This is a genomic window from Streptosporangium sp. NPDC023963, assembly GCF_040639135.1.
GTDB lineage: Bacteria > Actinomycetota > Actinomycetes > Streptosporangiales > Streptosporangiaceae > Streptosporangium.
In genome coordinates this window covers 171689-229359 of record NZ_JBEZZK010000016.1, presented here as the reverse complement: position 1 = coordinate 229359, position 57671 = coordinate 171689, and the positions used below count along the sequence as shown (strand labels likewise).

50 protein-coding genes and 1 pseudogene (1 of these 51 cut by a window edge) are annotated in these 57671 nt (G+C 71.2%); 22 read left to right on the top strand and 29 right to left on the bottom strand.

Translation table 11 applies throughout. From position 1 onward, the window contains the following. The 3 genes from AB0F88_RS35330 to AB0F88_RS35320 all read left to right on the top strand — a co-directional run. Window positions 1–333: part of a non-reducing end alpha-L-arabinofuranosidase family hydrolase coding region (locus AB0F88_RS35330; protein ID WP_362694469.1), annotated on the top strand (this coding region is incomplete at its 5' end). 90 nt of the annotated region lie to the left of the window's left edge; the window shows 333 of its 423 annotated nt. Window positions 334–471: 138 nt separating this feature from the next. Next, a complete protein-coding gene (locus tag AB0F88_RS35325) occupies window positions 472–2283 on the top strand; it encodes a family 43 glycosylhydrolase (RefSeq protein WP_362694466.1) in 1812 nt (603 codons plus the stop codon). A 51-nt stretch (window positions 2284–2334) separates the two neighbouring features. Continuing rightward, complete coding sequence (locus AB0F88_RS35320) at window positions 2335–3993, top strand: lectin (RefSeq protein WP_362694463.1); 1659 nt, start codon at window positions 2335–2337, stop codon at window positions 3991–3993. Between the two features lie 286 nt (window positions 3994–4279). On the opposite strand, the gene AB0F88_RS35315 is transcribed toward AB0F88_RS35320, so the two are convergent. The 5 genes from AB0F88_RS35315 to AB0F88_RS35295 are packed head-to-tail and all read right to left on the bottom strand — an operon-like array spanning window position 4280 to window position 9266. After that, complete coding sequence (locus AB0F88_RS35315; RefSeq protein WP_362694460.1) at window positions 4280–5344, bottom strand: glycoside hydrolase family 68 protein; 1065 nt, start codon at window positions 5342–5344, stop codon at window positions 4280–4282. After that, window positions 5341–6189 (bottom strand): ROK family protein, encoded by an 849-nt coding sequence (locus AB0F88_RS35310; RefSeq protein ID WP_362694457.1) that lies wholly within the window; start codon window positions 6187–6189, stop codon window positions 5341–5343. Before AB0F88_RS35310 ends, AB0F88_RS35315 begins: the two co-directional genes overlap by 4 nt. A gap of 2 nt (window positions 6190–6191) precedes the next feature. After that, entirely contained in the window at window positions 6192–7016 is an 825-nt protein-coding gene (locus tag AB0F88_RS35305) for a carbohydrate ABC transporter permease (RefSeq protein ID WP_362694454.1), read from the bottom strand. Then, window positions 7013–7903 (bottom strand): sugar ABC transporter permease, encoded by an 891-nt coding sequence (locus tag AB0F88_RS35300; protein ID WP_362694451.1) that lies wholly within the window; start codon window positions 7901–7903, stop codon window positions 7013–7015. The genes AB0F88_RS35305 and AB0F88_RS35300 overlap by 4 nt, the downstream gene beginning before the upstream one ends. Before the next feature lies 1 nt (window position 7904). Then, window positions 7905–9266, bottom strand: coding sequence for an extracellular solute-binding protein (locus tag AB0F88_RS35295; protein WP_362694448.1), 1362 nt, complete (start codon window positions 9264–9266; stop codon window positions 7905–7907). Between the two features lie 107 nt (window positions 9267–9373). Here AB0F88_RS35295 and AB0F88_RS35290 point away from each other — a divergent pair, with 107 nt between their 5' ends. Then, the gene (locus tag AB0F88_RS35290; protein ID WP_362694445.1) at window positions 9374–10396 is read left to right on the top strand and encodes a LacI family DNA-binding transcriptional regulator; all 1023 of its coding nucleotides are present in this window, start codon (window positions 9374–9376) and stop codon (window positions 10394–10396) included. A gap of 87 nt (window positions 10397–10483) precedes the next feature. Here the strand turns inward: AB0F88_RS35290 and AB0F88_RS35285 are convergent, their stop codons facing one another. Continuing rightward, a complete protein-coding gene (locus AB0F88_RS35285) occupies window positions 10484–10846 on the bottom strand; it encodes a CBS domain-containing protein (RefSeq protein WP_362694442.1) in 363 nt (120 codons plus the stop codon). A gap of 187 nt (window positions 10847–11033) precedes the next feature. Further along, a complete protein-coding gene (locus AB0F88_RS35280) occupies window positions 11034–13283 on the bottom strand; it encodes a molybdopterin-dependent oxidoreductase (protein ID WP_362694439.1) in 2250 nt (749 codons plus the stop codon). Between the two features lie 78 nt (window positions 13284–13361). On the opposite strand from AB0F88_RS35280, the gene AB0F88_RS35275 reads away from it, so the two are divergent. Continuing rightward, on the top strand, window positions 13362–13814 hold the full coding sequence (locus AB0F88_RS35275; protein ID WP_362694436.1) for a helix-turn-helix domain-containing protein: 453 nt from the start codon (window positions 13362–13364) through the stop codon (window positions 13812–13814). A 271-nt stretch (window positions 13815–14085) separates the two neighbouring features. Here AB0F88_RS35275 and ligA read toward each other — a convergent pair whose 3' ends face one another. Then, window positions 14086–16176 (bottom strand): NAD-dependent DNA ligase LigA, encoded by a 2091-nt coding sequence (gene ligA / locus AB0F88_RS35270; RefSeq protein WP_362694433.1) that lies wholly within the window; start codon window positions 16174–16176, stop codon window positions 14086–14088. Window positions 16177–16405: 229 nt separating this feature from the next. Further along, window positions 16406–17746, bottom strand: coding sequence for a hypothetical protein (locus AB0F88_RS35265; protein WP_362694430.1), 1341 nt, complete (start codon window positions 17744–17746; stop codon window positions 16406–16408). A 203-nt stretch (window positions 17747–17949) separates the two neighbouring features. Here AB0F88_RS35265 and AB0F88_RS35260 point away from each other — a divergent pair. The 4 genes and pseudogenes from AB0F88_RS35260 to AB0F88_RS35245 all read left to right on the top strand — a co-directional run. Continuing rightward, window positions 17950–18171: pseudogene (locus tag AB0F88_RS35260) on the top strand (DapH/DapD/GlmU-related protein); the annotation flags it as partial. Continuing rightward, the gene (locus tag AB0F88_RS35255; RefSeq protein WP_362694427.1) at window positions 18168–18743 is read left to right on the top strand and encodes a TetR family transcriptional regulator; all 576 of its coding nucleotides are present in this window, start codon (window positions 18168–18170) and stop codon (window positions 18741–18743) included. The pseudogene AB0F88_RS35260 and the gene AB0F88_RS35255, both read left to right, overlap by 4 nt. 31 nt (window positions 18744–18774) lie before the next feature. Then, window positions 18775–19626: an MFS transporter gene (locus AB0F88_RS35250; RefSeq protein ID WP_362694424.1), complete on the top strand. Its 852-nt coding sequence runs from the start codon at window positions 18775–18777 to the stop codon at window positions 19624–19626. A gap of 59 nt (window positions 19627–19685) precedes the next feature. After that, window positions 19686–20450 (top strand): methyltransferase domain-containing protein, encoded by a 765-nt coding sequence (locus AB0F88_RS35245; RefSeq protein ID WP_362694421.1) that lies wholly within the window; start codon window positions 19686–19688, stop codon window positions 20448–20450. A 154-nt stretch (window positions 20451–20604) separates the two neighbouring features. Here the strand turns inward: AB0F88_RS35245 and AB0F88_RS35240 are convergent, their stop codons facing one another. The 3 genes from AB0F88_RS35240 to AB0F88_RS35230 all read right to left on the bottom strand — a co-directional run bounded on the left by AB0F88_RS35240 (window position 20605) and on the right by AB0F88_RS35230 (window position 22895). Next, window positions 20605–21168, bottom strand: coding sequence for an NADPH-dependent FMN reductase (locus AB0F88_RS35240; RefSeq protein ID WP_362694418.1), 564 nt, complete (start codon window positions 21166–21168; stop codon window positions 20605–20607). A gap of 254 nt (window positions 21169–21422) precedes the next feature. Then, on the bottom strand, window positions 21423–22109 hold the full coding sequence (locus AB0F88_RS35235) for a nitroreductase (RefSeq protein WP_362694415.1): 687 nt from the start codon (window positions 22107–22109) through the stop codon (window positions 21423–21425). A gap of 300 nt (window positions 22110–22409) precedes the next feature. Beyond that, window positions 22410–22895, bottom strand: a complete 486-nt coding sequence (locus tag AB0F88_RS35230) for a MarR family transcriptional regulator (protein WP_362694411.1) — start codon at window positions 22893–22895, stop codon at window positions 22410–22412. A 249-nt stretch (window positions 22896–23144) separates the two neighbouring features. Here AB0F88_RS35230 and AB0F88_RS35225 point away from each other — a divergent pair, with 249 nt between their 5' ends. Both AB0F88_RS35225 and AB0F88_RS35220 read left to right on the top strand, forming a co-directional pair. Next, window positions 23145–23939 carry a trypsin-like serine protease gene (locus tag AB0F88_RS35225; protein ID WP_362694408.1) on the top strand — a complete coding sequence of 265 codons (795 nt, stop codon included), beginning with the start codon at window positions 23145–23147 and terminating at the stop codon, window positions 23937–23939. 109 nt (window positions 23940–24048) lie between these two features. Beyond that, window positions 24049–24390 carry a VOC family protein gene (locus AB0F88_RS35220; RefSeq protein ID WP_362694405.1) on the top strand — a complete coding sequence of 114 codons (342 nt, stop codon included), beginning with the start codon at window positions 24049–24051 and terminating at the stop codon, window positions 24388–24390. A 24-nt stretch (window positions 24391–24414) separates the two neighbouring features. Here the strand turns inward: AB0F88_RS35220 and AB0F88_RS35215 are convergent, their stop codons facing one another. The 11 genes from AB0F88_RS35215 to AB0F88_RS35165 form a co-directional block, all read right to left on the bottom strand. Next, window positions 24415–28146, bottom strand: a complete 3732-nt coding sequence (locus tag AB0F88_RS35215; RefSeq protein WP_362694402.1) for a sarcosine oxidase subunit gamma family protein — start codon at window positions 28144–28146, stop codon at window positions 24415–24417. Window positions 28147–28372: 226 nt separating this feature from the next. Continuing rightward, the gene (locus AB0F88_RS35210) at window positions 28373–28651 is read right to left on the bottom strand and encodes a sarcosine oxidase subunit delta (protein WP_362694399.1); all 279 of its coding nucleotides are present in this window, start codon (window positions 28649–28651) and stop codon (window positions 28373–28375) included. 13 nt (window positions 28652–28664) lie between these two features. Continuing rightward, a complete protein-coding gene (locus tag AB0F88_RS35205) occupies window positions 28665–29885 on the bottom strand; it encodes a sarcosine oxidase subunit beta family protein (RefSeq protein WP_362694396.1) in 1221 nt (406 codons plus the stop codon). A gap of 102 nt (window positions 29886–29987) precedes the next feature. After that, window positions 29988–32414 carry an FAD-dependent oxidoreductase gene (locus AB0F88_RS35200; protein ID WP_362694393.1) on the bottom strand — a complete coding sequence of 809 codons (2427 nt, stop codon included), beginning with the start codon at window positions 32412–32414 and terminating at the stop codon, window positions 29988–29990. A 266-nt stretch (window positions 32415–32680) separates the two neighbouring features. Continuing rightward, the gene (locus AB0F88_RS35195) at window positions 32681–33028 is read right to left on the bottom strand and encodes a hypothetical protein (protein ID WP_362694390.1); all 348 of its coding nucleotides are present in this window, start codon (window positions 33026–33028) and stop codon (window positions 32681–32683) included. 613 nt (window positions 33029–33641) lie between these two features. Further along, window positions 33642–34637, bottom strand: a complete 996-nt coding sequence (locus AB0F88_RS35190; protein WP_362694387.1) for an ABC transporter substrate-binding protein — start codon at window positions 34635–34637, stop codon at window positions 33642–33644. Window positions 34638–34705: 68 nt separating this feature from the next. Then, a complete protein-coding gene (locus tag AB0F88_RS35185; protein WP_362694384.1) occupies window positions 34706–36700 on the bottom strand; it encodes an ABC transporter permease subunit in 1995 nt (664 codons plus the stop codon). Further along, a complete protein-coding gene (locus tag AB0F88_RS35180; protein ID WP_362694496.1) occupies window positions 36700–37860 on the bottom strand; it encodes a glycine betaine/L-proline ABC transporter ATP-binding protein in 1161 nt (386 codons plus the stop codon). The genes AB0F88_RS35185 and AB0F88_RS35180 overlap by 1 nt, the downstream gene beginning before the upstream one ends. A gap of 45 nt (window positions 37861–37905) precedes the next feature. Then, complete coding sequence (locus AB0F88_RS35175) at window positions 37906–39363, bottom strand: aldehyde dehydrogenase family protein (protein WP_362694381.1); 1458 nt, start codon at window positions 39361–39363, stop codon at window positions 37906–37908. 86 nt (window positions 39364–39449) lie between these two features. Beyond that, window positions 39450–40253, bottom strand: a complete 804-nt coding sequence (locus AB0F88_RS35170; RefSeq protein ID WP_362694378.1) for an IclR family transcriptional regulator — start codon at window positions 40251–40253, stop codon at window positions 39450–39452. 195 nt (window positions 40254–40448) lie between these two features. After that, window positions 40449–41018 (bottom strand): dihydrofolate reductase family protein, encoded by a 570-nt coding sequence (locus AB0F88_RS35165; RefSeq protein WP_362694375.1) that lies wholly within the window; start codon window positions 41016–41018, stop codon window positions 40449–40451. A 185-nt stretch (window positions 41019–41203) separates the two neighbouring features. On the opposite strand from AB0F88_RS35165, the gene AB0F88_RS35160 reads away from it, so the two are divergent. Then, entirely contained in the window at window positions 41204–42160 is a 957-nt protein-coding gene (locus tag AB0F88_RS35160; RefSeq protein WP_362694372.1) for an RNA polymerase subunit sigma-70, read from the top strand. 166 nt (window positions 42161–42326) lie between these two features. Here AB0F88_RS35160 and betA read toward each other — a convergent pair whose 3' ends face one another. Beyond that, window positions 42327–43967 (bottom strand): choline dehydrogenase, encoded by a 1641-nt coding sequence (gene betA / locus AB0F88_RS35155; RefSeq protein WP_362694369.1) that lies wholly within the window; start codon window positions 43965–43967, stop codon window positions 42327–42329. Window positions 43968–44096: 129 nt separating this feature from the next. Between betA and AB0F88_RS35150 the strand changes: the two genes are divergently transcribed. Next, entirely contained in the window at window positions 44097–44897 is an 801-nt protein-coding gene (locus tag AB0F88_RS35150) for an IclR family transcriptional regulator (protein WP_362694366.1), read from the top strand. A gap of 85 nt (window positions 44898–44982) precedes the next feature. Here AB0F88_RS35150 and AB0F88_RS35145 read toward each other — a convergent pair whose 3' ends face one another. Together AB0F88_RS35145 and AB0F88_RS35140 are read right to left on the bottom strand one after the other, a co-directional pair. Then, a complete protein-coding gene (locus tag AB0F88_RS35145) occupies window positions 44983–45543 on the bottom strand; it encodes a YciI family protein (protein ID WP_362694363.1) in 561 nt (186 codons plus the stop codon). Between the two features lie 143 nt (window positions 45544–45686). Next, window positions 45687–46544 carry an SDR family NAD(P)-dependent oxidoreductase gene (locus AB0F88_RS35140; RefSeq protein ID WP_362694360.1) on the bottom strand — a complete coding sequence of 286 codons (858 nt, stop codon included), beginning with the start codon at window positions 46542–46544 and terminating at the stop codon, window positions 45687–45689. Between the two features lie 185 nt (window positions 46545–46729). Here AB0F88_RS35140 and AB0F88_RS35135 point away from each other — a divergent pair, with 185 nt between their 5' ends. Continuing rightward, entirely contained in the window at window positions 46730–47602 is an 873-nt protein-coding gene (locus AB0F88_RS35135; RefSeq protein WP_362694357.1) for a helix-turn-helix transcriptional regulator, read from the top strand. Between the two features lie 220 nt (window positions 47603–47822). Here AB0F88_RS35135 and AB0F88_RS35130 read toward each other — a convergent pair whose 3' ends face one another. Beyond that, window positions 47823–48425: a response regulator transcription factor gene (locus AB0F88_RS35130; RefSeq protein WP_362694354.1), complete on the bottom strand. Its 603-nt coding sequence runs from the start codon at window positions 48423–48425 to the stop codon at window positions 47823–47825. An 18-nt stretch (window positions 48426–48443) separates the two neighbouring features. Then, window positions 48444–49508 carry a histidine kinase gene (locus AB0F88_RS35125; protein WP_362694493.1) on the bottom strand — a complete coding sequence of 355 codons (1065 nt, stop codon included), beginning with the start codon at window positions 49506–49508 and terminating at the stop codon, window positions 48444–48446. Between the two features lie 482 nt (window positions 49509–49990). On the opposite strand from AB0F88_RS35125, the gene AB0F88_RS35120 reads away from it, so the two are divergent. The 8 genes from AB0F88_RS35120 (at window position 49991) to AB0F88_RS35085 (ending at window position 56246) form a co-directional block, all read left to right on the top strand. Then, window positions 49991–50875, top strand: a complete 885-nt coding sequence (locus AB0F88_RS35120) for an ABC transporter ATP-binding protein (protein ID WP_362694490.1) — start codon at window positions 49991–49993, stop codon at window positions 50873–50875. 33 nt (window positions 50876–50908) lie between these two features. Further along, a complete protein-coding gene (locus AB0F88_RS35115; RefSeq protein WP_362694351.1) occupies window positions 50909–51628 on the top strand; it encodes an ABC transporter permease in 720 nt (239 codons plus the stop codon). 107 nt (window positions 51629–51735) lie between these two features. Next, complete coding sequence (locus AB0F88_RS35110; protein WP_362694348.1) at window positions 51736–52209, top strand: carboxymuconolactone decarboxylase family protein; 474 nt, start codon at window positions 51736–51738, stop codon at window positions 52207–52209. Window positions 52210–52365: 156 nt separating this feature from the next. Then, window positions 52366–53289 carry an RNA polymerase sigma-70 factor gene (locus AB0F88_RS35105; protein ID WP_362694345.1) on the top strand — a complete coding sequence of 308 codons (924 nt, stop codon included), beginning with the start codon at window positions 52366–52368 and terminating at the stop codon, window positions 53287–53289. Window positions 53290–53411: 122 nt separating this feature from the next. Next, on the top strand, window positions 53412–53738 hold the full coding sequence (locus tag AB0F88_RS35100) for a PadR family transcriptional regulator (RefSeq protein WP_362694342.1): 327 nt from the start codon (window positions 53412–53414) through the stop codon (window positions 53736–53738). Next, entirely contained in the window at window positions 53735–54091 is a 357-nt protein-coding gene (locus AB0F88_RS35095) for a DUF1048 domain-containing protein (RefSeq protein ID WP_362694339.1), read from the top strand. Before AB0F88_RS35100 ends, AB0F88_RS35095 begins: the two co-directional genes overlap by 4 nt. A gap of 1 nt (window position 54092) precedes the next feature. Continuing rightward, the gene (locus AB0F88_RS35090; protein ID WP_362694336.1) at window positions 54093–54419 is read left to right on the top strand and encodes a DUF1048 domain-containing protein; all 327 of its coding nucleotides are present in this window, start codon (window positions 54093–54095) and stop codon (window positions 54417–54419) included. 303 nt (window positions 54420–54722) lie between these two features. Beyond that, complete coding sequence (locus tag AB0F88_RS35085; RefSeq protein WP_362694333.1) at window positions 54723–56246, top strand: MDR family MFS transporter; 1524 nt, start codon at window positions 54723–54725, stop codon at window positions 56244–56246. 394 nt (window positions 56247–56640) lie between these two features. On the opposite strand, the gene AB0F88_RS35080 is transcribed toward AB0F88_RS35085, so the two are convergent. Next, a partial coding sequence (locus tag AB0F88_RS35080; RefSeq protein ID WP_362694330.1) for a tetratricopeptide repeat protein occupies window positions 56641–57671 on the bottom strand: 1031 nt, incomplete at its 5' end.

Sequence of the window (57671 nt, the reverse complement as noted above, 5' to 3'; positions counted from 1 at the left end):
AAGCTGGCCAACCAGAACCGCTACCTCATGATCGTCGAGGCCATCGGCTCCCAGGGACGCTACTTCCGCTCCTTCACCGCCACCAGCCTGGGCGGCACCTGGACCCCGCAGGCCGCCACCCAGAGCAACCCGTTCGCCGGCAAGGTCAACAGCGGCGCCACCTGGACCAACGACATCAGCCACGGTGAGCTGCTGCGCACCAACGCCGACCAGACCATGACCGTCGACCCCTGCAACCTGCAGCTGCTCTACCAGGGCCGCGACCCCAGGTCCGACGGTGTCGACTACGGCCTCCTGCCCTACCGGCCCGGCCTGCTGACCCTGCAGCGCTGACACCGTGACAGCCGATCCAGACCGGCTTCCCCTGCCGATCACCCCCTGAACCGGTCCCGGGCGCGGGGGAGGGAGCGCTCACCGCGCCCGGGACCTACCAACACCCCCCGCAAAACACGTTTCAGAGGGAGAAGACAGGTGAGACCTGCTCTGCGCACGGTCCTGTGCACCGTGGGCCTGCTTCTTGCGACCGTGTTGTTCCCGTCCCCGGCCAGGGCGGACAACCCGATCGTGCAGACCATCTACACCGCCGACCCGGCGCCGCTCGTCCACAACGGCCGCGTGTACGTCTACACAGGCCACGACGAGGACGGTTCGACCTACTTCACCATGCGCGACTGGCGCGTCTTCTCCTCCACGGACATGGCCAACTGGACCGACCACGGCTCGCCCATGAGCCTGGCCACCTTCGCCTGGGCCGACGCCAACGCCTGGGCCGGCCACGTCATCCCCCGCAACGGGAAGTTCTACTGGTACGTGCCGGTGCGGAACCGGGCGACCGGCGGGATGGCCATCGGCGTCGCGGTCGGCGACAGCCCCACCGGACCCTTCAGGGACGCGCTGGGCCGCCCGCTGGTCGAGAACGGCGAGATCGACCCGCACGCGTTCATCGACGACAACGGCCAGGCCTACCTCTACTGGGGCAACCCCCGCCTGTGGTACGTCCGGCTGAACACCGACATGATCTCCTTCTCCGGCGGCCCGACCCAGATTCCGCTCACCACGGCGGGGTTCGGCACGCGAAACGGCAACGCCAGCCGCCCCACCCTCTACGAGGAGGGGCCCTGGGTCTTCAAGCGCAACAACCTCTACTACAACGTGTTCGCCGCCGAATGCTGCTCGGAGTTCATCGGCTACTCGACGGCCCCCAGCGCCACCGGGCCGTGGACCTACCGGGGAACGATCATGCCGAGGCAGGGGTCGAGCTTCACCAACCACGCCGGGATCGTCGACTTCGCCGGTAGCTCGTACTTCTTCTACCACAACGGGGCCCTGCCGGGCGGCAGCGGTTACACCCGCTCGGTGGCCGTGGAGAGGTTCGCCTACAACGCCGACGGCACCATCCCGACCATCAACATGACCACCGCAGGACCACCGCAGGTCGGCACCCTCGACCCGTTCGTCCGCCAGGAGGCCGAGACCATGGCCTGGGCATCCGGGGTGGAGACCGAAGCCTCCGGCGAGGGCGGCATGAACGTCGGCTTCATCGAGAACGGCGACCACATCAAGGTCAAGGGCGTCGCGTTCGGCAACGGGGCCTCCTCCTTCACCGCCCGGGTGGCCTCGGGCACCAGCGGCGGCCGGATCGAAGTCCGCCTCGGCAGTGCCACCGGCACCCTCGTGGGCACCTGCACCGTCCCCGGCACCGGCGGCTGGCAGAGCTGGACCTCGGTCACCTGCCCGGTGTCGGGCGCGACCGGCACGCGTGACCTCTACCTCCGGTTCGCCGGCAACAGCGGCTACCTGTTCAACCTCAACTGGTGGCAGTTCGCCCCGAGCGGCGGTGGCGGCGGGAACCTGCTGGCCAACGGCACGATGGAGGACGGCACGACGAGCTGGACCAGCTCCGGCGGCACCCTGTCCTCCGCCACCGATGTGGCTCACGGCGGCAGCCGGTCCCTGCTCAACTCCGGCCGTACGTCCGCCTGGCAGGGCCCGCACCAGAACGTGACCGCGCGGCTCACCAACGGCAAGAGCTACACCACGAGCGTGTGGGTCCGCTCGCAGAGCGGCACCCCCGGCGCGAAGGCGACGCTGACGCTCACCGCGAACGGCACGACGAACTACGTCCAGCTCACCCCGGCCCAGACGGTCAACGCCAACGGGTGGACCCAGCTCACCGGCACCGCGACGGTCTCGTGGACCGGGACGCTGACCAACGCCTCCTTCTACGTCGAGACGGCCGCGGGCACCGACGGCCTCTACGTCGACGACGCCTCCTTCCAGTAGCGCGACCCCCCTGCGCTCGTCTGAACCTGACCCTCACCAGGAGCGACATCCATGAGAAAACAACGAGCACGTGTGCTGCTGAGCCTGGCGGCGCTGGCCGTGGCGCTCACCCCCGCCACCCAGGCGCAGGCCCTGGAGAACGGCGTGGGCCGTACCCCGCCGATGGGGTGGAACACCTGGAACACCTTCGGCTGCAACATCAACGAGACCCTGATCAAGCAGACGGCCGACGCCATGGTCAGCAACGGCATGCGCGACCTGGGATACCAGTACGTCGTCGTCGACGACTGCTGGATGGACCCCAACCGCGACTCCGCCGGCAACCTCCAGCCCAACCTGTCGCGGTTCCCGAGCGGCATGAAGGCGCTCGGCGACTACCTGCACGCCAGAGGGCTGAAGTTCGGCATCTACCAGGCCCCCTTGGACAAGACCTGCGCCCAGTACTTCAATTCCTACCCCGGCGCGACCGGCAGCCTCAACCGCGAGGTCCAGGACGCCCGGCAGTTCGCCGCCTGGGGCGTCGACTACCTGAAGCACGACTGGTGCTCCCCCACCGGCACCATCAACGACCAGGTGCGCATCTTCGCCAAGATGCGCGACGCGCTGGCGGCGACCGGGCGGCCGATCCTCTACAGCATCAACCCCAACAGCATCCACGAGAAGACCGGCCCGCAGCGCAACTGGGGCGACGTCGCCAACATCTGGCGGACCACCGAGGACATCACCAACAAGTGGGACACCGGCCAGACCAACGGCTACCCGATGGGCATCCAGAACATCGTCAACGTCACCGTCCCCCTGGCGGGCTACGCCAAGCCCGGGGCGTTCAACGACCCCGACATGATGGAGGTCGGCCGTGGCGGCATGACCGACACCGAGATGCGCAGCCACTTCGCGCTCTGGGCCATGATGGCCTCGCCCCTGATCGCCGGGAACGACGTCCGGAACATGGACAGCGCGACCAGCACCATCCTGAAGAACCAGAACCTGATCGCCATCAACCAGGACACGCTCGGCCTCCAGGCCACCCAGATCAGCAACGACGGCACGCGCCGCATCCTGGCCAAGCGCCTGAGCAACGGCGACGTCGCGGTCGCCCTGTTCAACCAGGGCGGCAGCACCACCACGATCAGCACCACCACGTCCGCCATCGGCCTGTCCGGCAACTCCTTCGGCCTGCGTGACGCCTGGAGCAACGCCGTCACCTCGACCACCGGGAACATCTCGGCGAGCGTGCCGGCGCACGGCACCGTCGTGTTCCGGGTCAGCGGCGGCACGCCCGACCCCGACCCGACGCCCACCCCCACCCCCACGCCCACCGCGTCCACGACCCCGATCCGGGGTGTGGGGTCGAACCGGTGCCTCGACGTGACCGGCGCCTCGCAGGCCAACGGCACCCTGGTGGTGATCTGGGACTGCAACGGCCAGAGCAACCAGCAGTGGACCTCCACCGCCGCCGGTGAGCTGCGGGTCTACGGCAACAAGTGCCTGGACGTCAACAACAACGGCACCGCCGACGGAACCGGCGTCCTCATCTGGGACTGCAACGGCCAGAACAACCAGAAGTGGCGCTTCAACACCGACGGCACCATCACCGCCGTCGGCGCGAACAAATGCCTGGACGTCGCCGGCAACGCCACGGCCAACAACACCAAGGTCCAGATCTGGACGTGCACCGGCGGCGCCAACCAGCGCTGGAACCGCGGGTGATCCTCTCGTCCGCCGCCCCCTGAAAGGCCGTTCGACGGCCTTGGCGGGCAGAGGTCCCTGACCGCCGGAGCCGAGCCCTGCCGCCCCCTTTCGACCGGGCGGCAGGGCTCGCGCGTTCGTGGTCGGCGGCCTGTTCCGCCGCCCGCGCGAGAGGCCGGGGTTCGCGGAGAGCCTCGACGCGCGGACCGGGGAAGGGCTGCGCGACCGCGCGTGCACGTGGACGGCCGGCGCCCGTCCCATCCTCACCGCGGCGCGGGAACGACGGGATCGAGCGGGTCCCCCGTCCTCAGCCGAGCGGTTCGAGCCGGGTGCGGGGGCCTTCCAGGCGCAGTCTCGACATCGGAGCGGGTGTCCCGCCGAAGTGGGCCCGCTCGGCGGGACCCCGGTAGTCGAGGAAGCTGACCACGCGCAGGTCGTCGAGCACCATCCAGGCGTAGGCCTGGTCGGGCTGGGCCCGCGGGTTCCCGATCACCAGGCCGGAGCCGTTCAGGGGTTCGTAGGGGCCCTCCATCGTCGCGGAGACGAAGCCGTACAGGCCGGTCGGGGCGGCGCCCTCCGGCTCGAACGACTGGCGGTGGGTGCAGAAGAACAGGTAGTGCAGGCCGCCGTGGACCACGATGTGCGGGCGTTCGATCTCGCGGTTGATCCCGTCGGCGACCAGGAGCGGCGGGCGCAGCGGCCGGCCCTCGGACTCCGGGCCGGCCAGCGCGACGGCGCCCATGTGGCGGTCGCCCCACGGGACGGAGGCCGCGATGAGCAGGTGGCCCCGGAACCAGGCGGGGTCGCGGAAGGCCCGGATCCGCCCGGGCCCCCCTTCGTGTTCGTCGGCCGGAAGGTAGAACTCGCCGCCGGAACGTACGATCTCCCGATGCTCGGCCGGTCCCGGCCGTCCGGGTCCCCCGTCGAGCGGCAGGCGCGCCTCGATCACCCGTTGCACGAAGGTCGGCCGCTTCTCGTCGCGGTGCCCGGCCGCGGTGTAGAAGACCGACACGGTGCCGTCCGCACGACGGATCGCCGTGCCGGACCACTCGCGGCTGCCCGGTGACTCCCCGTCGCGGAAGACGTCGCCGAGGTCGGCCCACGTGCCCTCGTCCGGGGTGAGCAGGCGGATGCGGGCGACGTCGTGGCGGTCCTCCGGATGGCCGGTCGCGGGGGCGGTCAGGCCCATCCAGAGTTCGCGGCCGTCGAAGAGGGCCGTGGCACCGTCCTCGTCCTGGATCGGCCACATGTCCCACAGGTCCAGGCCGGGCAGCGCCGTCTCGACGGGGCCGAGGATGGGCGGCGCGGTCGTCGCCGGGTCCTCGGTGATCAGGTCGAGGTGGCGGCGCGTCCACCGGGTCGTCGTGCTCACTCGTTCTCGTTTCCGTTCAGGGCCGCTCGGGCCAGTTCCGCCGCGCCGGTGATCCCGGACAGGTTCCCGAGTCCCGGCGGGGTGATGACGGTGTCCAGGGGGTAGCCGCCGGCCAGTTCGGCGGTGCGGGCCCGGACCAGGTCGAGCAGGCCGGGCCGGCCGCCGACCCCGCCACCGATGATCACCGCCTGCGGAGACACGACGGCGGCCAGGTTGTGCACGGCCAGCGCCAGGTACTCCGCCTCCAGTTCCCACGGCTCGCCGTCCCCGAGCTCCTGGGCGGGCCGCCCCCAGCGCCGCCGCATCGACGTCCCCGAGGCCAGCCCTTCGAGGCAGTCGCCGTGGAAGGGGCACGCGCCGGGGAAGGGATCGCGCGCGGTGTCGTGAGGCAGCCGCATGTGCCCGGCCTCGGGGTGGGTGCGCCCGTGCAGCGGGCGCCCGCCGACGATCACGCCGACCCCGACGCCGGTGCCGACGGTCATGTAGGCGAGCGTGTGCAGCCCCCGCCCGGCGCCGTGGCGCAGCTCGCCGATGGCGGCACCGTTGACGTCGGTGTCGAGCCCGACCGGCACCCCGAGCCCCTCCCGGAAGGGTGTCACCACGTCGGTGCCCGACCAGCCGGGTTTGGGGGTGGTGGTGATGCGCCCGCTCGCCAGGTCGACCGGCCCGAAGGTGGCGACGCCGACCGCCGCCGGGGCGGGATGGCGGCGGAAGAAGGCGACGGCGGCCGGGATGGTCTCGTCGGGGGTCGTCGTCGGGACCACCTCGGTGGCCACGATCCTTCCGTCGGTGTCGGCGAGCGCGCACACCCATTTGGTGCCGCCGGCCTCGACTGCTCCGTACATGGTCATCCCTTCAGTGAACCCTGGAGCAGAGCCGTGACGAAACGCCGCTGGAAGATCAGGAACACCGCGAGCGTGGGTGTCAGGATGAGCAGCGAGCCCGCGCACAGCAGCGGGATGTCGGTGCCCCACTGTCCCTGGAAGGCCCCCAGTGCCCCGGACATGGTGCGTTGCAGCGGGTCGTCGACCAGCACGATGGCCAGCAGGAACTGGTTCCACGTCCACAGGAACAGCAGGATCGCCAGCGACGAGGTCGCCGGGGCGGCCAGCGGCACGTGCACCCGCCAGAAGAGCTGCCAGGTCCCCGCGCCGTCGATGCGGGCGCTCTCGGACAGTTCCTCGGGCATGTTCACGAAGTGGGCCCGCATCCAGAACACCGAGAACGGCATGAACAGCCCGATCAGCGGCAGGATGATCGCCCACCGGGTGTTCAGCACGCCCATGTCGCGCACGAGGTAGTAGAGCGGTGTGATGATGCCCTCGAACGGCAACGTCACCCCCAGCAGGAACGCCACGAAGACGAACCGCCGCCCGGGGATGCGCAGGTGCCCGATGGCGAATCCGGCCATGGTGGCCATGACCAGCGAGATCGGCACCACCCCGAGCACGATCAGCGCGCTGGACGTGAGCAGCTCGGTCATCCGGGCGGCGGTGAACGCGGTGACGAAGTTGCCCCACTGCGGGTCGTCGGGCCACTCGAGACCCAGCGGGTAGCTGCCCGAGGGGTGGAGCGCGGTGACGAGGAGGCTGACGAACGGCATCAGGGTGGCCGCCATCAGCACCAGCAGCAGCACCCGGCCGGTCCAGGCCTCACGACGATCGAAGATCATGATTTGCGTTCCCTGGTGAGCCACTGGATCGGCAGTGCGCACGCGATCACCAGCACGGTGAGGATCACCGCGAGGGCCGAGGCGAGGCCGACCTGGCGTTCGGAGAAGGCCAGGTAGTAGATCTCCAGGCCGGGCACCATGCTGGCGTTGCCGGGCCCGCCCTGGGTCGAGACGTAGACGATGTCGAAGCTGGCCAGCGCGGCCACGACCGTGACGGTGACGCAGACCCCGATCTCCTGCCGCAGGCTGGGCAGGGTGATCGAGAAGAACTCGCGGAAGGGTCCGGCGCCGTCGAGGCGCGCGGCCTCGTACAGGGCTGGGTCGATCTTGCTCATCCCGGCCAGCAGCAGGAGCGTGCACAGCCCCAGGAGCACCCAGGCGCCGATCACCCCGACCGCCGGCAGAGCCGTCGAGAAGTCGCCCAGCCAGGCGCGGGTGATCCCCTCCAGCCCGACGGCCGTGAGGATCTGGTTCACCAGCCCTGTCGAGGACAGCAACCAGCTCCAGGTGATCCCGGCCGCGACCAGCGGGATGACCTGTGGCAGGAAGATGACCGTACGGGCCACCAGCGCGAGGCGGCTGGTGGCGATGCGGCGGATCGTCGCCGCGATGGCCAGCCCGAGCACGACCGGGACCGCGCTGAAGAACACGATCAGCTTCACCGCGTTGAGGATGGAGGCGAACAGGTCGGGGTCGGTGAAGACCCGCAGGTAGTTCTGGACCCCGGCCCAGGTGGCCACGCCGATGCCGTCCCACTTGTAGAGGGAGTACTGCACCGTCATGGCCAGCGGCTGGATCACGAACACGACGTAGAACGCGGCCGCGGGCAGCACGAACACCCATCCGGCCCATCTCGGCCCGCTCCGCCGTCTGGCGGCCGCCTTCATCTCAGCCTCCCTTGACCTGGCTCTGGTAGTCGGCCTGCACGCTCTTGAGCAGGCCTTCGGGGGTCTGTTCCCCGGCCACCAGCTTCTGCAGGTTCGGGGTCCAGCTCTTGGCGTAGATCGCGCCGGTGGCGTTGGCGATGAAGTCCATCGCGCCGTTGTCCTGCGCGATCCGCGCGCCCGCCGCGAGCGTGCTCGCGGTCACGCTGTCCTCGGCCACCGGCGGCATCGGCCCGTCGGCCGGGCCCATCGGGTGGGAGCCACCGACCTGGACGCCGATCGTGCGCGCCTGCGTGTCGGTGGCGACCCAGTCGAGGAACGCGGCGGCGCAGTCGGCGTTCTTGGCGTTCGCCCCGATGCCGAACGCCAGCGGGGCCGACATGGTGGCCCGCTTGCCGCCGGCCTGGGCCGGCGGCATCAGGAAGAAGCCGATGTCGCCCGCCATCTTCTTGTCGAGGTTGCCCGACTCCCAGTCGCCGTTGAACATGAACAGGCCGTCGCCGCCGATGAAGCGGCTCATCATCGTGGCGTAGTCGACGGCGTTGACGTCCTTCCAGAAGTATCCGGCCTTGACCCACTTCTCCAGGTGCTGGGTCGCCTGGAGGTTGGCCGGGGTGTCGATGGTCGCGCCGGGCTTCTGGAAGATCCACTCGTTGATCGGCGCGGGCGGGCCGTAGGAGGCCATCAGGTCCTGGAGCGGGAAGGCCAGGCCGCCGGTCGCGCCGCCGTTGAACTGGGCGATCGGGACCAGGCCCGCGTCCTTGGCCTTGGCCAGGGCGGCGTCGAGGTCGGCGAGGGTCTCCGGCGGGTCGGTCATGCCGATCCGCTCGGCCAGCTTCTTGTTGTAGAACACGCCGGTCATGGAGAAGTTCAGGCCCATGGCGTGGAGGGAGCCCTCACCCCGCACGGCGCCGCCGGGCGCCATGCGCATCTGTTCGAGCTGGGAGGCGGGCCACTTGTCCCAGCCGTAGACCTTGGCGTACTCGTCGAGGTTCTTGAGGAGGTTGTTCTTGACCAGTTCGGAGACCTGGGGAAGGCGCATCAGGTCCGGCGGGTCGTCGGCCAGCACGCGCGGGGCGTTCTGGGTGATCACCGCGAACTGGTCCTCGCGGATGTCCCAGGTGACGTTCGGGTGCTGCTTGGTGAACTCGGCGGTGAGCGCCTTGGGCAGGGGGAATCCGGTTTCGAAGTAGCCCTTCAGCGTGACCGGCGCGGTGCCGCAGGTCGGCGCGGCCGACAACGACGACGCGGCGGCCGTCGGCTGCGCGGTGCCGCTTCCCGGCGCCGCGCAGGCGGCGGCCAGGCTTCCCCCCAGGATGACCACCATCGCCACGCGGCTCCGGCGGGAGTGAACTCGACGAGACATGGTGCGTCTCCCTTTGCTAAATCGGATTAGCGATGCGATAGTCTCACCGCACGCATCCGATGGTGTCAAGGCCCCGTAATCCGGTCGGAATGGTGGAGGTCTCTCCCGTGAGTCGACGTCGGGTCACCTTGGCCGATCTGGCCCAGGCGGCCGGAGTGTCCCGTACCACCGCCTCGCTCGTGATGACGGGCAGGGGCCGTGAGCTGCGCATTTCCCACGACGTCGAGCAGAAGGTACTGCGCGCGGCGGACGAGCTGGGCTATCGCCCGAACGCGGTCTCCGTCGGATTGAGGACCGGGACGACCCGCACGATCGGTTTCGTCTCCGACACCGTCGCGACCTCCCGCCTCGCCGGAGACATGATCAAGGGCGCCCTGGAGGCCGCCCGCGAGCGCGGCGTGATGTTGTTCATCGGCGAGACCGAGGGCGATCCCGAGCTGGAGCGCGGCCTGCTGCACGCCATGCAGGACCGCCAGGTCGACGGCATCATCCTGGCCGCCATGTACACCCGGATGATCAAGGTCCCGAAGGACATCGGCCCCGCCGTGCTGCTCAACGCGCTGCCCAAGTCGGCCTCCGGCCTGCCGTCGATCGTGCCGGACGAGGTCGGTGCCGGCCGTTCGGCGGCCCGGGTGCTCCTGGAGGCGGGCCACCACGAGGACGTCTACCTGATCGGGGCCGGACCGAGGTCGCGCGACGTGCCCGCCGCCCGCGTCGCGGCGGTGGAACGCCTGACCGGCATCGAGGAGGCCGGCCTGAGGATCGCCGGAGCCCGCGTCTGCGCCGACTGGCAGCCCGAGGAAGGCCTGGCCGCGACCCGATCCCTGCTGGCCGGCCACCGGCCCCGGGCGCTGATCTGCCTCAACGACCGGCTGGCCCTGGGCGCCTACCAGGCGTTGAACGACGCCGGGCTCTCGGTTCCCGGGGACGTGTCGGTGGTGTCGTTCGACGACCACCCCATCGCGTCGTGGATGCGCCCCAAGCTGACGACCGTGGCGCTGCCGCACTACGAACTGGGCCGCAAGGCGGTGGAGGTGCTGTTCGCCCAGATGGGCGAGCAGGCCGAGCCCGGCCGGGTGCACCGGGTCGCCATGCCGGTGAGACACCGGGAGTCGGTGGCGCCTCCGTGACCCGCGAGGGATGAGCCGAGGACCTTGATGATCGGGCCGGCGGCCGAGGCGCGGGCGCGGTGGCCCTGCGAGCGCGTCCCGTCCGGCCTAGGAAGACCGGGAAGCCACTCCCCGGTCGGTGCAGAACCCCGTTCGCTTCGATTTCAAGCACAGCAACCCGAGGAGGGCACCACCCGGATCCACGACGGCGAGGCGGCGCCGACCGGACGAGACCATGGCCGCGTGCACCTGGGCGAGACTCTCGTCCGGCCCGACCGTGCGCCCGCCCAGTCGTGCGAACCGCAGCGCGGGCGCGGCGCGGGGAGCCCCGATGAGGTCGCGCCGGTCGAGCGTCCCGCGCAGCGTCGTCCCTTCGACCAGCAACAGCAGGTGGACGTGCGCGTTCTCGAACGCGGCCGACGCGTCGGCGACGGTCGTCTCGACCGGATGCAGCTTGGCCGTACGTATCATCGCTTCCCGAACGGTGCGGCCGTGCGTGTCGACGGGGACGTTCGATACCACTCTCACGGCCTTTCAGCTGCCGGGCGGCCCATGCACGGCCGCGGGTTTCGTCGCGGGCGACGCGGATGCCCTGCCTGCCGGCGGGGGTGGGTCGCGGGGGTGCGGCCCAGGTCCCCCTCCGGCCCGTCGAACGGCCTCACCGGGGTTCGGCGAGCGCCACGAGCCGCGCCGGTACGTGCTTGTGCCAGGGCGTCCCCGCGTAGGCGTCGCGGTCCTGGCTGGAGGTGAGCTCGTTGGGCGCGATCCCGGTGACGACCCGGCCGGCCTCGGGGTCCAGATGGTCGACCCCGAACCCGTTGGGCAGCGAGATGTGCCCGGGACGCATCCGGTCGGTCGGTTCTACGACGACCTCGACGCTGCCGCGCCGGGTGGTCAGCATCGCCCGGTCGCCGGTGGTCACTCCCAGGCGTTCGGCGTCGGAGATCGCGATCCGCAGCGCCCCGCCCGTGTCGCGTCTGCGCCAGTCCGGGTCCCGGATGATCGTGTTGGCGGTGAAGGCACGCCGTTCGCCGGCCGACAGCACGAACGGCCATTCCCGGTCGTCGGCGGGTTCGGGCCGGTCGGCGAGTCCGGCCACCTCGGCGAGGAGCTCGGGGACGTGGAGCTGGATGCGCCGGCCCTTCAGGCGCCGCCAGGTCTCCTCCTGCGCGTCGTCGGTGGTGACCAGACCGTGCGGGCTGGAGATGATCGCGTCGAAGAGCCGCTCACCGGCTTCCAGGCCCTCGCCGTATCCTGCCCGCCTCACTCCCGCAGGGTTCTCCTGGACGAAGCCGTGCGCCGCGCTCCACAGCACCGCCGCGGCCGCGGCGCCGTCGGGCAGTGTCGGCCCGAGCGTCCGGTAGAGCAGTACCGGAGCCAGCCGGGCGAGCTCCGGTCGCGCGCCGAGGGTGTTCAGGAACGCCTCGGCGAACGCCGCACGGCCCCGGGCGGCCGCTTCCCGCAGCGGCTCGACGACCTCCGGGGGCAGCGCGCCCGAGGCCTCCACCAGCCGTGCGTGGATCTCCGGCTCGGGCAGCGGCCCGTCCGGCGGGTCCACGACCGGCCGGCGCAGATGGAAGATGTTGCGCGGGAAGTCGAAGGTGAAGAACGTCGCCTCCCACTTCTCGAACTGGGTCGGCGCCGGGAGCACGTAGTCGGCGAGCCGCGCGGTCTCGGTCATCGCGACGTCTATGACGACCAGCAGGTCCAGGGCCTCCAGCGCGGAACGCATGGCCGGCGAGTCGGCCAGGGAGTGCGCGGGGTTCGCGCTCTCCACCAGCATCGCCCGGTAGCGGGCCGGGTGGTCGGTGAGGATCTCCTCGGCGATCACGTTGCAGGGCACCAGCCCGCTGATGATCTTCGCTCCGGCGACCGGGCTGACCGGCCCCTCGCCGACCCTGTGCCCGCGGTCCCGGGCGATCGGCGCCAGGTTGGAGAAGGCGTACTGCGTGCCCTGCCTGCCGAGGTTGCCGGTCAGCAGCCACAGCAGCCGCTGGAGGTAGGAGACCACCGTGGAGTCGCGGTTCATCTGCACGCCCAGGTCCTCGGTGACCGCCACCGAGGATGCCGAGGCGATCCTGCGCGAGGCCGCCCGGACCAGGTCCTCCTCGACGCCGGCCGTCGCGCAGTAGCGGCTCACCGGCACGGCCGACAGCGTCTTGCGGACCTCGGACAGCCCGTCGGCGTGCTCGGCCAGCCAGTCCTCGTCGACCAGCTTCTCCTGGACGAGGACGGCGGCCATCGCGGTCAGCAGGTAGACGTCGGTCCCGGGCCGTACCTGCAGGTGGAAGTCGGCCAGCTCGGCGGTCTCGGTCCGGACCGGATCGATGACGATCATCGACCTCGCCGGGTCCCTGCCGATCTCCTTGAGCACCGTGCGGGCCCGGGGGAATCCGTGGGACTGGTAGGGGTTCTTGCCGACGAACACCGCGACCTCGCAGTGCTCGACGTCGGAGCGGGTCGGCGCGCCGAGCATGCGGGCGCTCACCCAGAACTCGCCGGTCTTCTCCTGGGCCAGGGCGCTGGAGCGGTATCTGGCTCCGAAGGCCTTCATCGTCGCCGTGGCGTAGGACCCGCCCAGGTGGTTGCCCTGTCCGCCGCCTCCGTAGTAGAAGATCGACTCTCCGGGCAGCGCGCCGAGCCGGGCGGCCACCTCGCCGATCGCGCTCTCCCAGGAGATCTCCTCGAAGGTCCCGTCGGGCCGCCTGCGCAGGGGCCGGGTCAGCCGCTCGGCGCGCCCGTTCTGGTAGCGGTCGAGCCGCAGGGCCTTGTTGCAGGTGTAGCCCTGGGAGGCCGGGTGCAGCCTGTCGCCACGGATCTTGTCGAACGACCCGGACGGGCCGACCAGGATCTCGACACCGCAGTTGCATTCGCACAGGATGCAGGCGCTCGGCCGCCACTCGCCCATGATCAACCCTCTCGATGCTCGGTGAGTTCTTTTTTGGAACTTAGTCAGTTCCGGAAAAGAACTCAATAAACTCCTGGCATGCGCTGGAAGGACATCGGGGACGTCGACTGCTCGGTCGCCCGCACCCTGTCGGTGATCGGTGACCGCTGGACCATGCTCGTGCTGCGCGACGCCTTCCTGGGCGTGCGGCGCTTCGATGACTTCCGAAACGACCTCGGCCTCTCCCGGCATCTGCTGGCCGACCGGCTGGGCACCCTGGTCGAGCACGGGATCCTCGAGCGGCGCCCCTACAGCGAGCGGCCGCTCCGGCACGAGTACAGGCTGACCGCCAAGGGCCTCGACCTCTATCCGGTGATCATCTCGATCGCCGGCTGGGGCGACCGCTGGATGGCGGGCGAGGACGGCCCGCCACTCCCCCTGCGCCACCGGAGCTGCGGCGAGATCATCGCCCCGGCCCTGACCTGCCCCTGCTGCGGCGAACGAATCGACCCCCGGCAGATGACCCCGGTCAGCCGGACGGCGTCACCCTGAGAGCCCCTCATCCGTCGCCGCCGTCGGCGCGACGGGCACGTCAGGTTCTTGCTCGGCGAGCGGGAGTTCCGGCTCGGCGTCGGCGAGGCCGTGGAGTTCGACACCCGGATACCGCACTGGATGGGCAGTGCCACTGGATGGGCAGTGCCACTGGATGGGCAGTGCCGGCAGCGGGCCTCGTCCACCGCGGCACCGGTGGCCGCCTCGTGTGGACGCGACCGCCGCGTAGGTCCGGCTACAGATCCGGCTACAGATCCGGCTGCAGGTCCGGCTACAGGTCCGGCTGCAGATAGGTGGCGACTCGGGCGGCGAATTCGTCGGAGGTGACGACCGGTACGCCGAGCGCCTCGGCCTTGGCGCGCTTGGAGCCCGCGTTCTCCCCGGCGACCAGCAGGCTGGTCTTCTTCGAGACGCTGGAGGAGGATTTGCCTCCGGCGCGTTCGATCAGCTCGTTCATCTGGTTGCGGGTGAGTTCCTCCAGTGCTCCGCTCATCGACCCGGTGACCACGACGGACATCCCGGCCAGCGGCAGCTCGGACGCGCCGCTCGCCTCGGCGCCGGCGCCGGGGGCGGCGGGTGGTGTCCAGCCCGGCTCGGTCATGGTGACCCCGGCCTTGATCAGTTTTTCGATGAGGTCGGCGAGTTCGACCAGCTCCGCCACCACTCCCGGCGCCTTCTTCGGGCCAATGCCCTCCACCGCCTCGATCGCCTCGGCGTCGGCGGCGCGGATGGCGTCCATGCTGCCGAAGTGCCTGGCGATGCGGCGGCTCATGGAACGGCCGGTGCCGCGCACGCCCAGCGCGCAGAACACCCTGCTGAGCGGTTGTGCCTTGGCCCTCTCTATGGCGGCGAGCAGGTTGTCGGTACTGGTCTCGCCCATCCGCTCCAGGCCCAGCACCTGCTCGCGGGTCAGAAAGAACAGGTCAGCGAAGTCGGCGATCAGCCCGGCGTCCAGCATCTGCTGGATACGGTTCTCGGCCAGGCCCTCGATGTCGAGCTGGTCGCGGCCGGCGGCGTAGCCGATGGAGGCGATCACCCGGCAGGCGCGCCCGCGCACGCACCGCCACCGCTCCTGGGAGGCGTCGATCGCGTCGCCGCACAACGGGCAGACCTGCGGGATCGGGATCGGCCGCTCATCGCCGGTGCGCAGGTGCACGACCGGGGCCTCCACCCGGGGAATCACGTCACCGGCCTTGTAGACGACCACGGAATCGCCCAGCATCAGGCCCCGGCGTCCGATGTCGGAGGCGTTGTGCAAAGTTGCGTAGGTGACGGTGCTGCCGTCGAGCACGACCGGCTCCAGCACGGCACGCGGGGCGATGATGCCGCTGCGGCCGACGTTCCACTCCACGCGGAGCAGCTTGGTGATCTTCTCGGTGGCGGGCAGCTTGTAGGCGATCGCCCAACGGGGCGCGCGCGAGCTGAAGCCGGCCTGCGCCTGGTCGGCGGCGAGATCGCACTTGATCACGATGCCGTCGATGCCGAACGGCAGCTCGGCCCGCTTGGCGGCGATCTGCTCGACCCGCTCCTGGATCTGCTCCAGGGTGGTGGCGACGATCCCGCCGACGTCGGTGACGGCGGGGGTTCGCGCCCCCTGGGCGGCGACCCACGCCATGATCTCGCTGTGCGGCAGCTCGCGCAGCCGCGCAGCCGTCTCGGAGGTGTCGCCGGGGTGGCAGAGCGCGCCGTAGCCGAAGAACGTCAGCTCGCACACGTACGGCCGGTCCTGGGCACGCAGCGTGCCGGCGGCGGCGCTGCGCGGGTTGGCGAACGTGGTGCCGTCGTGCGCCTGGCGCTTGGCGCACGCCTCCTCGAACTGCGAGGTGGTCATCATCACCTCACCGCGCAGCTCCACCGTGACCGGCTCGGCCAGCTTCGCGGGCAGTCCCACGATGGTGCCGATCGCGTGGGAGACGTCCTCACCGGCGACGCCGTCGCCGCGAGTCACGAGCTGCGTCAGGCGGCCGTGACGATAGCGGGCCGAGATGGCCAGACCGTCGAGCTTGGGCTCGACGCTCCACGCCTCGACCGGGCGTCCGAGCCTGCGCTCAACCGAGGCGGCCCAGTCGGCCAGCTGCTGGGCGCCGAAGACGTTGTCCAGGCTGAGCATCGGCACGGTGTGCGGCACGTCGCCGACCACGGCGCCACCGGCGACCTTGCCCGTAGGGGAGGTCGCCAGCACCGCCTCGGGGTGGGCTTCCTCGTACGCCTGGATCCCGCGCGCGAGCCTGTCGTAGGCGTCGTCGTCGAGCGTGGAGGTGCCGTCGGCGTAGTACGCGGCGGCGGAGTCAACGGCCAGTTGGACGGCTTCGGCGTAAGCCGTGTCGTCGGCCAGGACAGCGATCGGGGGCTCCTCGGTCATGGTTCGATCATGCTTGACGGCACCGACAATTCCGGCCGGCCGTCCGGCGGGTATGACCTGCTTGTCCTGTGGCCGTCTCGACCCGCTCCACAACGGCGGGGACCGGGTTGCCGGCCCCGCCGTTGTGGAGCGGGCCGGCTTCCACCGCGCTGCCGACCGGGCGGGCCGAGGGGGACGCCGTCCGGCTCCGGGTGCCGGCTCAGGTGAAGCCCAAAGCGCCCCTGCACGTTCAGAACGTCCGCAGCCATCGGCGCAAGCGGTCGACGGTGTGACGCGGTTGCAGCGGAGGGAGGACGCGGCGCAGTTCCTCCTCGGTGACCGGGCGGGCGTTCAGGGTGGCCTGCCGCAGTGTCGTCCCGCCGGCCCGCAGGCCGCCCAGCACCTGCACGTTCACCTCACCGCGCCGCGTCATGTACCCGTGCGTGTCCTCGTGGCGGACGTACGTGAGGCCGGCGCCGTCCGGTGTGCACTCAACGGCGCGGAAGCATACGTCCTCCCCGTCCTCGTAGGTCACGTACAAGTGGATCGCGACGCTCTGCGCTCCGATGCCGGTGCGGTCCGACGGCAGGTAGAGCATGCCCGCAGGGATCCCGGTCGGCTGCCCGGCGTATCCGGGGATCTTCGCCGCGTAGTGGTCGCCGGTCTGCCCGTGGCCGGCGCCCAGTTCGCGGGCGGTGGCCAGGTGCAGGCTCAGCGCCGCGGCCCGCAGCAGGTCATGGTCGACCGACGGGGTTCCCACCACCGTCACGTACCGGCGGCCGACCGGCACCTGGTAGCCGTGCACGATCTCGTTGTTCCGGTACACCAGGCCACCCGGCTCGGCGGTGCAGGAGCCCCATGTCAGGCGGGAGTCCAGGGCGGTGGGCTGCCCGCACATCTTCTCGCCCACCATGAGCCGGTCGTACGCGACGATCGCGATGTGCCGATCGGGCGGGATCGCGTCCGGGTTCCCGGGGAGGAAGCCGCCGTCGCCCAGCCCGCGGCCGTAGTCGCGGCCGCCGTTGGGCCGGTAGCCGGGGACGGCGACCACGTACGTGGTCTCCCTGCGTACGCCGGCGGTCGCCAGCCGTGCCTCGAACTCGTCCGGCGACTCCTGGCGCAGCACCACCACGCCGGCACCGATCAGCACCACGCTCAGCCCCAGCGCGGTAAGGCCGAGCAGCCGTCCACGCAGCGACATCCCGGCCGCCAGGACGAACGGGATCCCTCCGAGAAGGGACGACAGCAGCCCGCTGCGACTCACCCCGAGCCCGGCGACGTCGGTCGCCGCCCAGCCCAGCGCCCATCCGGCGGTTCCCGCACCCAGGACAAGCAGCGCCCAGAGCACCCGGCCGGCGACCGTCGCGCCGAGGGCCGACGCCCTGCGGGTGGCCGTGATCACTACGGTCAGGTGGGCCAGGACGAGCACTGTGCCCAGGAGGGCGAGGAGGACGACACCGCTTTCCCCACCCCCTGTCGCGGCGACCGGCAGGAACCTCCACACCAGTGGCAGCGTGATCGCCCCCACTGCCCAGACCGCACCGAGTTGGGCCATGATGATCGTCGACTTCGACGCCCTCAGTTCAAGCACCGTTCAAGGATGCCGTGAAGGACCGGCGCCGATCACCCGGATCCGGCGGCCCGGCCACGGCTCACCGGAATCCCGGAACGCCCCGCCGGCGTCAAACCGCGCCTCGGCGGCCAGGATCCGCGACGGCGCGACGTCCACGCCGTCGCGTCCCGTGGATATGTACACACGTACATTCCATATGTACGCTTGTACGCATGACGCCTGATCCCGAGCTTCGCCGGGCGAAGTGGGAGGCGGCCAGGCCGATCACCATCGGCGACAACGTGTGGCTGGGCAGCGGGGCGATCGTCCTGGCCGGGGTCACGATCGGGGAGAACACCGTCGTGGGCGCCGGCGCGGTGGTCACCCGCGACCTTCCGGCGAACGTCGTCGCGGTGGGCGGTCCCGCCCGGGTGATCCGCACGATCGGGCCGGGCACGGCGTGAGCGGCCCCGCTCCCGCGCGATCGCCCGTCCCGCGGCGGCCTCGGCGGCACGACCCCGGGCGGAGGGACCGGCTGATCGACGCCGCGCTCACCGTCATCACCGAGCGAGGTGTCGCCGGGACGACGCACCGGGAGATCGCCCGGGTGGCGGACGTGCCGCTGGGCTCGATGACCTACCACTTCACGTCACTGGAGGAGGTGCTCTCCGAGGCGTTCACCCGGCACGCCGACGCGGTGGCCCGCGTCTTCGACGAGCGCCTGGGCGCCGCCCTGGACCGGGCGGCGGCGGTCGAGGCCGTCATCACGCTGGTGTCGGACGACCTGCTCGGCTCGCAGCACGACCTCGTCCTCACCATGGAGCTGTACGTGGCCGCGGCGCGCAACCCGGCCTTGAGGGCCGTCACCCAGGCCTGGATGGCGCGCAGCCGCCAGGCGCTGGAGCGTCACTTCGACGCCACGACCGCCAGGGAGCTGGACGCGCTCATCGAGGGGCTCGTGCTGCACAGCGTCCTGTCGACCGACCCGATGACGCCCGAGCAGGTCCGCCATGCCGTCCACCGGTACCTGCGCTGACCCTCTCCCCCTCACCCGCACCCATGGAAATGTGATCGGAAAGCCGATGTCCGCCGCCGCCCCTCTCGCCGCGCCCACCCGGCAGGCACGCCTCGCCCGTACCGCCGTCGCGGCGCTGTTCCTCACCAACGGCGCCGTCTTCTTCAACGTCGTCCCGCGCTACCCGCAGATCAAGGCCGACCTCGGTGTCGGCAACGCCGTCTTCGGCATCGCGCTGACCGGATACCCGATCGGCGCGCTGCTGGCCGGGCTGCTCGCCGGCGCCGTCATCCGCCGCTTCCGCTCCGCGCGCGTGGCGGCGTTCGGGATCGTCGCGACCACCGTCGCGACGCTGGTCATCGCCGTCGCGCCGAACTGGATCGCCTTCGGCGGCGTGCTGTTCGTCGTGGGCGCCCTCGACGCGGTGGTCGACGTCGCGCAGAACGCCCACGGCCTGCGGGTCCAGCGGATCTACCGGCGCTCCATCCTCAATTCGCTGCACGGCGTGTGGAGCGTCGGCGCGGTCCTGGGCGGGCTGATGGGCTCGGCCGCCGCCGGCCTCCACCTCCCGCTCGCGCCTCACCTGGCCGTCTCCGCGACGCTGTTCGGCATCGTCGCCGTCGTCGCCTACCGGTTCCTGCTGCCCGGCCCCGAAGACGCCGAGCGCCTCGCGGAGGCCCGGGACCTCGCCGCCGACGGGCACGAGGCGGCCTCGCCCGCCCGCGGAGGCCGCCGCTCGCTCGCCGGCCCGGCCGTGCGGATGCTCGCCGTGCTCGGGGTGCTGGCCGCCTGCGGCGCGCTGGTCGAGGACGCCGGCGCGTCCTGGGGCGCCATCTACCTCAGCGGTGACCTGTACGCCGACGCCGCCACCGCCGGTATGGCCTCGGGTGATTCGTCGTCATGAACCATCCGATGCGGAGTGACGGTGGCCGCGCGGGCTCGGGGCCACGTACGTTCGTCTCCATGGTTGACGCAACTTTCGGGCATCCGCGCCTCGCCGCCATCTACGACCCGCTCGATCCGGACCGCAGCGATCTCGACGCGTATCTCGCGATGGCGGAGGAGTTCGGCGCGCGGTCCGTGCTGGACATCGGGTGCGGTACGGGCGTGTTCGCGCTGCTGCTCGCCGAGCGCGGGATCACGGTCACCGGGATCGATCCCGCGCGGGCGTCCGTCGACGTCGCGCGTGGCAAGCCGGGCGCGGAGCGGGTGCGCTGGCTCGACGGCGACGCGGGGGACCTGCCGCCCATGCAGATCGACCTGGTGACGATGACCGGGAACGTCGCCCAGGCGATCGCCGACCCGCAGGCATGGCGTAGGACGCTGCGCGGCGCGTACGAGGCGCTGCGGCCCGGCGGGCGGCTTGTCTTCGAGACGCGCGATCCGGCGCAGCGCGTGTGGGAGGAGTGGGCGGAGTGGACGCGCGAGACCACATACCGCATGACGGACATTCCGGGCGTCGGCCACGTCGAGACCTGGGCCGAGCTGACGGACGTGAGCCTGCCGCTGGTGAGCTTCCGGGGTACGCACGTGTTCGCTGCGGACGGGGACGTACTCACCTCGGAATCGACACTTCGCTTCCGCGAACGTGCGGAGATCGAGCGGGACCTGCACGAGCACGGCTTCGTCGTCGAGGACGTACGCGACGCACCCGACCGGCCGGGCAGGGAGTTCGTGTTCGTGGCGCGGCGCGATGCCGCGGAGCCCGTCCCTCCCGGGATGCTCTAGGGACCTGTGCACCACGCAGGGGCGGGCAGACGGGACCTTGAAGACACTCCCTGGGCGGGTTCGGGCAGCCGGGCCGCGGAGCCGCACCACCGCGAGACCCGGGCGGCGCGTATCCGCTCGCCCCGTGATGGTGAAGGCTCGCTCCCAAGGGGGGTTACAGATCCGGGATGTCGTGGTGGCGCCGGATGTGCGCCGTGAAGGCGCGCATGTACCCGGTCAGGAATTCGGCGATGGACGGCACCTGGATGTCGCCCTCGTCGTCGATCAGTCCCTCGGTGAACCGGATGTAGGCCTCGGGCTGCCCCAGCACCGGGCAGTTGGTGAAGGACAGGATGCTCTTGAGGTGCTGCTGCGCGACCGCGGTGGAGATCGGGCCGGGCGAGGCTCCGATGATCGCGGCCGGCTTGCCGTTCAGCGCGTTGGATCCGTAGGGCCGGGTCGCCCAGTCGATGGCGTTCTTCAGCGCGCCCGGGATGGACCGGTTGTACTCCGGGGTGACGAACAGGAGGGCGTCGGAGGCTTTGATCGCGTCCTTGAACTCCTGGGCGACGACGGGGTAGTCCAGGTCGTGGTCGTGGCTGTAGAGGGGCAGCTCGCCGATGGGGATCTCCGTGAGACGCAGTTCCGGCGGCGCGAGACGGCTCAGGGCCAGGGCGAGCGTCCTGTTGATCGACTTCTGGGACAGGCTCCCGACGATGTAACCGACGGTGTAGGTCATTGCGTTTCCTCTCAGGGCGTGAACGTGCCGCCGTCGACGTCGACGGTCCGGCCGGTGATGAGATCGGGGTCGGAAGAGGTGCCTTCAGCGCCTCGTCGCCGGCATCGGCGGCGATGACGGGGTCTCCGTCGCGCGGAGAAGTCCGGCCGGGAGAGCTCCGAAGCCTCCGGCGGCTCCGGTGGTTCTGGTAGCGCCGGTGGCTCTGGTAGCGCTGGTAGCTCTGGCGGCTCCGGTGATGACGACCCGTTCGGTGTTCATGATCCTTCTCCGGTGGGCCAGGCCTCGACGAACGTGACCGTCTCGTCGAGTGGCGCCCGGCCCGTACGGGCGCAACCCACCGTGGCGTCCTCGAACCCGATCGACACGCCGCAGAAGAGGATGAGCCCGTCGGGGGGCGACAGGACCTCCGCGACGGTTTTGCGATACACCGACCACGCCATCTGCGGGCAACTGTGCAGCCCTTCGGCCCGGAGCAGCAGCATGACGGTCTGCAGATACATGCCCGTGTCGGCCCACTGGGGCAGGCCCAGGTCGCGGTCGATGTAGCAGAACAGGGCGGCGGGCGCGCCGAAACAGTCCCAGTTCGCGGCGGCGGCCCGCTGGCGCGCCTCCCAGTCCTCACGCGAGATGTGGAGTTCGCCGTAGCGCTCCTCACCGAAGGCGAACCGGCGCTCGCGGTACGGGGACTTCAGCACGGGCGGGTACATCTCGTACTCCCGCTCATCCCAGGGATCACCCGCGGCCAGGCGCCGACCGGCGCGTTTCTTGAGCTCGGCCAGCGGCCCGCCGGTCAGCACGTAGGCGTGCCACGGCTGGAGGTTCGATCCGGACGGCGACCGGGCCGCGGCGGACAGCACGCGCTCCAGCACCTCCCTCGGGACCTGCCGGTCGGTGAACGCGCGCACCGCCCGCCGGCTTTTGACCGCTTCGTAGACGTCCATGATCATCTGCCCCCATCCGCCCAACGCGACCAGTTTGGTTGCGTTAACGACGGTACTGTTAGCGATGGTATCACTTGATACTGTTTAATGGCTATACAAGCCTCGCGCATCGTGAGGATGACGACTCACATCGTGAGGATGAAGGCCCACACGGGAGCCGACCGGAACACGGCCGCCGTCCACCGGCCCCCGCCCGAGCCGGGGTGGCGCGCAGCGGCGATCGTCGCGGCCCTCGGCGCCGGGTCCTCCGCGAGAGCCGCGCGAGACGAGACGCGCTCGCGCGGCGGGCGACCGGCGCGCCTACTCCTCGCCTCCCGCGGGGTAGGCCAGCCGGGTCAGCAGATCCTTCAGCCGCTCGGGCTCGCCGGGCCCGAGTTCGGCGACCAGACGCTCGACCAGCGGCTCCGCCGCCACATGGGCCGCGTCGAAAAGCTCGACGCCCTGAGGCGTGATCTCCACCGCCCGCGCCCGCCGGTCCCCCGGAACGGGCTTCCGCACGGCCAGCCCCTTACGCTCAAGGTCGTCCACGATCCGCATGATGCCCGCCTTGTCCGACCCTGTCGCCATGGCCAGGTCCCGCTGCACCGTGGACCCGCGATCGATCAGCACGATCAGCACGGCGAAATGCCGCAACTCGATGCCGAGCGGCCGAAGCGCCTCCGCCATCACCGCGGCCACGCGCCAGTGCGCCTTGCGCAGCAGCAGACCGAGAGCGAAGGGCGAGGTATCCCCGGGGCGGTCGGTCGCACGCGAGGCGGTGGTTCCGCGAGGAACGTCGGTGGTCATGAAGGCATGCTACCGGCCACCTTTTCATTTGAAACGGTATCGTTTGAGATTAAATACGGCTCGGCGGCGAGTTCCACCCCCGCCGCCTCGATCAGCGGCCCGCGATGGCATCACACCCCGCCCGGCGGCACACCGTGCCCGGCGGCTCGGCAAACGGCTCGGCAAGCGGCGAGTAGATCTTTCCGCACTCTGTATCAAATGTAACCCTCGGGTGGTTACAGTTCCTGCGTGCGTTTTATCCCCTTTGTCATGATTCCCGTTGCCCTCGCCGCGACCGCCGCGTTCCCGGTCTCCCCCGCCTGGGCCATCACCAACGGATCACCCGACCTGACCGCTCACCCGCAGGTGGGAGCCGTCATCGGCGACAAGCCGAACGATGACGGCACCTGGTCCTACTGCACCGGCACCCTCATCTCGCCGACCGTCTTCCTCACCGCCGCCCACTGCGCGGGAAAGGGGCAGAAGACCGCCCGGGTCTCCTTCTCCAGTCGCTACCGGCACGGGGACAAGATCTACACCGGTCGCTACGTCATCGACTCGCGGTACAAGGACAAGTCCGATCTTCACGACATGGCCGTCGTCATCTTCGACACGGCCGTCCCGGACATCAAGCCCGCCAGACTGCCCGCCGAAGGTCTGCTCGACCGCCTCGAAGCCGCCAACGCCCTGAAAATAACGCGATTCACCCCGGTCGGGTACGGCGCCATGGTCTCGGTCAAGTCCTCGGCCAAGGGCAAGCACGTCTCCGCCAGGGGGAAGCAAAAGGTGCGGCTGACCTACACCGACACCCGCCACCAGACGTCCATCTCCTTCAAGGACCTCACCCGCAGGTGGCTCAAGCTGTCGCTCTCCTCCAAGGGCGACGGCAGCACCTGCTTCGGCGACTCGGGCGGCCCGAACTTCCTGGGAGGACCCACCTCGGACCTGCTCGTGGCCACGACCATCAGCGGGGACGACGACGCGTGCAGGCTGACCAACTACGACTATCGCCTGGACACCCCCCAGGCCCGGTCCTTCCTCAAGAAGTTCGTCACGCTTCCCTGAACGGGTGATCACTCCGGCGGATCCCCGTCCCGGCACGTCCCCGAACGGGTGATCGCCCCGACCGATCCGTGAGACCACGGGAACCGGACGAAGTCCATATGATCACGCTATGGCCCTCGACCTGTACGCGGGAATCCCGGTCACCGACTACACGGTGGCCCTGAAGTGGTACGAACGGCTGCTGGGCTCCCCGCCGACGTTCGTCGCGAGCGAGACCGAGGCCGTGTGGGAGCTCGCGGAACACCGGTCCGTGTTCATCGAGCAGTTGCCCGAGCACGCCGGCCACGCCATGCACACGGTCTTCGTCGACGACCTCGACGCGCTCGTCGCGCAGGTCGCCGAGCGGGGACTCGATCCCGCGAAGCGGGAGACCTACTCCAACGGCGTGCGCAAGGTCACCTACCGCGACCCCGACGGGAACGAGATCGGATTCGGCGGCGCCCCGCTGTGACCGCCCGGGCTCCGGGCGATCACCTCACCTGCCCAGATACTCCTCCGCCGCGTCGAGGAGCCAGGCCACGAGGTAATCCGCGAAGGACGAGCGTACGAGGATGTGGAACCCGCCGTCCTCGCGGGCGGCGATGACGACCTGGGCGCGGGCGAGCATGGTCTGTGCGCAGCGGCCGGGGCCGAACGCGCGGGGGTGCAGGTCGAGGGCGCAGCCGTGGGAGAGCAGGTCGCGCGCCCTCGGGCCGGTCACGAGTAGTACGGTGCGCTGGGCGGAGACGTCGGTGACGGCGGCGTGACCGGTCCCGGCGGCGGCTCGCAGGCGGCCCTCCAGGCCGGTGCCGCCCGCGGGCCCGACGACCAGCCACTCGTCGGGGCCGAGCCACAGCACCCGGGTGTCGTCCGCGGCCGTACCCGACGGTGGCGCATCGGTGCCGGTGCTCGCGAAGGTGCCGGGTTCGGTGGGGAGCGGTACGCCGAGGGCGAGGGCGATGTCGGCCGCTGTGTCGCTCCCGGGCTCCACCCGCAGGTCGATCTGGGTGAGGAAGGGCAGTTCCGCGATGCGGAGGCCCGGGCTCGACACCGGTTCCAGCCGGGTCGGCGGGCTCGGCCGCCCGGACGGCTCCGTTCCCCGCGACTGCGCTCCCCGCGGCTTCGCGCCGGAGAGCCCCGCCCTCCCGGAGAGCTCCGTCGCGGACGGTTCCGTTCCGTGCGGCGGGCCCGTTCTCGTCCCGGCCGGTGGGCCGTCGCGGCGCGCTCCCTCAGGGTCGTAGAGGACGTGGTGGGTGACGGTGACGGGCAGCGGTTCCCCTCCGACGGGTACGTACAACCGCTCGCCGACGCGTTCGCGCCCGCCGCTGACGAGGGCGAGGGCGAAGGTCCTGCCGAGCGCGGCGCTGCGGTAGCTGGAGGTGACGTGGCCGAGCATGGGGACCGGCGGCTCGGGCAGCCGGTCGGCGGCCACCAGGTGGGAGCCCTCGGGCAGCAGGACGTCCGGGTCGAGCGGCAGCAGGCCGACCAGGTGCTTGCGGTCGGGCCTGGCGGTGTCGGCGCGGGCGAAGGAACGTTTCCCGAGGAAGTCGGTCTTCTTCTTGGACACCACCCATTCCATGCCGAGGTCGGCGGGAGTGACCGTGCCGTCGGTGTCCTGGCCCACGATGGGGTAGCCCTTCTCGGCCCGCAGCACGTGCATGGTCTCGGTCCCGTACGGGGTGACCGCGCCGGTCGCCTGGACGGCCTCCCACAGGGCGAGCCCGTCCCAGGCGCTGACGTTGATCTCGTACGCCAGCTCACCGGAGAAGCTGATCCGGCACACCCGCGCGTCGAGGCCCGCCACCCGGGTGTCGCGCCACGTCATGAACGGGAAGCTCGCGTTGTCCACGGCCAGGCCGGGGGCGAGTCCGGCCAGCACCTCTCGGGAACGCGGCCCGGCGAGCGCGACCGTCGCCCACTGCTCGGTGACCGAGGTGCAGTGGACCCGCAGCGAGGGCCACTCGGTCTGCAGCCACTCCTCCATCCAGTCGAGGACGGCGGCGGCGTTGCCGGTGGTGGTGGTCACCAGGAAACGGTCCTCGGCCAGGCGGATCACCGTGCCGTCGTCGAAGACCATGCCGTCGGGGCGGCACATCACGCCGTAGCGGATCGAGCCGACCTTCAGGGTGCTCATCATGTTGGTGTAGAGCCGGTCGAGCAGCTCCGCGGCGTCCGGCCCCTGAATGTCGATCTTGCCGAGCGTGGAGGCGTCCATGGCCCCGGCGGCCTCCCGCACGGCCCGGCACTCGCGCAGGACGGCGGCCTCCATGTCCTCGCCCTCGCGGGGGTAGTACCAGGGCCGCTTCCACTGGCCGACGTTCTCGAACGGCGCTCCGTACGCCGCGTGCCACCCGTGCAGCGCGGTGACCCGGACGGGGTCGTGCAGCGCCCCCCTGTCGCGCCCGGCGAGGGTCGCGAAGGAGACCGGCACATAGGGCGCGCGGAAGGTGGTGGTGCCGAGCTCCGAGACGTCCACGCCGAGGGCGTGGGCGACGACGCCGCCGGTGAGCACGCCGGAGGTCTTGCCCTGGTCGTGCCCGGTCCCGGCGGTGGTGTAGCGCTTGACGTGCTCGACCGAGCGGAGCCCGGCCCCGGTGGCGCGCATCACGTCGGCGACGGTGACGTCGCGCTGCAGGTCGACGAAGTGGGTCCGGTAGTCGTCGGCGGGAACGAGCCACACGTGCTCGGCGGGGGTGGTCCCGGAAGGCTCTCCGCCGGGCGAGGCCGTTCCCGGCTCCCGCGCTTCCCCGGCTTGCGGGATCTCCGTGTCCGGTGACGCCTCCCCTGCCCGCGGAGTTTCCGCGCCCGGTGACGCCTCCCCTGCCCGCGGGGTCTCCCCCGCTTTCCGGACGGACGCGCCGGAGGCGGAAGAGGGCCGGAGACCGGCCGCCTCGACGGCCCGCGTCCCGGCGGCGGCGCCGTCCTCCAGGCAGGCGGCCAGGGTACGGAGCCCTCGGGCGGCCCCGGCGACCTCGACGGCCTGGCGGGTGCTCCCGGGGACGAAGGAGCCGAGCACCTCGTCGTAGCGGAGCGTCCCCCCGGCCTGGCTGAACAGGTGAACGGCGGGGTTCCAGCCGCCAGAGACGAGCAGCAGGTCGGCCTCGATCTCACGCCCGCCGGAAGGAACCGCCCCGAAAGCGTCCGGCCCGGAATGAGCCGCCCCGGAACCGATCACCCCGGAAGGCCCGCCGTCCGCGACGGGCCTCTCCGAGACGGTCACGGAGGTGACGCCGTGCTCGCCGTTCGCGCGGGTGACGAAGTGCCCGGTGAGCACCTCGGCGTCACCCAGGCCACCCGGGTCACCCAGACCGTCCCGCCCCGGGTCGCCGGCGGCGCGCGTGTCCACGACGGCGGCGATCTCGACGCCCGCGGCGGCCAGGTCGCGGGCCGCGGCGTAGGCGCCGTCCCCGGTGGTGAACACCACCGCGCGGCGGCCGGGCAGGACCCCGTACCGGTTCACGTACGCGCGTGCCGAGCCGGCGAGCATGACGCCCGGCAGGTCGTTGCCCGCGAAGGCGATCGAGCGCTCGTGCGCGCCCGTGGCGAGGACGACGCGGCGGGCCCGGATGCGCCAGACACGCTCGCGGGAGGAGGCGTCCTCTCCCCTGCGCTCCACGGCGACCAGGTAGTTGTCGTCGTAGTGGCCGAACACGCTGGTACGGGTGAGCACCCGCGTCTCCGGGTGGCTCTCCAGCGCGGCCAGCGCGGTGGCGGCCCACGCCGTGCCCGGGACGCCGTCGACGCTCTCGCCGGTGTCGGGCAGGCTGCCGCCGGGCGAGGGCCGGTCGTCGGCGAGGATCACCCGGGCGCCCGACCCGGCCGCCACGGTCGCCGCCGCCAGACCCGCCGGGCCCGCGCCGACCACCAGGACGTCGCAGTGCGCGTACACGCCGTCGTAGCGCGCCGGGTCGGGCCCGGCGGCGAGCCTGCCCCTGCCCGGCAGGCCGGTGGCCACCAGCCCCGCGTACAGCTCGACGACGGTGGCCTGGAGCATCGGCTCGGGGAAGGGGTGCTCGATCTGGACGACGGCGTTGGGCTCCTCGGTCCAGGCGGCGAAGATCCCGCGGGGGCGGCCCAGCGCGACGCTCGTCGCGACCGTGCGGACACCGTTGGCGAGCAGCGCGGCGGCGAGCGTGTCGCCCCGGTACCCCTCGTAGTCGCGGCCGTCGAACCGGAAAGGCAGCACCTCCCCGCGACGGCCCGCCCGGCGGAACGGCTGCCCGCTCACCGGCGCACCGTTCCCTCACCGGCGGCCGGAACGCCTGCCCGGCGCACCGTTCGCTCACCGATGGCCGGAACACCTGCCCGGCGCACCGTTCGCTCACCGATGGCCGGAACACCTGCCCGGCGCACCGTTCCCTCACCGATGGCCGGAACGCCCGCGCCGCCGGTGGCCCGGACGTTCGCCTCGCCCGGGAGCGGCGGGTGGTCCGCCGCGCCGGTCGCCAGGCGGTTCACGCGCCCACCGGCCTTGGCTCGCCCGCGCGGTAGACGGCGTGGAACTCGTTGGTGGCGGTGTCGCGGACCGCGTTGAACCAGCGGCGGCATCCGGCCGCGTGCTGCCAGCGCTCGGCGAACGGCCCCTTCGGGTTGTCGCGGAAGAACAGATACCGGGCCCACTCCTCGTCGGAGAGCGCGGCGGGGTCGCCGGGGTAGGCGACGTGGGCCTGCCCGCCGTAGTGGAACTCGGCCTCGTCCCGTGGACCGCACCACGGACAGGGGATCAGCAGCATCGGTCGGGCTCCTTCAGTGGGCCACCGCGGCGGCGCCGTGCTCGTCCACGAGCGCGCCGGTGGTGAATCGTTCGAGGGTGAAGGCGGCGTTGAGGGGGTGCGGCTCGCCGTGGGCGATGGTGTGCGCGTAGCACCATCCGACGCCCGGGGTGGCCTTGAAGCCGCCGGTCCCCCAGCCGCAGTTGACGTACAGACGGTCGACGGGGGTGAGCCCGACGACGGGCGAGGCGTCGGGGGTGACGTCGACCACCCCGCCCCAGGTACGCAGCACGTGGGCCCGCGCGAAGACGGGGAACAGCTCCAGCGCCGCCGCCATCTGCCGCTCGATGATGTGGAACGCGCCGCGCTGCCGGTAGGAGTTGTACGCGTCGATGCCCGCCCCCATGACCAGCTCGCCCTTGTGGGCCTGGCTGACGTAGACGTGCACGGCGTTGGACATGACCACCGTGGGGTGTACGGGCTCCAGCAGCTCCGAGACCAGGGCCTGCAGCGGATGGCTCTGCACCGGCAGCTCCACCCCCGCCATCCGGCCGACGACCGAGGAGTGCCCGGCCGCGCACATCGCGACCCTGCCCGCGGCGATGCGGCCCCTGGTGGTGCGTACGGCCTGCACCCGCCCGTCCACGACGTCGACGCCGGTGACCTCGCAGTGCTCGATCAGGTCGACGCCCATCGCCGCGGCGGCGCGGGCGAACCCCCAGGCCACGTAGTCGTGCTTGGCGATTCCCGCGCGCGGCTGGTAGGTGGCGCCAAGGACCGGGTAGCGGGCGTCGGGCGAGATATTGACGATCGGGCAGACCTCTTTCACCTCCTCGGGGCCGAGCCATTCGGCGTCGACGCCGTTGAGGCGGTTGGCGTTGACCCGGCGAACGCTCTCCCTGACGTCCTGCAGGCTGTGCGCGAGGTTGAGCACGCCGCGCTGGCTGAACAGGATCGGGTAGCCGAGGTCCTCCTCCAGCCCCTCCCACAGCTTGAGCGAGTGCTCGTAGATGCCCGCGCTCTCGTCCCACAGGTAGTTGGACCGGATGATGGTGGTGTTGCGGGCCATGTTGCCACCCGCCAGCCAGCCCTTCTCCAGCACGGCCACGTTGGTGATCCCGTGGTTCTTGGCCAGGTAGTAGGCGGTGGCCAGGCCGTGGCCCCCGCCGCCGACGATCACCACGTCGTAGGAGGCCTTCGGCTCGGGACTGCTCCACAGCCGATCGGGGTGCTCGGGCAGCGCCTCGGTGCTCATCGTCGTCCCCTCTCGATCCCGCCGGCGAACTCCGGGGTCGCGACCGTCGCGGGTCCCGGCATCACGGGGCGCATCGGCGTCTCCTTCCGTCCTGTCGGCCCGCTAGCCACGCAGGCGCTCCATCGCCGGGTCGTACAGCGGCTCCTCCGCGACGACGGCGGCCACCCGCCGGTCGAAGTAGCCGATGTGCAGTTCCCTGCCCGGCACGGACAGCCCGGCGGGCAGCCAGGCGTAGGCGATGCCCTTGCCTATCGTGTAGCCGTAGGCGGCGCTGGTGACGTATCCGACGGGTGACGCGCCGTCGTACACCGGCTCCTTGCCCATGACCACGGCGGCGGGGTCGTCGACGGTGAGACAGGTCAGCCTGCGCCGGGGGGCCGCGCCGCGCTCGGCCAGGGCCGCGCGGCCGATGAAGTCGCCCCTGTCCGCCTTGCGCACGGCGAACCCGAGGCCCGCCTCGTACGGGTCGTGCTCGTAGGTCATGTCGGTGCCGAAGGACCGGTAGCCCTTCTCCAGCCGCAGGCTGTTGAAGGCGCCGCGGCCTCCCGCGATGATCCCGTGCTCCTGTCCCGCCTCCCAGAGGGTGTCCCACAGCTTCGCGCCCATGTCGGCCGTCGTGTAGAGCTCCCAGCCCAGCTCCCCGATGTAGGAGAGCCGCAGCGCGGTGACGGGCACGGTGCCGACGTACGCGCGGGCGCCGCGGAAGTAGCGGAAACCGCCCGGCCCGAAGCCGGGACCGGCGAGCGGGGCCACGACCTCGCGGGCCCGGGGGCCCCAGACGCCGACGCAGCAGGTTCCCGGCGTGATGTCGGTGACGGTGACCGACCCGTCGGCGGGCAGGTGGCGGTGCAGCCAGTCGAGGTCGAGGTTGCCGTTGGCGCCGACCTGGAACAGGTCGCGCCCCAGCCGGGCCACCGTGATGTCGCTGCGGACGCCGCCGTCGTGGTCGAGCAGCAGGCAGTACGTGACCGAGCCGACGGACTTGTCGACGTCTCCGGTGGAGACCCGCTGGAGGAAGGCGGCGGCCCCCCGGCCCGCGACCTCGATCCGCTTGAGCGCGCTCATGTCGTACAGGGCCACGGTCTCGCGCGAGGCCTGGGCCTCGGCGCCGACGATCGGCGACCAGTGGCGGGCGGCCCAGTCGTTGGGACGGGGGATGTCGCGGCCGTCGAGCAGGGGCGCGTTGGCGCCGTACCACTGGGGACGCTCCCAGCCGGTGGCCTCCAGGAAGTACGCGTCCAGCTCGCGCTGGCGGGCGTGGAAGGGGCTGGTGCGCAGCGGGCGCAGGTTCTCGGCCGGTTGGAGCGGGTGGATGATGTCGTAGACCTCGACGAAGTTCTGGCAGTCGCGGGTGCGGACGTACTCGGGGGCGAGCTGGTGGGCCTCGAACCGGTTGACGTCGCACTCGTGCAGGTCGAAGGACGAGCAGTGGCCGTCGGCCAGCCACTCGGCCATCGCGCGGCCCACCCCCGCCGAGTGGGTAACCCACACGGCCTCGGCCACCCAGAAGCCCCGCACGTCGCGCGACGGCCCGAGCAGCGGCATGTTGTCGGTGGTGAAGGAGAACAGGCCGTTGATCCCCGGTTCGAGCCCGGCCTCCCCGGTGGCGGGCAGCAGCGCCTTCGTCTCGGCCCAGGCGGGGGCGAAGTCGTCGCCGGTGAACGGCAGCACCGAGGGCATCACCTCGGCGTCGGCGATCGGGAGGATCTCCTCGGCGGTGATCGGCATCGGGCGGTGGCCGTAGTAGCCGATGCCGAGCCGGTCGAACCGCTCCCGGTAGTACAGGTCGGCGTCCTGGTGGCGCAGGATCGGCCGGACGGCCTCCTCGGCCTGCCCGGCGAGCGCGGGGACCGGGCCGGTCCAGGCGAGCTGGTGGGCGAGGGGGGTGAGCGGCAGTGCCATGCCGACCATGGCCGCGATCTTGGGGCCCCAGATCCCGGCGCAGCAGACGACGAGGTCGGCCGGGATCTCGCCCCGGTCGGTGACGACGGCCGCGACCCGGTCGTCCTCGACGCGGATGTCCAGCACCTCGTGCCGGTCGAGGACGCGGACGCCCCGCTCCCGGGCGCGCGCCAGCTGGACCTCGACGGCGCGCACGGCCTTCGCCAGGCCGTCGGTGGGGACGAACAGTCCTCCGAGCACCCTGCCCCGATCGAGCAGGGAGTGGCGCTTCACGCACTCCTCGGGGGTGAGCAGGCGCGCCTCGATCCCCCAGGAGGTCGCCCAGCCGTGGCGGCGGTGCAGCTCGGCGAGCCGCTCGGGCGTGGTGGCCACCTCCAGGCCGCCCACCTGGAGGAAGCAGCCGAGGTCGACGAGCTTCTCGACGGTGTAGCGGGCCAGCTCCGCCATGGTCTTGGACGGGTTGGTCTGGAACACCAGGCCCGGCGCGTGGGAGGACGACCCCCCGGTGGCGGGCACGGCGCCCTGGTCGACGACGGTGATGTCATCCCGGCCCCTGGCCGAGAGCTCGTCGGCCAGGGCCGCCCCGACGACCCCGGCTCCGATGATCACGACGCGTCGGCCCGTCATACCCACCTCCGTCGTTGCGCAGTCCGAAACGAAGTGCGCTTCCCGCAACAGATTGTCCTCCCGTAGACAACACTGTCAAGGACGGGCCGACGGCCGTTCGCGGAGGGACGGCCGGTGGTCAGTCCACCGTGCCTGGCAGACGGGCCGGGCCGGCCCTGCTGTCGGCGGCGCCACCAGGCCCGGGCCCGGATCAGCCGTTACCGGCGACAAGCCACTCAAGAGACATGATCGGAATTTACGGCCACGCTCGTCATGGATGGGATGGTTCAACGCATGAGGTCACCGTCGGTGACCCGATGCCGACCGACGTCCGACGTGTGGCGGGACGCCTCGTACAGGCGGGCACGGAGGGTGGCGCAGCGGGCAAGAACCAGGTCACGGTTCTTGGCGTTCTTCACCCAGGCGGGAAGCCGGCTGGCCAGGCTCGCGTTGCGGTTGGGTTCGCGCTCACGGATGAACGCGCGGACATATCGCTCCAGGAAATCCAGATGCTCGGCGTCATAGGCCCACAGCACGTGATTTCCGCACGGCGTCTGCAGCCACAGATCGAGTCCGGCGTAGCAGGTCGCGTCCGACCGGCTCTCGGGCCACCAGCGCGAGGGGAGGCTGGTCACCGTCCGGCAGCCGGGACATCTCACCGGCATCGACGACGGTGGCGGGCCACTCGATCGTGAGCCGCGGCGGTGGACGTCACGGCCGCAGCCGCCACATCGTCCGCCGGCGTGAACCGCGATCCGGCCCGACCAGCCGCCTCCGGGCGCCTCTTTGGCGTATCCACAGGACAGGCAGGTCACACGACCGCCACTGACCACGGCGCAATCCGCACAGCGCGGGCAGCGCACCAGGACCCGGGTCGTACGCAGGTACTGCCGGGGGTCGCCGCGATCGGAGAACCGGCGGGGGTCCGCGCTCATGTCCCCACGATGCCATGACACGTCGCGACAGACGACCCGGTTTGTCAGCGTCTGATCTTCGCGTTCGCAGTGTCAGGCGGCGACAGGGATGGGCAACCACTGGCGGGACCGCGGCTGCCGTCATCGTCCACGGCTGGATTACCAGACAAAACGCGTCGCCCTGTCACGGGAGACGGAGACGACGGACCGGATCCTCACATGACGGGAACCGTGGTCACCCGGAACCGAAGCGAGGGTGCCCTCCCTTGCGGGTGGCACCCTCACCGGGACGACAGGATCCGAACCCGCGCCCCCTCGACTCCCGGGCGGGCGCTCAGGAGGTGGGAAGCCAGGCCTTCACCTTGTCGGGGTTGTCGCCGACCCACTTCTCGGCGGCCTCCTCGGCCGTCATCTTGTCCTCGGAGATGTACTTGGCCACGAGGTTCTGGTCCTCGTTCGTCCAGGTGAAGTTCTTGACCAGGTCGTACGCCGGGCTGCCGGAGTCGGCGAACTTCTTACTCACGATCTTGTCGAGGTCGTAGAGCGGGTAGTCGCAGGCCACCTTCTCGGCGTCGGCGTCGCAGCCCTCGGTGTACTCGGGCAGCTTGACCTTGACGAGCTTGACCTCCGACAGGAACCACTGCGGCTCGTAGAAGTAGCCGAGCATCGGGGTCTTCTGCTTCTCCGCCTGCCGGAAGCCGGTGATGAGCGCCGCCTCGCTGCCCGCGTAGACGACCTTGTAGTCCAGCTTCAGGTTCTTCACCAGGGCCGCGTCGTTGGTCACGAAGGACGGGTCGCCGTCGAGCAGCTGCCCCTTGCCCCCCGACTCGGAGGTCTTGAACAGGTCGGCGTACTTGTTGAGGTTCTTCCAGTCGGTGATGTCGGGGTACTTCTCGGCCATCCACGGCGGCACGTACCAGCCGATGACGCCCTTGTTGCCCGTCGGGCCCGCCGAGACGGCGACCTTCTGGTCCTCGATGTACTTCTTCTTCAGGTCGTCGTGGGCCCAGTTCTCCACGATGGCGTCGACCTCGCCGGTGGCGAAGCCCTGCCAGGCGACCTCCTCCTTGAGGTCCTTCTTCGTGACCGAGCAGCCGAGGTCCTTCTCGGCCACGTGGGCGATGACCGCCGCGGTCGCCTCGTACCCGACCCACGGGTTGATGGCGATGTTGACCGCACCGCAGGCCTTCTTGCCGTCCGCGCCCGAGGCCGCCGGGGCGGCCCCGCCGTCGCTCTCGCCGACCTTCGCCCCGCCGCACGCGGAGACGAGGAGGCCGGTCGCGACCAGGAGCGCCACCGCCCGCGGTCGCCCGATCCTCGAAACTGTCACCAGGTCCTCCTGTATTGGGGTTTCGTGTGCCGTGTTCGGTTCCGCCGCTCCGTGCCTCGCCCTGCCGTTCAATGGGCGCCGTGCGTCTCGGCGTCGGCCCGCCGCGCCGCCGTCCGGGTGATGCGCTCCAGCATGATCCCGAGGACGACGATCGCCACGCCCGCGGCGAGTCCCTTGCCCCGCAGTTGCAGCTGGGAGAAGCCGGCCACCACGTCGTAGCCGAGCGCGCCCGCGCCGACCAGGCCGCCGACGACGACCATGGCGAGCACGTAGATGAGCCCCTGGCTCGCGGCGAGGGTGAGCGCGCTGCGCGCCATCGGCAGCTGCACCTTGGTGATGAGCTGCCAGGTGCTGGACCCGGCGGCCGTGGCGGCCTCCACCGCGCTCGGCGCCACGCCGCGGATGCCGTCCGCGGTGAGCTTGACCGCCACCGGGGCCGCGTAGACGACCGCGGCGATGATCGCGGTGATCCGGGTGGCGCCGAACAGGCCGAGGATCGGCACCAGGTAGACGAACGGCGGCATGGTCTGCCCGGCGTCGAGGACGGGCCGCACCAGCTGGTCGACGCGGTCGCTGCGCCCCATCCAGACGCCGAGCACCACCCCGAGGATCATCACCAGGACGGTGGCCACCAGCGTCGAGGCGAGCGTCACCATGCTGTCCTGCCACAGGCCGAGCGCGACGAGCAGGGCGACGCACACCGCGGTGACGAGCACGACCCTGACGTTCGCCAGGATCGCGGCGAACGCGACGAGCACCGCGCCGACCAGCCACCACGGCGAGCCGGTGAGCAGCGCCTCGAACGGGTTGAGCAGGCCGTAGGAGACGGCGTTCCTGAACGCGCCGGTGTAGACGGCGAGGTTGTCCTGCGCCCACAGGGTGGCCGCGTCGACCCCCTGGCGGACGTAGCGCCCCACGTTCGCCTCGCTCGGGAACTCCGCGGCCCACACGTAGACGTGGGAGAGGTAGACCAGCACGCCGGTGACCGCGAGGACCGCGCCGATCTCCGCGCGGCGGCGGCCGGGTCCGCGCGAACGTCCGGCCCGGTGCCGGGCCTCGACACGGCGCCCCGCGGCGGAGGTCACCCGGTCGAGCACGATGGCCATCACGACGATGGCCAGGCCCGCGTTGAAGGCGCTGCCGACGTCGAGGGTCTCCAGCGCCTTGACGACGGTCTTGCCCAGGCCGGGGGCGTCGATCAGCGCGGCGATGGTGACCATGCACAGCGCGGCCATGATGGTCTGGTTGACGCCGACGATGATGGTCCGCTTGGCCAGCGGGAGCCGTACCTTCCGCAGCGACTGCCAGGCGGTCGAGCCGAGGGAGGTGCTCGCCTCCAGGATCGCGGGCCGCACCTCGCGGATGCCGTGCGCGGTGATGCGGATCGCGGGCGGGACGGCGTAGATGACGGTCGCCACGGTGGCGCTCGCCGGGCCGATGAGGAAGAACAGGGTGAGCGGCGCGAGGTAGACGAACGTCGGCATCGTCTGCATGAAGTCGAGCAGCGGGGTGACCAGGCGGTTGAACCGGTCGTTCACCCCGGCCCAGACGCCGAGCGGGATGCCGATCAGCAGCGAGAGCACGACGGCGGCCAGGGTGAGGGCGAGGGTGTCCATGCTCTCCTGCCACAGCCCCAGCAGGCCGAAGGAGGCGAAGCCGGCGGCGGTCAGCAGGGCGACCCGCAGGTTGCCCCACAGCAGAGCGACCGCCGTGGCGACGGCGACCACGCCCAGCCAGCCGACGACCGGCAGCGGCCTCCCGAAGGACGGCTGGCTGATCAGCGCCTGGACGAAGGTGACGGACTCGTCGAGGAAGAGCCGGATGTAGTTGACGAAGTACAGGAAGAACGGGTTCTCGTTCCTGCTGTTGTCGATGACCTCACTGGCCTCGTTGATCCGTACGTGCAGCGGGGTCAGTTCCGCGCCGCCGAGCTGGAAGGTGTCGCGGCCCTGGACGAACACCCAGATCAGCACCCACGCCGCGACGACGGCGGCGAGCAGGTAGCGGCGGGGCCAGGCGGGCAGGCGCCGCAGGCCACCGGCCGGGGTGGCCTGGGTGGCCATCACCCCTGCTCCCCGGACCTGCCGGACCCGGCTGACCCGGCTGACCCGGCTGACCCGTCGGGCTCGCCCGGGTCGCCGGAGGTCCCCTCCGGAGACGGCTCGGCGAGCACGCCGAGGACCTCCTCCGCGGTGATGACTCCCAGCAGCTCGCCGCCCTCGACGACCTTCACCGGGCGCGTCGCGCGCAGGACCGTGTGCACGACGTCGCGGACGACGACGTCCGGCCCGGCCTCGGGACCGTCCAGCGGCTCGTCGGGCCGGGGCGGGCGCATGATCCAGCGGGTGGTGAGCACGTTCGCGCGGGGCACGTCGCTGACGAACTCGCGCACGTAGTCGTCCACCGGCGCCCCGACGACCTCGTCCGGCGTGCCCATCTGGACGAGCTCGCCGTCGCGCATGATGAGGATGCGGTCACCGAGCTTCAGCGCCTCGCTCAGGTCGTGCGTGATGAAGATCATCGTCTTGCCGACCTCGCGGTGCAGGCGGATGACCTCGTTCTGCATGTCCCGCCTGATCAGCGGGTCGAGCGCGGAGAAGGGCTCGTCGAAGAAGAGCACGTCGGGGTCCACCGCGAGGGCCCTGGCCAGCCCGACGCGCTGCTGCATGCCGCCGGACAGCTGGTCGGGGTAGGAGTTCTCCGAACCGGAGAGGCCGACGAGCTCGACCATCTCCCTGGCCCGCTCGTAGCGGGCCTCCTTCCGCATGCCGCGGATCTCCAGCCCGTAGGCCACGTTGTCCAGGACCCGCCGGTGCGGCAGCAGCCCGAAGTTCTGGAAGACCATGGCGAAGCGGTGCCGGCGCAGCTCGCGCAGCCGCCTGTCGCCCGCCTTGCGGATGTCCTCGCCGTCGAACAGGACCTCTCCGGCCGTCGGCTCGACGAGCCGCGTCAGGCAGCGTACGAGGGTGGACTTGCCGGAGCCGGACAGGCCCATGACGACGAAGACCTCCTGGGGCCGCACGGTGAAGGAGACGTCGCGGACGGCGGTCACGCAGCCCGTCCTCGCCCTCAGCTCGCTCCGCGAGAGCTCCGCGAGCGGGGTCCCGACGACCCGGTCGGGGCGCGGGCCGAAGACCTTCCAGAGACCTCGCACGTCGAGGACGGCCCGGTCCTCGTTCCGCGCGGCGGCTCCGGGCCGCGCCTGCTGGGCCGGTGATGTCATGGTCATGACCACCTCACGGGTCGTCTGGGGACGGGGGGTCGTCCGTCAGCTGCGGAACCACCGCTGCGGGCGGGGGCGGACGTTCTGCCACACGTGCTTGGTCTCCCGGTACTCGGCCAGGCCGGCCGGGCCCAGCTCGCGGCCGATGCCCGACTGCTTGAAACCGCCCCACTCCGCCTGCGGGACGTAGGGGTGGTAGTCGTTGATCCATACGGTGCCGTGCCGCAGCCGCCCGGCGACCCGCTGGGCCTTCCCCGCGTCCTGCGTCCACACCGCCCCGGCCAGGCCGTAGTCGGTGTCGTTGCCGAGGCGGACCGCCTCGTCCTCGTCGCCGAAGCGCTCGACGGTGAGGACGGGGCCGAAGGACTCCTCGCGGACCACCCGCATGCCCCGGTGGCACTCGTCGAGGACGGTCGGCGGGTAAAAGTGGCCCGCGCCGGGGAGTCTCTCCCCGCCGCAGCGCAGCACCGCGCCCTCCGCGACGCCGGACGCGACGTACGCCTCGACCCTGGCCAGGTGCGCGGCGGAGATGAGCGGGCCGGTCTCGGCCTCGGGGTCGAAGGGGCCGCCGAGGCGGATGCGGGCGGCGCGGCGGACGAGCTCGTCGACGAAGGCGTCGTGCAGGGAGTCCTCGACCAGCAGGCGGGCGCCGGCCGAGCAGACCTGCCCGGAGTGGAGGAACACGGCGGTGAGGGCGAAGTCGAGGGCGGTCTCGACGTCGGCGTCGGCGAAGACGATGTTGGGGTTCTTGCCGCCGAGTTCCAGCGCGACCCGCTTCACCGTCGCCGCCGCCGCCGCCATGATCGTACGGCCGGTCGCCAGGCCGCCGGTGAACGACACCATGTCCACGTCGGGGTGCTCGGCCAGCGGGGCGCCGACCTCGGCGCCCGCCCCGAGGACGAGGTTGCCGACGCCCGGGGGCAGCCCGGCCTCCTGCAGCAGGCGCATGAACAGGATCGCGGTGGAGGGGGTGAGCTCGCTGGGCTTCAGGACGAAGGTGTTCCCCGCGACCAGCGCGGGGGCGACCTTCCAGGAGGCTTGCAGCAGCGGGTAGTTCCACGGGGTGATGAGGCCGCAGACCCCGATCGGTTCGTGGACGACGCGGCTGATCGCGTCGTCGCGGCCGGTGTCGATCACGCGGCCCGCGTCGGTCCCGGCGATGCCGCCGAAGTAGCGCAGGCAGGCCACCACGTCGGCGACGTCGTACTCGCTCTCGGCGAGCCGCTTGCCGGTGTCGAGAGATTCGGCCCTGGACACGTCCTTGACGTCCCGTTCGAGCAGGTCGGCCACTCTCAGCAGCAGCGCGCCGCGCTCGCGCTCGGGGGTGGACGCCCAGCTGCCCTCGTCGAACGCCGCGCGGGCCTCGGCGATCGCGATCTCGGTGTCGGCCCGGGTGGCCTCCGACACGGTCGCCACGAGACCGCCGTCGGCCGGTGAGCGGATCTCGCGGTGGCCGCCCGCGACGGGATCCCTCCAGGTGCCACCGAGGTAGAGATCTGACACGAGCGGCCGTCCTTCCGGTTACCGCATGATCCGTTGCGTATGACGCATCAGAATGCTTAACGAGGAACAGAATCGACCCTGGTCGTTCATGCAGTCAAGGCTTTGCCGCCTTCAATAGCGTGCCAGCCCAATCGTGAGGAGACCTCGCCCGCCGCGGCCATCACCTGCTCGGCCACCTCGGGGAGCCGCTCGGGGGGAAGCCTGAAGGTCGGCCCGGACACGCTCATCGAGGCGACGACCGTACCCTCGACGTTGAAGATCGGCGCCGCCACCGCGGTCAGGCCGATCTCCAGCTCGTCGGCGGCGGTGGCGTACCCGCGCCTCCTGACGGTGTCGAGCTCCTCGCGCAGCAGCCCGGCGTCGGTGACGGTCAGGTCGGTGAACGGGCGCAGCGGCCCGGTGGCCAGCTGCTCGAACCGCTCCCTCGGGGCGTGGGCCAGCAGCACCTTGCCGTTGGACGTCGCGTGCAGCGCCACCCGCCGCCCCGCCCAGTTGTAGGCCTGCAGGGCCGAGGGACCCGCCATCTGGTCGACGTACAGGGCCTCGTCGCGATCGAGGATGGCCACGTTGACGGTCTCGCCGACCGCCGCCGCGAGCCGCTCGCCGGTGGCGCGGCTCTCGCGGACGACGTCGAGCCTGACGGTCGCGGCGCCCGCGAGCCGGACGATTCCCACTCCCAGCCGGTACTTTCCCCGGTCGGCGGTCTGCTCGACGAGCTCGTGCAGCTCCAGCGTCATGACGAGGCGGAACGCCGTGGAGCGGTGGACCCCCAGCTCCGCGGCGATCTCGCTGACGCCCAGGTCGCCGTGCCGGGCGAGCAGCCGCAGGACGGACAGCGCGCGGTCGACGGACTGCACCGCAGCGCCATCTCTCTCCAGCTCGTTGCTCATGACACAACTTTAGGCGGGTTACGCACGAGGCCCGCCTCCCGGACGCCCCTTGACGCCGCCGTACCCCGTCGCGCCTCCCGGACGCTCCCTGACGCCGCCGTACCCCTGTCGCAACCGGACGGACGCTCCTTGACGCCGCCGTGCCCCGGCGCGACCGGCCGGTCGCCGACGGCGTACCCGGGCCCGGCCGGCGCGCTAGTTCAGGACCCGGTATCGCAGGTGAGTGGCGTGGCGGGACTCGATCACCTCGGCCCGCTCCAGCCGGATCGGACCGCCGAGGTCCTCGAACAGCCGGGTCCCGCCGTTCAGGATCACCGGGGCGACGTGCAGGAACAGCTCGTCGACCAGCCCGGCCGCCAGCGCCTGCCGGATGATGCCGGCGCCGCCCATGATGTGCACCCGCCTGTCCCCGGCGGCCGCGATCGCCTGCTCGACGGCGTGTTTGACGCCCCCGGTGACGAACGTGAACGTGGTCTCGCCCTTCACGACCACCTCGTGCGGGCGGTGGGTGACCACGAACACCGGCAACCGGTAGAACCCGCCCTCGGCCTCCCAGCCCCCGGTCTCGTCGTAGACCTTCCGGCTGGTGACGACCGCCCCGGCGATCTGGCGCTCCTCCCCGATGGCGAGATCCATGCTCCGGTTCTCGTCGATCCAGGCGTGGAGGATGTCGCCGCCCTCGCCCAGCCCGGGGTACCGGTCGAGGTTCGGGCCGGTGACGAAGCCGTCCAGCGACATCGAGATGTTCGCCTCCACAAGTGTCATCGTCCTGCTTCCTTCCGTCGTCGCGTGTCCTCCGTGAGGCCGTTCCCCCGTACAGACGTGCGGGCCGGCGAAACTCATCGCTCGCTCGCCGGCCCGCCACTCCCACCGCACGCGAGCACGCGCGCACGCGCGCATCCGGCCGCGCCAGAATGGGCGGGTCCCGGGACCCGGACAGGAGGAGCACCGTGAGCGGCGACGAGCCGGACTTCGACGATCTCACCCGCCGCCACCGGCGCGAGCTGCACGTGTACTGCTACCGGATGCTCGGCTCGTTCGACGAGGCCGAGGATCATGTCCAGGAGGTGTTCCTGCGGGCCTGGCGCTCGCGCGGGAGCTTCGAGGGACGGTCGGGCGCGCGCACCTGGCTGTACCGGATCGCGACCAACGCCTGCCTGGACACGCTGCGCCGCGACGCCCGCCGGGCGACCGGGGCGCCGCCGGGCGCCGGACCCTCCGTCGCGACCATGCCGTGGCTGCAGCCCTATCCGGACGCCCTGCTGGACGAGCCGGCCGCCGACCAGCCCGGCCCGGAGGCGGCGGCGGTGAGCAGGGAGACGATGTCGCTGGCGTTCCTGGCCGCGATCCAGGTGCTGCCGCCCCGGCAGCGGGCGGTGCTGATCCTGCGCGACGTGCTGGCCTGGCCCGCCGGCGAGGTCGCCGCCCTCATCGAGACGACCGTGCCGGCGGTCAACAGCGCCCTGCAACGCGCCCACGCCACGCTGCACCGGCGCTGGCCCGGCGGGCGGCTGGACTGGGCCCCGGCCGCCGAACCCGACGCGGACCAGAGCAGGTTGCTCCAGCGCTACATCGCCGCCCACGAGCAGGCCGACCCGGAGGCGTTGGTCGCGGTGCTGCACGAGGACGTCCGGCTGTCCATCTCCCCCGCCGGGCAGTGGACGGGCCGCGAGCAGACCGCCCGCGCCCTGCGGGCCGGCATGAACGCCCTCGGCCGCTGGCGGCTGCTGCCGATCGCCGCCAACGGCCGGCCCGGCGCGGCCGGCTACCTGTGCCGGCCCGGCGACGAGGCGTTCCACCCGTTCGTCCTCACCGTGCTCCACATCGAGCACGGCCGGCTGACCGACATCGCCGCCTTCGAACAACCGTCGATGTTCCCGGCGTTCGGCCTGCCCGCCCGCCTGTGACCCGGGTCCGCGCGGATTCGACACGGCCGGACCGTCACCGGCTCGCCGCCCCCGGACGGCCGTACGCCGCGCATCGGGAAACCGAGTGGAAAACGGCTGGGAAACGGAACGCCCCGTGTGGCAGGGTCGGCCGTCATGCACCTCCATGACGCCGTCGCGGGCGCGGTCAGCGGGGGGAGCCGTCGCGGTGCCGGTAGAAGTCCGCGTGCTCGGCGGCGAGCGGGGTGTTGCCCAGGATGAGGTCGGCCGCCTTCTCCGCGACCATCATGACCGGCGCGTAGATGTTGCCGTTGGTCACGTACGGCATCACCGAGGCGTCCACCACGCGCAGCCCCTCGAGGCCGTGGACCCGCATCGACAGCGGGTCGACCACGGACATGGCGTCGACGCCCATCCTGGCGGTGCACGAGGGGTGCAGCGCGGTCTCGCCGTCCCTGGCCACCCAGTCGAGGATCTCCTCGTCGGTCTCGACGCCGGGGCCCGGTGACAGCTCCCCCGCGTTGAACGCGTCCATCGCGGGCTGGTTCAGGATGTCGCGGGCGATCCGGACGGCCTCCACCCACTCGCGCCGGTCCTGGTCGGTGGACAGGTAGTTGAAGCGCAGCGCCGGGTGGACCCGGGGGTCGGTGCTCGTGATCTTCACCGAGCCGCGCGAGTCGGAGTACATCGGACCGATGTGCACCTGGTAGCCGTGCCCGCCCGCGGGCGCGGAGCCGTCGTAGCGGACCGCGATGGGCAGGAAGTGGAACATCAGGTTGGGGTAGTCGACGTCGTCGTTGCTCCGGGTGAAGCCGCCCGCCTCGAAGTGGTTGGTCGCGCCGGGGCCGCTGCGCAGGAACAGCCACCGCGCGCCGATCAGCGGCCGGTTGCGCCACTTCATCGCGGGCTGCACCGACACCGGCCGCTTGCAGCCGTACTGGATGTAGACCTCCAGGTGGTCCTGGAGGTTCTCGCCGACGCCCGGCAGGTCGTGCACGACGTCGACGCCGAGGGCGTCCAGCTCGGCGGCGTTGCCCACCCCGGACAGCTGCAGCAGCTGCGGGGTGTTGATCGCGCCGCCGCACAGGATCACCTCGCCCGCGTGGACCGTCCGGCCGTCGTACTCGACGCCGACGGCGCGCCTGCCCTCGAAGAGGATGCCGGTGACGTGCGCCCGCGTCCTGACCTCCAGGTTGGGGCGGTTCATGACCGGGTGCAGGTAGGCGCGGGCGGCCGACAGGCGGCGGCCCCTGCTGATGTTGCGGTCGAAGCGGGCGAAGCCCTCCTGGCGGTAGCCGTTGACGTCGTCGGTCAGCGGGTACCCGGCCTGCTGCACCGCCTCGAAGAAGGCGCCGAACAGCGGGTTGCGCACCGGCCCGCGCTCCAGCACCAGGGGCCCGCCCCGCCCCCGCCAGGAGTCGGCGGGGTCGGCGGCCAGGCAGTTCTCCATGCGCTTGAAGTACGGCAGGCAGTGGGCGAAGTCCCAGGTCTTCATGCCCTCGTCGGCGCCCCAGCGCTCGTAGTCCATCGGGTTGCCGCGCTGGAAGATCATCCCGTTGATGCTGCTGGAGCCGCCGAGCACCTTGCCCCTGGCGTGGTAGATCCGGCGGCCGTTCATGTGCGGCTCGGGCTCGGACTCGTACTTCCAGTCGTAGAAGCGGCTGCCGATGGGGAAGGGCAGCGCGGCCGGCATGTGGATGAAGACGTCCCACGGGTAGTCCGGGCGGCCCGCCTCCAGCACCAGCACCCGGTTGGCGGGGTCGGCGGACAGCCGGTTCGCGAGGGCGCTTCCCGCCGAGCCGCCCCCGACGATGACGAAGTCGTACATGTCTGCCTCGCCTCGTTCAGCAGGAGGTAATGGCCAAAATTGTAGCGAATAGCGCAATAAGCTGCACCATTCGCAACGGTGATTGTTCCTTCAATGGCATTCGTTGCTCTCAGCGCCTACAGTCCCGCTATGGGCAACGATCCTCTCGGCGGCCGTACCGCCGACAGCAGTGGCGGAGTCCAGTCCGTCGACCGGGCCATCACCATCCTGGAGATCCTCGCCGAGCGCCGCGAGGCGGGGGTGAGCGAGATCGCCCAGGAGATATCGGTGCACAAGTCGACGGCGTTCCGGCTGCTGGGCGCGCTGGAGTCACGCGGCCTGGTCGAGCAGGCCGAGGAGCGGGGCAAGTACCGCCTCAGTTTCGGGATCATCCGCCTCGCGGGCGGGGTGGCCTCCCGGCTCGACCTCACCCAGCAGAGCCGCCCCGTCTGCCGCCGTCTCGCCGAGGAGATCGGCGAGACGGTCAACATCGCCGTGCTGCGCTCCCACTACGCGGTCAACCTGGACCAGGTACGCGGCCCGGCGGCGGTCACCACGCACAACTGGGTCGGGGAGCTCACCCCGCTGCACGCCACCTCCAGCGGCAAGGTCCTGCTGGCCCACCTCGACGACCTGCACCGGGCCCGGCTGGTCACGGCGGGCGGCCTGGAGCCGTACACCCCGAACACGATCACCTCGGCCGAAGCGCTGGAGGCGCAGCTTCTCCAGGCCCGCGAGAGGGGCTACGCCGTCACCGTCGAGGAGTACGAGATCGGCCTGAACGCCGTCGCGGCCCCCGTCCGCTCCCACGACGGCGAGATCGTCGCCGCGGTCAGCGCGTCCGGCCCCGCCTACCGCTTCAGCGAGGAGCGGCTGCACGAGCTGGCACCGGTCATGATCGCCGCGGCCCTGGACATCAGCCACCGCCTGGGCCACACCGAACGGAGCTGAGCGCCCCGGCCCCTCCTGGTCGCCGCGCGCGACTCCGGGGACCCCGGCGGCCGGGGCGCCGTCATGCCGTCGCGGCGGCGTGCCGTCACCGGCCGGGCGAGCGCTGGGCGGGCCTGCCGCCGAAGCGCCAGGGATGGACCTCCGTTCGGCCGCCGCCGGCCGGCAGCAGTGCCGCGGCGGCTTCGCGGTCCGGCGCCTCTACGGCGGCCGCCCGGCCGAGGCGCGTCTCGCCGTCGAGGGCGAGCAGCTCGCCGTACACGATCATGTGTCTCGACGTGGCCGGCGCGGGGCCGGACCCGCCAGTGGTGATCACCAGGAACCGGCCATGGCCGGCGACGGCCTCGGTGAAGTCCCACATGGTGCGGTCCAGGGCGTTGCGAAAGCGGCACAGCAGCACCGACTCGAAGACGCCGCCGCGGTAGTAGGGCTCCGCGTAGGCGAACGTGCGGGCGGCGTCCGCGTCCGGAAGGTCGACGATGTGCAGGCTGCCCGTCGACACGGCCTCGTCGCCGTCGCCGGTCAGCGTGGGGCCGCGGGCGATCAACCTCTCCCCGTACCCGTCCATGAAGGACCAGTGCTCCTCGCTCAGGCTCGTCTTGAGCTCGAAGGAGCCGGGCCGGTCACGACCGTATACGAAATATTCCACGACCGTTCAGCCTAGATGATCGTGGCTGCGGCCTCTCGCGTACGCCGCCGGGTGGCCGGCCGGTGCCGATCCGGGCGCGGGGGCAGGCCGAGTCGTGATCGTCGTCGGTGCCGGCCGCCGGGCCCGGATTCCCCGACCCCGGACTACGGCTGGGAGAAGTCCGTGGTGTGAGCCAGCTCGCGGCCGGCCTCGATGTCGGCCCTGAGGGCTTCGACCTTGCCGGCGGCGTAGGAGTAGGCGTCGGATCCCAGGAGCCGGCGGAACGGCCCGTCGCCGGAGACGGCGAAGGAGATGATCGCGGCGGCGCCCTTCACGGGGTCGCCGAGCTGGCTTCCCTGCAACTCCAGGTGGTTCCTGGTCATCTCGCGGATGGACTCGTAGCCCTCCGTCGTCGAGGCCGGCAGCGCCAGCGAGTCGCTCGTCAGGAAGCTGGTCCGGAAGTAGCCGGGCTCCACGACGGTGACCTTGACGCCGAACTCCGCGACCTCGCCGGCGAGCGCCTCGCTCAGGCCCTCCAGCGCGAACTTGCCCGCGCAGTAGAGGCCCCAGCCCGGAACGGCAACCAGGCCGAGCACGGACGAGATGTTCAGGATGTGGCCGCTCCCGCGTGTCCTGAAGATGGGCAGCACCGCTCGCAGCACGTTCCACAGCCCGAAGATCTGGACGTCGAACATCTGCCGGGCCTCGGCGTCGGTGGTCTCCTCGACCGAGGCCAGAAAGCCGTAGCCGGCGTTGTTGACGACGACGTCGAGACCTCCGAAGCGCCCGGTGGCGCGGCGAACGGCCTCGGCGACCGCGGTCTCGTCCGCGAGGTCGACGCCGAGAGCCAGCAACCGCTCGGTGTTCACGCCGCCGAGGGCCTCGGCGAGGCGCTCGGTCGAGCGGGTGGTCGCGGCGACGTTGTCGCCCCGCTCGAGCAGCTGCCGCACGAGCTCGAGGCCGAGGCCACGGGAGGCACCCGTGACGAACCAGGTCGCCGGAGTGCCGGTGGGGTAGGTCATGTCGATCGTCTCCTCGATGGTGGGCCGGTGTTCCGCCGCCGGGTCCTGCTCGGCGGCGTGGACTCCAGTCTTCGGGGCGGGATCACCCCGAGGAGGGCCATGAAAGGCCCTTCTCGTCCTCGGACCGGATGACCTAGGACGCGGCGGACCAGGTTGATCCGCGCTGTTCCTGCGAGAATGCGGGCATGACGGTGAGCAACAGGGAGCTTGCGGATTTCCTCCGGCGCGCCCGGGGCAGGATCGATCCGTCGCGCGCGGGGTTGCCGGCCGACGACCGGGTCCGGCGGGTGCCCGGACTCCGCCGCGAGGAGGTCGCGCTGCTGGCCGGGGTGTCCACCGACTACTACACCCGGCTGGAGCAGGGCCGGCCGATCACCCCGTCCGCCGGGGTCCTCGACGCGATCGCCCGTGCGCTCGGCCTGGACGCGGCCGGCCGCGATCACCTCGGGCACCTGGTCGGACCCGCCTCCGGGGCGCGCCGCCGCGTCCCCACCGTCCAGAGGGTCCGCCCGGGGCTCCACCGGTTCGTCGACGCCCTGGGCGGGAATCCGGCGCTGATCCTCGGCCGCCGGACCGATGTGCTGGCCACCAACCGCATGGTCAGGGCCCTGCTGACGGACTTCGACGCGCTCCGGCCGCGGGAACGGAACTACGCGCGGTGGATGTTCCTCACCGACGAGGCGCGAAACCTCTTCCTGGACTGGGACGTGCAGGCGCGCGCGGCCGTCGAGAGCCTCCGGCTCGACATCGGCAACGACCCCGGCGATCAGGCCGCGAAGGATCTCGTGGCCGAACTCGCGGCGCGCAGCCCCGATTTCCGGCGGTGGTGGGAGGAACACGGCGTGTATCGGCGCACGTTCGGCTCCAAACACCTCCGGCACCCGGTCGTCGGAGAGCTGACGGTCGACTACGAGACGTTCACGATGCCCGGCGATCCCGATCAGACCCTCTTCGTCTACACGACCGAGGCCGGGACGGCATCGCGGCAGGCCATGGACCTCCTGGCCGGCTGGGTCCTTTCCGACGACGCCGCCGGACGCGGACGGCGCGCCGGGTAGCCGGCGCGGTGCCGGCTCACGGCCTTCCCGGCGGGGGCGGTGATCGTCTTTCCGGCCTTGTCACTCGCCTTGTCACTCGGTTCAGCCCGGCTCGGCTCGGCCACGGCGGAGGACGTGGGCCACGGGCCGCCGCCGTCGTCGGGGGTCTGCTCGGCGAGGTGTGAGCGGGGTGCCGATCCGAGGGCCCCGGCCGCCGGTTCGGTGGCCTGTTCGGCCTCGCTCACAGCCAGTCGTGTTCACGCGCGTACCGCGCCGCCTCGTGCCGGGTCCGGGTCTGGGTCTTCTGCATCGCGTTCGAGAGGTAGTTACGCACCGTGCCTTCCGCCAGGTGGAGCCGGGTGGCGATGTCGGCGACCGAGTAACCCTCGCCGGTCACTCGCAGCACGTCGAGCTCACGGTCGGTGAGCGGGCAGTCGTCGACGACGGCGCGGGCGGAGACGTCCGGGTCGATCCATCGCCTGCCCTCGTGCAGGGTCTTGATGACGGAGACGATGTGCGCCGGTTCCGCGGACTTGCTGACGAAGCCCTGGACGCCGAGTTTCAGCGCCTTGCGCAGCACGCCGGGCCTGGCGTGGCGGGTCAGCATGAGGATCACCTGCTCCGGCAGCGCACGGCGGATCTCCGCGACGGCATCGAGCCCGTCCACACCGGGCATCTCCAGATCGATGACGAGCACATCGGGCCGGTGTCGCAGCGTGGCCTGGACGGCCGCCCCGCCCTCCTCCGCTTCGGCGAGCACGGTGATCTCGCCCTCGAGCGGGAGCAACGCCGCCAGCGCCTTGCGGAGGAGTGCCTCGTCGTCGGCGAGCACCACGGTGGTCATCGGTCGTCCTTTCCCGGTTCAGAGAGCGGCGCCCGAACGGCCGTGCGGGAATGCCGCAGCCGTCAGGAAACGCCCGTCCTTCTGCTCCACCGTCAGCTCGCCTCCGTTGCCCACCACTCGTTCCCTGAGCGTGGCGAGCCCCCGTAGTTCAGGGAGCGGAGCCTCAGGCGCGCCGTCGTTGACGATGGTGATGCCCGACTCCGACAGGGTGATGCGCACCTGCTCGGCCTGCGCGTGCCGCAGGATGTTGGTGGTCGTCTCCCGCAGGACCTGGCCGAGCAGCTCGCCCACGTGCGCGTCGACCTCGGCCTCACGGTCGACGCGCACGTGGATGCCCGCGGCCTCGAAGAGGTTCTTCGCGTTCTCCAGCTCCGCGGACAGGTTGAGCCGTCGCTGCGCGTAGGCGAGCTGCTTGGTCTGGGTGATGGTGTCGCTGACCAGGGCGTGCACCTCGCGCAGTTCCTGCTCCACCCGTTCGGGGTCGCTGTGCACCAGCCTCCGGGCCAGCGCGATCTTCAGCTTCACCACGTGGAGCGTGTGGCCCTGGATGTCGTGCAGATCACTGGCGAAACGCATGCGCTCCCGGACGACGGCCAGCTCCGCTTCGCGTTCCCGTGCCTCCTCCAGCTCCGCGACGAGGCCGTAGAACCTCTGGTTGGGGAACATGAAGCCGGTCAGCACCGCCGTGACGCCCGCGGGAATGATGACGTATCCGATCAGAACGCCGGAGACGTCCTCCTGTGTGATCAACAGCCTCGCCGCGCCCACGGCGGCGACGTAGGCGGTCAGCCCCAGGGCCGCCGCGCCTCGGTGGCGCGGTAGCTGGGGAACGGTGAGGGAGCCCACGACCGAAAGGCCGTAGAACGACGTGCGGCTGTCCACCACCAGCACGCCGAGGAGCCACACGGCCGCGGTGATGATCAGGCAGGGAAGCGCGACGCGGGAGATGTCGCGCGCCGCCCACCACACGAAGGCCACCAGGGCCGCGACCACGCCCAGGCCCAGGACGACGGCCTGCCACCAGGTCTCGGCATCCCTCGCCACCAGCAGCACCCCTACGGCGGCGAGCAGCGGGAGGAACATGACGAGATTGAGCCTGCGCAACCGATCCCGCGACGCCTCGGCGTGCTCGGACCTCGCGTGTGCCGCCCGTACCGGCCTCACCGGCCCTCACCCGGTCGCCGAGTCGTCAGGCCGGGCGCCGGAACCGCCGGAACCGCCGGAGCGCTCGCCACGGTGAGTGTCCCGGCCGTCCACCTCGGCCACCGGTCGTCCTCCGGCCACGGCTCCGTGCCGTCGGGAAAGGGGCCGGCACCGAGGCGGTGCGGGAGGAACGCCGCGCAGACCGGGAGAAGGACGGTCGTTCTCCCCGCCAGCGGCATGCGCGGGGGCCTGGTGTCCATGGGTGGCCCTCCGGGATCGAACGACTGAGTCCGCCCAGTATTCTTCCGGCCCCGTGACGGCACCAGTGACGCTGCGTCATATGTCAGCCCCGGGAATGTCATGGCGAGGTCATGACGTGGTCGCACTGCCTGGTGGGCGCGGCGGCTGCTGGGATCGACGACATGTCCTCGACACCGGTCATCGACGTTGAACGTCTGAACATCACCTACAACGACTTCCACGCCGTGAAGGACCTGTCCTTCCAGGTACGGCGAGGGGAGCTCTACGCATTGCTCGGCACGAACGGGGCGGGGAAGACCTCGACCCTGGAGACCGTCGAAGGTCACCGCAGGGCCACCTCGGGCACCGTACGGGTCTTCGGGGAGAGCCCCCGCGACCGGCGGGCGGTGCGGCCCAGGATGGGCATCATGCTGCAGGAGAGCGGATTCTCCCCGGACCTGACGGTGAGGGAATCGGTTCGGCTGATCGGAAACCTCACCCGGCGCGCGGACACGGTCGACCGCGTGCTCGGCATCGTGAATCTCACCCGCAAGGCCGGCACCAAGGTGTCCCAGCTCTCCGGCGGCGAGAAGCGACGCCTGGACTTCGCCACCGCCGTGTACGGAACGCCTGAGCTGATCTTCCTGGACGAGCCCACCACCGGGTTGGACATCCAGTCCCGGGACGATCTGTGGGACACCGTGGGCAAGCTGCGCGAAGACGGCTCCACCATCGTTCTCACCACGCACTACCTGGAAGAGGCACAGCAGCACGCCGACCGCATCGGCCTCATGCACAAAGGCACCCTCCACCGGGAGGGGACCGTCTCCGAACTGACGCGGACCATGCCCGCCGCCATCCGCTTCTCTCTGCCCGTCCCCGCCCCCGCACCGCCGCTGCAGGCCACCCGCGACAGCGACGGCACGTTCCTCATCGAGACCTTCGGCCTGCAGAAGGACCTGCACACCCTGCTCCGCTGGGCGCAGGACCACTCGGTGGAGCTGCGGGGACTCCAGGCCGGGCCGACCCGGCTCGACGACGTCTTCCGCGCCATCGGCAGCGACTAGCCACCCCGAACCTTCCAGGAAAGGAGCTTCGCCATGCTCTCGATCGCTCTCGGCGAGCTGGTCCAGATCTTCCGCAACCGGCTGGTTCTGGTCACCAGTCTCATCATGCCCGTGGCCGTCAGCGGGTTCTTCATCTACCGGCACGAGGTCTTCGCGGCCCTGGGCAGCCTCGGATACATCGCGGCGATCATGATGTTCACCGTGGGGGCGTTCGGGCTCTACACCACCGCGGTGACCACCCTGGCCTCACGCCGGCAGAACCTCTTCCTCAAGCGGCTGCGTTCCACCGCGGCCGGCGACACCGGCATCCTCTCCGGGCTGCTCCTGCCGATCACCGTCATCTCGCTGGTCCAGGTGGTCGCGATCATGACCGTCCTGGCCATGGTCACGAGCGGGCCGGACAACGTCCTTCTCCTGGCGGCGGCCGTCCTGTCAATGCTGATCATGATGCTCGGCCTGGGACTGGCCACGGCGGGAGTGACGAACTCCCCCGAGCACGCCCAGGTGACCACGCTGCCCGTCAGCCTCGGCGCCATCGCCGTGGCCAGCTGGGTGGGAATCACCGGCACCGAGGACCTCACCCTGCTCAAACGGCTGCTTCCCGGCGGCTCGGCCACCGAACTGGCCGTCAACGCCTGGAACGGCGGCGTTCCCGTCACGGACTCCCTGATTCTCCTGGCACCCACACTGGGCTGGGTCGTCGTCGCCGTCGTGCTGGCTTCCCGGATCTTCCGCTGGGAGCCGCGCCGATGACGACGCCCGGCGGCCGGGAGACGCAGGTCACGTTCGCCGGTGTCACAGGGAGCCGGGCCACCTCGTCTCAGAGGGTGTAGCCGTCAACGACAACGGAGGGGCACACCATGGACGCGAGACTGAACTACTTCACCGACCCGACCGCCGGCAAGATCCTCAAGCACTTCATGGCGGCGGGCAAGGCGCTCAAGGAGTCGCCGCTGCCGGCCGCCACGCAGGAGCTGGTGGCGCTTCGCGTGAGTCAGATCAACGGTTGCGCCGTCTGCCTCGACATGCACACCAAGGAGGCCGTCGCCGCCGGCGAGTCCCCGGTGCGGCTGAACCTGGTCGCGGCGTGGCGCGAGGCCACGGTCTTCACCGAGGCCGAGCGTGCCGCGCTGGAGCTGGCCGAGGAGGGGACCCGGATCGCGGACGCGGCCGGCGGGGTCGGCGACGAGGTGTGGGCGCACGCCGCCAAGCACTACGACAACGAGCAGCTCACCGCCCTGGTGATCCTGGTCTCCTTCATGAACACGGCGAACCGGCTGAACATCATCACCCGGCAGCCGGCCGGTGACTACGAGCCCGGGCAGTTCCACTGAACGGCGTCGGCAACCGGCTCGGGGCCCGGCTGCGGGCTCCGAGCCCCCGGGCCCGAGGCGTTGCCCCGGCCCGCCGGCGGCCTGGATGATCACTAGAGGATGTCCGCGCCGGCGAGTACGGCCGGGCGGGAGAGGTTCGAGGGGTGGGGACCGGACGTGAGCGAGGTCGAGGAGTTCGAGGAGCTGCGGCCGCTGCTGTTCTCGATCGCCTATCGGATTCTGGGCAGTGTCGGTGAGGCCGAGGACGCGGTGCAGGAGACGTGGCTGCGCTTCGACGGCTCCCCGGCGCGCCCCAGGTCGGCCAAGGCCTTCCTCGCGGCCGCGGTGACGCGGGTCTCGATCGACGTGCTGCGCTCGGCGCGGGTGCGGCGGGAGGAGTATGTGGGGCCGTGGCTGCCCGAGCCGCTGCTCGCCGACCCGTATGAGGATCCGGCGCGGGCGGCGGAACTGGCCGACTCGGTGTCGATGGCGGCGTTGCTGCTGCTGGAGCGGCTCAGCCCGCTGGAGCGGGCGGTCTTCGTGCTGCGGGAGGTGTTCGGCTTCGGATTCGACGAGGTCGCCACGGCGGTGGGGCGGTCGGAGGCGGCGTGCCGGCAGCTGCTGGTGCGGGCGCGGCGCCACATGGAGGCCGGGCGGCCGCGCTTCGAGGCGGTACGCAAGGAGCGGGAGGAACTGGCGTCGCGGTTCTTCGACGCCTTCCGCGAAGGCGACGTCGACGGCCTGCGGGAACTGCTCGCCGCCGACGTGTCGATGGTCGGCGACGGCGGCGGCAAGGCCCCGCAGCTGGCCAGGACCGTCGTCGGCGCGGGGAACGTGGCCCGGCTGCTCGCCTCCGTCTCCCCCCGGCTGGCCCGGGTCGACGTGACGTTCGAGCCGCACGAGATCAACGGGGAGCCGGGCGCGATCTTCCGCGACCGGGACGGCAGGGTGCTCCACACCCTGGCGCTCGACGCACTCGACGGGCGGATCCAGACGATCCGCTCGGTGATCAACCCCGACAAGCTCGGGCACGTGGGCCCGGTGGCGGACGCCTGGGCGATCGACCGCGAGGTGAGACGGGCACGCCGGCCCGCGAGATGACCACCACGGCCCGATGATTCGAACCGCTTCCACGGTCCGTGCCAGGCGTGCACCACTACTCGGTGCTACTGTATAGTGGTACTCGGTACCACCGAGCACCAGGAGACCGAAGAGGACCCACGATGGACGACCTGACGGAGATGCTGAAGGGCACGCTCGAGGGCTGCGTGCTCGAAATCATCGGCAACGAGGAGACCTACGGGTACGCCATCACGCGTCGGCTGAACGAACTCGGCTTCGCCGACGTCGTCGAGGGGACGGTTTACACCATCCTGCTGCGACTGGAGAGGAACAGGCTCGTCCAGGTGACGAAACGACCGTCCGGGCTGGGCCCGCCGCGCAAGTTCTACGCGCTCAACAACGCGGGGCGCGAAGAACTCGCGACGTTCTGGGCGAAATGGGAGTACGTCACATCACGGATCGACAAGCTCAAGGAAGGCGGGAGATGAACTTCTGGGAGACCATCACCGGCAGCGATCTCACCAGGGAATACAAGGCGTTCGAAGTTCGGGCCGGGGCGTTGCCGGCCGACCACCGGGCGGCATGGGAAGAGATCAAGTGTCATCTTTTTCCCTACGGGGACTTCACAGGCCGGAACCTGATGCCGCTCCTCGACGGTGCCCTGGGGCTGCTCGAAGAGACGGCGGCCGACGGGCAGAGCATTCACGAGGTGCTGGGTGACGACATCAAGAGCTTCTGCACGGCGCTGGCCGGCGGAGAAGGGGCCCGGAGCTTTCGCGACCGGTGGCGCGAGCAGCTGAACAGGAACGTCGCGAGGAAACTGGGCCGGCTGGGAGGCTGACGTGGGCATCCGGGACATCATCGATGGCAAGAAGCAGTGGCGGGCGCACGTGGCGCGGGTCAAGGCGCTCCCGCCGGACTACCAGATCGTCTACAAGGAGATCCAGAGATACTTCTTCAAGGTCGGACCGATCGACCTGCTCGACGGGTCCCTGCTCTCGGGGATCGTCGATTTCTTCGAGGAGGGCGCCGCGGCAGGCAAGGGGGTCCTGGAACTCATCGGCGACGACGTCGCCGCCTTCTGCGACGACCTGATCAAGGACTCGCGCACCTACGCGGACATCTACCAGGAGTCCGTCGGCGGGAAAACCGGTATGGCCGAGAAGTGACACCCGCCGGCCCGGGGCACCGGCGGGCGCCTTGACGACCGGGACGTCGTCGTCGTACCGGTGGCGTATGCCCGGGCGGCCCTGACGACCGGGGTCAGGGAGACGGCCACGCCTCCGACCGGGGTCAGGGAGACGGCCACGCCTCGCGCGCCGGCCCGCGCGGCGGATCCCGCCGGAACGGGAATGCCCGCAGCCGGGAGGCGGTTGCCTACTCGCTGGACCGTCTCGCCTGACAGCCAGGCCGCCGGCGCGGCGGGTCCGGCACCGACGTCCGCGCTCGACCCGCAAGGAGAAGTCCCTCACGTGACGACGACAGCAGCCTCGGGGGGCGTCGGTCTCCGGTCGGAGCGCGGTCCCGTGCTCGCCGCCATCATGCTCTGCACCGGTCTGGTGGCCCTCGACAGCACGATCATCGCGACGGCGGTGCCGTCCATCGTCCGCGACCTCGGGGGCTTCTCGCAGTTCCCCTGGCTTTTCTCGATCTACCTGCTCACCCAGGCGGTCACCGTCCCCCTCTACGGCAAGTTCGCCGACATCTTCGGGCGCAAGCCGGTGATGTTCTTCGGCATCGCCGTGTTCCTCCTGGGCTCGGTCCTGTGCGGCGTCGCCTGGAGCATGCCGGCGCTCATCGCCTTCCGCGCGCTGCAGGGCATCGGCGCCGGGGCCGTGCAGCCGATGAGCATCACGATGGTCGGCGACCTGTACTCCGTCGAGGAACGCGCGCGCGTGCAGGGGTACGTGGCGAGCGTCTGGGGCGTCTCCTCGGTGGTCGGGCCCGCCCTCGGCGGCCTCTTCTCGGAGTACGTCTCGTGGCGGTGGATCTTCTTCATCAACCTGCCGCTCGGCGCCCTGGCCGCCTGGGTGCTCGCCCGGCGCTTCAGGGAGCGGGTGACCCGCAGCTCCCACCGGATCGACTACCTCGGGGCGACGCTGCTCATGGCCGGCTCCTCGCTGGTCATCCTCGGCCTGCTGGAGGGCGGTGTGGCGTGGGGCTGGGGATCGGCGCAGAGCCTGCTCATCTTCGCGGCGGGGGCCGTCATGGTCGTCGCCTTCGTCCTCGTGGAGCGCAGGGCCGCCGAACCCGTCCTGCCGCTGTGGGTGTTCCGGCACCGCACGCTCACCGGCGGCAATCTCGTCTCGCTGGGCGTCGGCGCCCTCCTGATCGGCCTCAGCTCGTACGTGCCGACCTACGCCGAGGGCGTCCTGGGGACCGGCGCCCTGGTCGCCGGCTTCGCCCTGGCCGCGCTCACCATCGGCTGGCCCATCGCCGCGACCCTGTCGGGGCGCCTCTACATGCGCATCGGCTTCCGTGACACGGCGCTGATCGGCGCCGGCCTGATCGTGGCCGGCACCGTCCTGTGCACCCTGCTGTTCACCCGGCACGCGCAGATATGGGCGGTCGCGGCGGCGTGTTTCGTGGTCGGCGCCGGGCTGGGGCTCGCGTCGAGCCCGACCATGGTCGCCGTCCAGTCCGTCGTCGGCTGGGAACGACGCGGCGTCGTCACCGCGACCAACATGTTCTGCCGCTCCATCGGCAGCGCGATCGGCGCGGCGGTCCTCGGAGCCCTGTCGAACGCCACCCTGGCCGACCGCTTCGCCCACCCGCCGGCCTCGGTGGCCGGCCGGCTGCCCGGCAGCGTGGACGCCACGAGCCTGGTGCTCGGCGGCCAGAACCCGGGCGGTCAGCCGGCCGTGACGTCCTTCGTCCGCGGCGCCCTCTACGACGCCACCCACATCGTCTTCCTCTCCCTCGTCGTGGTGGCCGTGCTCAGCCTGGCCGCCCTGCTGCTCATGCCCAGGCGCACCGAGCAGCTCACGTTCGACTGACCGGGCGGGCGGTCCCCTCCTCTGCGCGCCTCACCGGGCGCGCCTCACCGGGGAGGCGCCCGGCGCTCACCCGTGGCCATGGCGCGCCGAGGCGCGCGCCGCCCGGTGCGCCGCCCCGCCGTCGACGTCGAGCCAGGCGCAGGTGTCCGGCGGCAGCAGCCCGCCCGCGACGGGGCCGCCGGCCAGCAGGACGGCGCGGTGGCTGGGCGGCTCGACCGGGACGTCCGATGGCGCAGGTCGAGCCCGGCGTACCTGTTCGGGAGAACGCGGGCGTGGTCGAGGTGGGCGCGACCGGTGTGGGGGCGGATGCCGGCGGCCGCGGGGCGACGCACCTGGTCGGCGGACGCCGGTGATCGCTCATGTAGGTGACAATGGCTGACTGTCACCTACATGTTCATGCTGGATCTGGGCCGTCCCATGGACCCGCCGCCGACGAATCCGCCGCGATGATCTCCCGCCACACCTCCAGCAATCCCGCCAACCCGGCAACCGGCTCGGGACGGGCCAGCAGGTCATACAACGGCCGCGCGAACCGATCGCATGGCCGACGACCGTCCACGGCCGAGCGGAGGATCTCTACAGCCTCCGGCCCGTCACCTTTGCCGGCCACGGCCAACGCGCGGATCTCAGCCGTCGCGAACACCGACAGACGGAACATTCCGTGCGGCCACGGCTTGGCGATGGCGGCCAGCACCGAATCCGGTGTATGGGCTGAGGCGCCGTCTTGAGAGCTCACCCGGGTGACAATCCACCTCAACAGTTCGGAGCGCGGCCAGCTTCCGGCCTTTTGCAGCGCCGGCTGCGCCCGTTCCAACTCTCCGGTGAATAACAACAACATGCCCATCCATCCATGGGGATGAGGGTAGTCGGGATCAATCTCGATCGCCCGGCGAAAAACGGCCTCGACCTCCGCGAACCGCTTCAAATGGAAAAGTGCGCACCCGAGATTGTTGTGGGCCACGGCGGAGTCAGGATCAATCTCGATCGCCCGGCGAAAAACGGCCTCGACCTCCGCGAACCGCCCCAAACAAAAAAGTGCGTACCCGAGAACGATGTGGGCCGCGGCGGAGTCAGGATCAATCTCGACCGCCCGGCGAAAAACGGCCTCGGCCTCCGCGAACCGCCCCAAATGAAGAAGTGCGCACCCGAGATCGTAGTGGGCAGTGGCGTAGCCGGGGTCGAGGTGGATCGCGTCGCGGTAGGCGATTACGGCTTCTTCGTACCTCCCATAGCCGGCCTCGGTGTCCCCACGCCCCTTGCTGGCCAAGCTCTTGAGCCGGTTGGCCTCACGGTAGGCGCTCCGAGCCTCTTCGTGACGGGCAAGCTCGGTGAGCGCGTCACCCAACTCATGATGGATCCGGGGATCATTGGAACGGAGATGTACCGCGTCGCGGTAGGCGGCCACGGCCTCTTCGTGTCGGCCGA

Bases quoted from the DNA above. Each gene is read 5' to 3' on its own strand.
- AB0F88_RS35320 (WP_362694463.1), top strand. From the start codon at position 2,335: ATGAGAAAACAACGAGCACGTGTGCTGCTGAGCCTGGCGGCGCTGGCC.
- AB0F88_RS35310 (WP_362694457.1), bottom strand. From the start codon at position 6,189: ATGTACGGAGCAGTCGAGGCCGGCGGCACCAAATGGGTGTGCGCGCTC.
- AB0F88_RS35305 (WP_362694454.1), bottom strand. From the start codon at position 7,016: ATGATCTTCGATCGTCGTGAGGCCTGGACCGGCCGGGTGCTGCTGCTG.
- AB0F88_RS35300 (WP_362694451.1), bottom strand. From the start codon at position 7,903: ATGAAGGCGGCCGCCAGACGGCGGAGCGGGCCGAGATGGGCCGGATGG.
- AB0F88_RS35295 (WP_362694448.1), bottom strand. From the start codon at position 9,266: ATGTCTCGTCGAGTTCACTCCCGCCGGAGCCGCGTGGCGATGGTGGTC.
- AB0F88_RS35285 (WP_362694442.1), bottom strand. From the start codon at position 10,846: ATGATACGTACGGCCAAGCTGCATCCGGTCGAGACGACCGTCGCCGAC.
- AB0F88_RS35280 (WP_362694439.1), bottom strand. From the start codon at position 13,283: ATGGGCGAGTGGCGGCCGAGCGCCTGCATCCTGTGCGAATGCAACTGC.
- AB0F88_RS35275 (WP_362694436.1), top strand. From the start codon at position 13,362: ATGCGCTGGAAGGACATCGGGGACGTCGACTGCTCGGTCGCCCGCACC.
- ligA (WP_362694433.1), bottom strand. From the start codon at position 16,176: ATGACCGAGGAGCCCCCGATCGCTGTCCTGGCCGACGACACGGCTTAC.
- AB0F88_RS35245 (WP_362694421.1), top strand. From the start codon at position 19,686: ATGGTTGACGCAACTTTCGGGCATCCGCGCCTCGCCGCCATCTACGAC.
- AB0F88_RS35240 (WP_362694418.1), bottom strand. From the start codon at position 21,168: ATGACCTACACCGTCGGTTACATCGTCGGGAGCCTGTCCCAGAAGTCG.
- AB0F88_RS35235 (WP_362694415.1), bottom strand. From the start codon at position 22,109: ATGGACGTCTACGAAGCGGTCAAAAGCCGGCGGGCGGTGCGCGCGTTC.
- AB0F88_RS35230 (WP_362694411.1), bottom strand. From the start codon at position 22,895: ATGACCACCGACGTTCCTCGCGGAACCACCGCCTCGCGTGCGACCGAC.
- AB0F88_RS35225 (WP_362694408.1), top strand. From the start codon at position 23,145: ATGATTCCCGTTGCCCTCGCCGCGACCGCCGCGTTCCCGGTCTCCCCC.
- AB0F88_RS35220 (WP_362694405.1), top strand. From the start codon at position 24,049: ATGGCCCTCGACCTGTACGCGGGAATCCCGGTCACCGACTACACGGTG.
- AB0F88_RS35210 (WP_362694399.1), bottom strand. From the start codon at position 28,651: ATGCTGCTGATCCCCTGTCCGTGGTGCGGTCCACGGGACGAGGCCGAG.
- AB0F88_RS35205 (WP_362694396.1), bottom strand. From the start codon at position 29,885: ATGAGCACCGAGGCGCTGCCCGAGCACCCCGATCGGCTGTGGAGCAGT.
- AB0F88_RS35200 (WP_362694393.1), bottom strand. From the start codon at position 32,414: ATGACGGGCCGACGCGTCGTGATCATCGGAGCCGGGGTCGTCGGGGCG.
- AB0F88_RS35185 (WP_362694384.1), bottom strand. From the start codon at position 36,700: ATGGCCACCCAGGCCACCCCGGCCGGTGGCCTGCGGCGCCTGCCCGCC.
- AB0F88_RS35180 (WP_362694496.1), bottom strand. From the start codon at position 37,860: ATGACATCACCGGCCCAGCAGGCGCGGCCCGGAGCCGCCGCGCGGAAC.
- AB0F88_RS35170 (WP_362694378.1), bottom strand. From the start codon at position 40,253: ATGAGCAACGAGCTGGAGAGAGATGGCGCTGCGGTGCAGTCCGTCGAC.
- AB0F88_RS35165 (WP_362694375.1), bottom strand. From the start codon at position 41,018: ATGACACTTGTGGAGGCGAACATCTCGATGTCGCTGGACGGCTTCGTC.
- betA (WP_362694369.1), bottom strand. From the start codon at position 43,967: ATGTACGACTTCGTCATCGTCGGGGGCGGCTCGGCGGGAAGCGCCCTC.
- AB0F88_RS35150 (WP_362694366.1), top strand. From the start codon at position 44,097: ATGGGCAACGATCCTCTCGGCGGCCGTACCGCCGACAGCAGTGGCGGA.
- AB0F88_RS35140 (WP_362694360.1), bottom strand. From the start codon at position 46,544: ATGACCTACCCCACCGGCACTCCGGCGACCTGGTTCGTCACGGGTGCC.
- AB0F88_RS35135 (WP_362694357.1), top strand. From the start codon at position 46,730: ATGACGGTGAGCAACAGGGAGCTTGCGGATTTCCTCCGGCGCGCCCGG.
- AB0F88_RS35130 (WP_362694354.1), bottom strand. From the start codon at position 48,425: ATGACCACCGTGGTGCTCGCCGACGACGAGGCACTCCTCCGCAAGGCG.
- AB0F88_RS35125 (WP_362694493.1), bottom strand. From the start codon at position 49,508: ATGTTCCTCCCGCTGCTCGCCGCCGTAGGGGTGCTGCTGGTGGCGAGG.
- AB0F88_RS35120 (WP_362694490.1), top strand. From the start codon at position 49,991: ATGTCCTCGACACCGGTCATCGACGTTGAACGTCTGAACATCACCTAC.
- AB0F88_RS35115 (WP_362694351.1), top strand. From the start codon at position 50,909: ATGCTCTCGATCGCTCTCGGCGAGCTGGTCCAGATCTTCCGCAACCGG.
- AB0F88_RS35110 (WP_362694348.1), top strand. From the start codon at position 51,736: ATGGACGCGAGACTGAACTACTTCACCGACCCGACCGCCGGCAAGATC.
- AB0F88_RS35100 (WP_362694342.1), top strand. From the start codon at position 53,412: ATGGACGACCTGACGGAGATGCTGAAGGGCACGCTCGAGGGCTGCGTG.
- AB0F88_RS35095 (WP_362694339.1), top strand. From the start codon at position 53,735: ATGAACTTCTGGGAGACCATCACCGGCAGCGATCTCACCAGGGAATAC.